This window comes from Pantoea sp. Fr+CA_20 (assembly GCF_024520835.1).
GTDB lineage: Bacteria > Pseudomonadota > Gammaproteobacteria > Enterobacterales > Enterobacteriaceae > Pantoea > Pantoea allii.
The window spans coordinates 1-57,671 of sequence record NZ_JALNPN010000006.1 but is presented as its reverse complement, the minus strand read 5'-3'; the positions used below and the strand labels follow the sequence as shown (position 1 = coordinate 57,671).

Sequence of the window (57,671 nt, the reverse complement as noted above, 5' to 3'; positions counted from 1 at the left end):
TGATTTGTTTAAAAAATCACCACAGGATAATCCATGACTCAACGACCTCTGCATGAAAACAATCCATTATGAAGTCAGGCCGCACCACGCTGAATAATCAGCTACGTTTAAACACGTCACTCATTTCGGCATCGCCGACTCGCTGTCAGGAGCAAACATGTCAGGGAATCATCCCGATAAATCATCAGATTCAGAAATCGTCGCCGTGCAGGTATTAAAAAGCAGTCAGGCGTGGAACGGTCAGCGTATTGAAGCCTATCCGCAAGGAGAGCCCGAACTGACGGTGATGCGCCTGACCCTTCCGGCCCATACCTCATTGCCGTGGCATACACATCCCATGCCGAATGCGTGCTTTATCTTGTCAGGCACGCTTGTGGTTGAGGATAAAGAAACGGGTGAACAGCAAACCTTTCAGGCTGGCGAAGCGTTAAATGAAACGGTGAACAGCGCACATCGCGGCTTTACGCTGAACACGCCTGCCGAGCTGGTGATTACCTATGCGGGGGTGAAAGGGATGGAGCTGACCGACCCGCTTCCCGGCGAACCTGAAGAATTTTAACGGGAAGAGCTATGCCGTTGTCGGAGAGCACTGGCAGCGCGGTGCCGCCCAACCATAAGGTGAGCAAGGCCGTGGCATCCTGCGGGGAGCAGGCTATGTCGATGATGCCATTCAGGGTAATGACGGATAAAAAAACCAGCCGATAAAGGCTGGTTTATGTTGTTATGCGACATACTTCAGGCTTTCAGCGATGCGCCCCCGCAGATAACCAGTTCCTGACCGGTAACAGGCGCGGCAAGTTCGCTGAGTAAATAACCCACCAGCGAGGCCACTTCTTCTGGCCGGATTAAGCGACCAATCGGGGGCACTATAGGTGCCGAAGCGGCGCGCTCAGGTTTGGTGAGCATCGGCGTTTCTGTTGCGCCAGGCGCGACGACGTTAACGGTAATGTTGCGCGGTGCCAGCTCCATTCCCCAGGAGCGGACCATACCGACCAGCGCCGCTTTGGTTGCGGCATATTGCGAACGGTTAGCGGCACCCCGGGAGGTGCGGCTACCTATAATGACGATCCGGCTGCCAGACTGCATCGTTGGCGCAAAGTGATTGACCAGGACTTCCGCCGCGTGAACGTGCAACGACCACAGGCGCGCGCTGGCCGCGCCATCCAGTTCACCCAAGGGTGCGGCCACTATCATCCCTGCGGCATGTATCAGCGCATCCGGCGTATCAAGATGGCTGATAGCCGATTTAAGCTGTTCGGCGTCCGTTAAATCAACGGCAATCCAGTCAAGGTTCGGTGATGTCATCTCACCTTGCGTTCTGCTCAGGCCGGTCACTTTCCAGCCATGACTCAGCAGGTGCTGTGTGATGGCTTTGCCGATTCCGGAGCTGTATCCAGTGACGATAGCGTGACGCATCTCAGCCTCCCAACATAGATTTTGGTACTTTAAATACCGCTTTGCTGACCGTCATCGGTTCGTTTACCGCACACAATGCCTGATGCGGTTCACCGGGCAGGAATACCGCAAAATCTCCTTTTTTTAGCACAATGCTCACCGGCAAATCGCTTCGGTTGGTGATAAACAGATCGGGTTTTTTCTCTTCATCCCGGGTATCGGCGACCGACTGCATTCCCGCGTTGATCATCTCTTCCCCTTCCAGCATCACCTGAATATCAGCCCAAAGATGGTGATATTCCGTATGTCGTAATGCCGCATCCTGAGTGCTGGCCTGCTGGATATTACAAAACCACTCAGCCTTTTCCGGTTGCCACTTACCGATGTCTTTTGCTGCTAATGCCTCAAGTGAGCATTCGGGTAACTGGAGTAGGGCTAACAGTTTATCCGGTAACCCTGCCATTGGCAGGGCGTTCAGGTTTCCAATCATCATCTGACTATTCCTTCACCCAGTCTGGCGTGACGCGAGCATATTTGATCGCCTGACGGAAATACGTATAAGCGATATGCAATGTGCCTTCAGCATCCTGTTTGATACTTGGATAGGAAAACTCACGGTTAAGCTTTTCCTGCGAGTTATTGGTCATGCAGTAACCATCGCCCTCATCCAGATTTTTCTGCCATGGCCAGCTCTTGCCGCCATCAGCCGAAATAGCCAGGGTCATGGGCGCGCGTGGTGCCCCCCAAAATGCGGCACGGCCGGTGGTTTCTGGCTCTTTTCTGCCATCACCATCATCGATCTCATCATACAAAGAGGCACGACGTTCCGTGGCTCCGGCCGCGCTCATATTGTTAAACACCAGGGCCAGTTCGCCGCTTTGAAGCGTTGTCACCTGAATTGAGGAGTTGTTGTTAGGCAGAACGGTGGCTTCAGGCGCTGACCAGGTTTCACCGCCGTCGGTTGAGCGGCTGAGATAGATATTATCTGCCCAGCGACTGCGATAAAGGGCAACAAGCGAGCCGTCCTGTAAGGCGGTGATGTTCATGTGCACGCAACCCAGGCTGTCCGGCACCACCACATCCCGCCAGCTTTTGCCCTGATCGGACGAAATTTTCACCGCGCTGATATCATCATTACCAACCCACTTTTCGCCCGGCTGAGTGCGGCAGTAGAAGACGGGCAGTAACCAGTTACCATTCTCCAGCACAGTGATAGGCTGACGGATGAACGTTCCCGGCTTCTCTAACAGGGTGTCAATCGGCCCCCAGGTTTTACCCAGATCGCGAGACTGGCGGTATCTGACAATCGCGGTATCCTGATTGCCGGATACCTGCGCTGTCCATAACAGCCACAGCACATTATCGGGCGCGAGAAACAGCACAGGGTTCTGCTCAGAACGCGTTGGATCGTCAGACAGTTTTACCGCCTCGCTCCAGGTCTCACTTCCCGCCGGCAAGCGCGAGCACCAGACGGAGATATCAGCAATCCCTTCCTGCGTGCCGCCGAACCAGACACAGAGCAGGGAACCATCGTGAAGCGGCAAAATATTTGCCGCGTGGTTTTGCGGGCACGACGAAGGCAACATTGCCGTCAGCACTCGGCTATCTTTTTCCCATGGCTTCACATGGCCATCACGAATTACGGTTACAGTCATTTTATTCTCCTTTGCTTGCTGCAGTTTTTGCGTCTTCAGCGGCTTGGGTTCTGGCTTTACTTGGGATCATATGATCAATAGCCATGATTAACGCAGGGGTCAGGAGCGCGATATACATGTTGTTAATACCAAACGGATCCCCTAACAGATACCAGATGGAGGTGACAACACAGGCGCCAATCAGTCCCGCGTTTGCGCCACGGGTACTTCTGTAAAATGGCGCGTAGAAAGCAATCACCGCGACAACGGTAATAGACAGACGAATAGCACGTGTAAAGAAAGAGAGCTTCAGGACTTCCGGTACGAACAGAACAAAAATCAGCGGCAGGAAGCCAATTAACAGCGATAACCAGCGGGTGGTTTTAAATTCCTGCTCAGGTGACGGCTTGAAGTAAGGCACATAAAAATCTTTCACCACCAGTGAGGCAATCGCCAGGGCTACAGTACTGACGCTGACAAAGATGGAGGCAACCAGCGAGGTCGTCACCAGACCGGCCAGCCACGGGTTCATGTCCTGCAGGAACACGGGCATTGCATACAGGCTGTTAATGTCGGGATGCAGATACTTAGCGGCAACGCCAATCACCGCAATCGCCAGGGCAATCGGCATACAGAACAGGAAAGCAATCCAGGTTGAACGCTGCGCAGACTTAACATCTTTGGTTGAGGAGATGGCCTGAATCACAAACTGCGTGCAGAAAATCGAACCAATGGTACCGATGAGCCAGGCAAAGATTGTTGACGCACCAATATTCCCGTCCCAGGTCCAGTAATAAGCGGGCATTTCGTCGATCATTGGCTTGAGGCCGCCCGTTTGCGACAGGGCAAACCATAAAATGGCCAGCACACCAAAATACTTTAATCCGCTGTGCAGCATGGTGACCCAGGCAATCCCTTTCAAACCACCAAACGCAAAATAGAAGGTACTGACCACGGCCGTAATAAATGCGGCAACTGGTAAGGTGACGTGTAATACCGTCGCGATAGCAGCGGCACCACTCACATAATTTCCCACATTGACCAGGAGCAGAGCATAAATCATGATCAGTGAAATGATATTTTTAGTACTGTTACCGTATTTTTCAGCGATAGCACCTGAAATGGTAATCTTGCCGGTATTATAAATACGTTTTACCAGGAGCATACCAAATAACGGGAAACCAATTGCGGCACCAATAACAGACCATGACGCGGCGATACCGCCTTCGAAAGCGGCCTGAGCAGTCCCAATAGTGGATTTTGCGCCTATATATTCTGACATCAGCAGAATACCAACGATAAAGGCTGGCATGGCTCTGGAGCCTTCCATAAAATCGCCAGAGTTTTTACTGCGTAATCGGAATGTCAGCCAGGTGGTAAAGACAATATAAGCCACCACAATGCCAATAATTATCAGGGTGTCCTGAGCGTTGAAAGTTTTCATTATAGCCTCAGATATAACAAGATAAATTCGGGGAGCAGGGTGTACTCCCTGTATTTACGATTTATTACTTCTTATTATCACTTCAGGTAGAGGTTGATGATTCTGCGGATTTCATCTTCCTGAGCGGCATCAAAATGAATCGCATAACGACTTTCGCCCACGTTATGACCCAGAATCTGCAACGCTTTTTTTACCGCTGCAGGTGAAAAGGCCACTTTATAAAGGTCGGTGCGTAAACCCGTTACCTGCTCTTGTGCCAATCGCGATCCGTCGATATCTCCGGCGTGGAACCGGGACCAGATATCATTTATTTGACGGGGCGCAACGTTAGCCAGACCTGAAATGCAGGCTGAACAGCCGTCTACATAACCCTGATGGATAAGCGAATCCGGCCCGTTCAGGACAGCAAAGTCTTTGCTATCCTTCACCGCATCCAGATATCCACTCAGGCTTTCGTAGCTTCCCGCACTGTCTTTTACGCCAATAATATTGGGGTGCTCAGCCAGTATGCGGGCCGTTTCTGGCGCAATGGTATTGCCCGTTCTGGCCGGAATGTTGTACAAAAAAACCGGGACGGAAAGGGCATCGGCGATAGCCGTATAATGGTTAATCAGTTCGCGTTGATTGAGGGGAACAAAGTAAGGCGTAATAACCGAAACCGCGTCTACGCCCAGTTTCTCAATTTGTTTACCTAAGCGAATGGTTTCACGGGTAGAGATCTCACCAATATGTGCAACGACGTTTCCGCGTCCTGATACTTCATCGACACAGGTTTCAGTCACAGTGAGTTTCTCTTTTTCATTCAGAACAAAAAACTCACCGTTAGTGCCGCCGCAGAAAATCCCATTGCCCGCATTCAGTTGACGAATCACCTGACGTTTAAGCTCATCAAGATTAAGCTCACCTTCTTTGTCAAAAGGGGTAACAATCGCTGTTAGCACACCTTCAATTTTTTTACTCATTGCCCACTCCTTTTAAATTAAACCGTTGGGAAAAGCGTCCGGTAAATCGCAGCCACATCCTGATGGCTGACCACGCAAGGCGCATTGTTCATCAACCGCTTCACATTCAGAGCCGCTTCGCTAAGGGAATCAATGTCATCTGAAGGCACACCTAAGGCTTCCAGGTTATCCGGCAGGTTGAGTCGTTTAACTAATTTGGCGAGATAGTCGACCAGCGCATGGGATTTCTCTTCCTGGCTTAGCGTGGTATCGGCATCCGGAATCAGGTCCCAAACGTTGGCAAATTTTTCCACGGCAAACGGGCGCACGACTTTCATGCAGGGTGCCAGCAGAATGGCGTTGGCGACACCGTGAGGCAGATGCCAGGTCCCGCCCAGCGGATAAGAAAGCGCATGCACAAGGTGAGTGCCGGCATGGGCAATCGCCGCGCCGCCATAATAAGAAGCCCACAGCATCTCCAGCCTGGCGTTCAGGTTATGCGGCTCATTAACGGATGTTTCGAGATTACGGAATAATTTATGCAGACCCATTAACGCCACGTTGTCGCCCACAGGGTTAGAAATGGTGGCGGTGTAGCATTCAAGTAAATGGCACAACGCATCAATGCCCGTTGAAGAGGCGATGTGCGCCGGCATGCTGGTTGTCAGTTCGGGTAGCAGGGCAACATAATCGGGCAGCATCACAGGAGAAATAATGCCCACTTTGGTATTTTTCTCTGGAATAGCCAGAATCGCATTGGGTGTCGATTCCGATCCGGTGCCCGCAGTAGAAGGAATGAGCAGCGAGGGCAAACGGGCTTCGATTTTCTGACCGTCCAGCAGCGCCTTAAGCGACGGGCTGGAAGCATGGCATAAAACAGAGAGGAGCTTCGCCACATCTAAAACGCTTCCGCCGCCAATGCCCACTACCAAATCATAGGTTTTGCCTGCCGCGCGCGACAGCACGGCCTCAACATCGGTATGCGTTGGCTCAGCGGGAACATCATCAATGAGTTCAACATGACGGTCATCCTGGCCCAGTAGTGCCAGAATTTGCTGAGTCGCGGACAAATTCACAATGTTCTTGTCTGTCAAAACCAGCAGTCGGTTACGGCCCACCACGACTGGCGTGAGTGCGTTTATCGCGTTGGAACCGCTTAAGATTGTACTGTTAATTAATGCCACGTTTTTCTCCCCGTTTTTGACTGAAATTCTTCATGCTGCTGTAGCGCATTCACTCAGTGACTAAATTTATAAATAAAATGAGGCTTTATTAAATTGATCTTGCTCACATATAATCGATTGTGATTGAATATAATCAAACGAAAGATGAGTAGCATTGGAGATCCAATGACGGTGCAGGCGGGTAATCAAAAAAAATGCATTGTGCTGGCCGATGATTTCACCGGCGCGAATGATGCCGGTGTTTCGCTGGCTGAGGCAGGCATGGTCGTGGATGTCATTTTCCAACAGCCCTATCTGAGTAAGGCTCAGGCGATTGTGCTGAACAGCGACAGCAGGGCGTATTCAGCGAGCGATGCCGCACAGCAAGTCACAAACCACATGACTGCACTTTTGGCAGACCAACCCGGTATGACCGTGGAGTGGTTTATCAAAAAGATCGATTCGACGATGCGAGGTAATCCCGGAGCCGAAACAGAGGCAGTGTTGCAGGCAACCGGCATCAATCTGGCGGTCATTGCGCCTGCGTTTCCGGCAGCAGGACGAACAACGCAAAACGGTGAATGTCTGGTTTCCGGCAAGTTGCTCACCGCGACGGAATTTGCCAGCGATCCAAAAACCCCGATCGTGAGTGCAGATATCAGTGACATTGTGCAAAAACAGAGTGGCATTAGCTGCATTAACGTCAGGTGCAGCGATCTTGCCCGGCACGCGCAAGAGGTGCGCGAAGGAATGACCGCCCTCATCGTTGATGCAAAAACTGATGCTGAGTTGGATCACATCGTAGAAATATGTGCATCGTTACGGCCAAAGCCGTTGCTGGTAGGCTCAGCTGGGCTGTGTGATGCTTTTGCTCGCTATTTTACGTCAGCCAAAAAGTACCCAGGTCTGTTTGCTGTGGTGGGTTCAATGAGTGAAGTCGCTCAAAGACAACTGGCGCTAGCCGCAGAACATCCGCGAGTTGAACACGTCTATATCGATACCGCTGAACTGCTGGAGAAAGGTAGCGATCGTTTCAGAGAGGCCATTACCTGCATTCTTCGTCATGGCTCACATTGTCTGGTTCATACCTGCTGTGACAGTGGCGACAGGCAACATATACAGAGGCTGTGTGAACAACGTGGCATTACCCGTAAGCAACTGGGTGAAAAAATCAGTTTTCTGCTTGGAGAACTGGTCCATTCGGTCATGCGCATCACGCCACCAAAAGCACTGTATCTCTCCGGTGGTGACGTCGCGACTGCAACCGCAACCGCATTGGGCGCAACAGGATTCAGAATTCGGGGCAGGGCTGCAGGTTGTGTTCCCTACGGGCACTTACTTGGCTGTGACTGGAATCAGACTGTATTTACTAAAGCCGGTGCTTTCGGTGATGAAACCACCCTCTTAAAAATTTTGAGTTTCGTTGAGGAGAAAACAGGTGACTAATACTGTTGCTATAACAATGGGCGATCCTGCAGGGATCGGTCCTGAAATCATTATCAAGGCTTTAGCCGAAGGGCCATTGAATGGCTCACCCGCGGTGGTTATCGGCTGCGCACAGACTTTCCGCCGTATACTGGCAATGAATATCACACCTCAGGTTGAACTCAGAGTTATTGAGCAGGTGGATCAGGCACAGTTCGCGCCGGGCATCATTCACATTATTGATGAGAAAGTTGCCCATCCGGAGGCGTTGCAGTGTGGCGTGGTTCAACCCGAAGCCGGTGATGTGGCCTATCGGTGCATCAAGCGAGCAACCGAAATGGCGATGCGTGGCCAGGTCAAAGCGATTGCTACCGCGCCACTGAATAAGGAAGCGCTGCACCTTGCAGGACATCATTATCCCGGCCACACCGAGTTACTCGCGATGTTGACGGACACCAAAGATTATTCGATGGTGCTGTACACCGATAAGCTGAAGGTTATCCACGTCACCACGCATATTTCGCTGCGTAAGTTCCTGGATACGCTCAGTCAGGAACGGGTGGAAACGGTCATCAGAATCGCCGATACCTTTTTACGCCGGGTTGGCTTCACCCAGCCGCGTATTGCGGTTGCAGGCGTAAACCCACACGCTGGCGAAAATGGTCTGTTTGGTGATGAAGAGATTCGAATCCTGACGCCGGCTATAGACGCGATGAAAGCGCAGGGCATTGATGTTTATGGCCCTTGTCCGCCGGACACCGTATTTATGCAGTGTAATGAAGGTATGTATGACATCGTTGTCGCGATGTATCACGATCAGGGACATATCCCACTTAAGCTCCTCGGTTTTTACGACGGTGTGAATATCACGGCAGGATTGCCTTTCCTGCGCACCTCAGCCGATCACGGCACCGCATTCAATATTGCCTGGACAGGCAAGGCGAATCCCGAGAGCATGGCGATATCAATCGATATGGCGATGAAAATTACCCGAGAATAAATAACGTATCGGGTGTTAATACGTTCTGGTCACTCAGGCGATGGTCATACATCGCCTTTTTTTCGTGATTATATTAGTGATTTCTGTAGCCAGCATTGCCACAAAACTGTTATCTCAACAGGTGACACTGATACACTTATTAAACTATTTCAAACGTGCATAAAAGCCTGCATTCCTTCTACTATTCTAATCACTCTCCTCGCTAACGTCCTAATCAGGCGCGGGTCTTAACGCCAGGATCTACGACGAGCAGGATTATTTGGTTTTACTGTAATTAACTAAATACCTTCTGTTAATCACACTATTATGTACATTTAAGTTTACGAATTTTTCCCGATTGATGTGATAGCGTAATTTTTTAAGTGATCGCCGTCTCAGGATTTTCTAAATAAAAGTATCCCGTAGAGTACAAAGATAAAGGATGGAAAGATAAGTTTTCATTTTAATTGTTACAATCGACTCTTCTGCCATGACATAGCGTGTTTGTACCTTCCCAACTTATTGAATAATGGTCTTTAAAATTCATCAGCTGTAGCGTAATAACCATTTTACGTTTTAAACCTGAACAGAAAGACCGCAATATGGGCACGACTGTTTTCATTGAATGATAAATACCGCATGATGGCCTGGTATTATTTCTGCCTCACGGGTGAGGTTGTTGTTACATATTCCCATGCAATGTCTTTATGCATCAGGTGCATTCGCCTTGCATTTTTACATTCATGAAATGGATAACTGGAGAAATAAAGATGAACTATCCTGCCGAGCCTTTCCGCATTAAAAGTGTTGAAACCGTATCAATGATCCCGCGCGAAGCGCGTATTAAGAAAATGCAAGCCGCGGGCTATAACACGTTTTTACTGAATTCAAAAGATATCTATATCGACCTGCTGACAGACAGCGGTACCAATGCCATGAGTGACAAGCAGTGGGCAGGGATGATGACAGGTGATGAAGCTTATGCAGGCAGTGAGAACTTCTACCACCTCGAAAGGACAGTTAAGGAGCTGTTTGGTTTTAAACATATTGTTCCCACGCATCAAGGGCGCGGAGCAGAGAACCTGCTCTCGCAGCTGGCCATTAAGCCCGGTCAATATGTTGCGGGGAATATGTATTTTACAACGACCCGATTCCATCAGGAAAAAAACGGCGCAACCTTTGTGGATATTGTTCGTGACGAAGCGCACGACGCCGGCCTGAAGGTGCCTTTCAAAGGCGATATTGACCTCAATAAATTAGCCAAACTCATCGAAGAAAAGGGCGCGGATAACATTGCCTATATCTGCCTGGCGGTCACCGTGAACCTGGCAGGCGGTCAGCCCGTTTCAATGGCAAATATGCGTGCCGTACATGAAATGACCCGTCAATATGGCATTAAGATTTTCTACGATGCGACACGCTGCGTTGAAAATGCCTATTTCATTAAAGAGCAGGAAGCAGGATACGAGAACACCAGCATCAAAGATATCGTTCATGAAATGTTCAGCTATGCCGATGGCTGCACCATGAGTGGCAAAAAAGACTGTCTGGTGAATATCGGCGGCTTCCTGTGCATGAACGATGACGAGATGTTCCAGGCCGCGAAAGAGCTGGTTGTGGTTTATGAGGGGATGCCGTCATATGGCGGATTGGCCGGTCGTGATATGGAAGCCATGGCTATTGGGTTGCGTGAAGCCATGCAGTATGAATACATTGAACATCGCGTGAAACAGGTGCGCTATCTGGGAGATAAGCTCCGTAATGCCGGTGTACCTATTGTCGAACCGACGGGTGGACATGCTGTATTTCTTGATGCCCGTCGTTTTTGCCCCCATCTGACGCAGGATCAGTTTCCGGCACAGAGTCTGGCAGCCAGCATTTATATGGAAACCGGCGTGCGTAGCATGGAACGTGGCATCGTTTCCGCCGGGCGCAGTAAAGAAACGGGGGAAAACCACCGCCCCAAACTGGAGACAGTACGCCTGGCTATTCCACGCCGTGTTTACACCTACGCACACATGGATGTTGTTGCTGATGGCATCATTAAACTGTATCAACACAAAGACGATATTCGCGGTCTGAGGTTTGTTTATGAACCCAAACAGCTCCGTTTCTTTACTGCCCGCTTTGATTATATTTAATACGATTCAGGCCCCCTGACAGGGGCCTGTTTTTTATAAACAGGATTTTATTTCGGACCTGCCTTAATGACAGGTCAGCTGTTAACAGTTTAGTATCCACATCATCAAGAATGACGCCAAAATGATAATAAAGAGTCAACAGGAGCATTTTTTCATGGATATTAATAAAACAACACCCGGTTTGCTCAGTGGAACAATGCTTATCATTGCCACCGTTATCGGTGGAGGAATGTTCTCTCTTCCTGTTGCTATGGCTGGCGTATGGTTTCCGGGAGCATCGGTTATTTTAATCGTTGTGGCGGTAATGATGCTGTTAACCGGTTTAATGCTGGTCGAGGTTAACCTCCATTATGGTGGTGGCGCGAGTTTTAACACCTTCACCAAGGACTTATTAGGTCATAAATGGAATGGGGTCGTCGGTATTGCATTCGGGTTTGTATTATATATTTTAACTTATGCTTATATTTCTGGCTCCTCTGCCGTCCTGTCCCAGACAGTGGAAAAATATAGCGACTTTCATCTTCCGGCCCGGTTATCGGTGGTTATCATTAGTCTGCTGGTCGGGGGCATCGCCTGGTACAGTTCTCTTTTAGTTGGTCGTATCACAACGGTGCTCATTATCGGTAAGTTTCTGGCGTTTTTTGCTACTTTTTCCGGTCTGGTATGGCATGTCGACGGGGCCAAACTGATCGACAGTCCCGCGCTGGCCCTGCCTGATACGCAATACCTGCCTTATGTCTTAATGACCCTGCCTTTCTGTATTATTTCTTACGGTTTCCACGGTAACGTACCTAGCCTGGTGAAGTTATATGGCACACAAGGCGTTAAGAATATCACGCGTTCGATTTTTATCGGCTCCGCTTTCGCACTGCTGCTTTATCTGTTCTGGTTAGCCGTCACAATGGGAAATATCCGTCGCGCCGACTTTCCACCCATTATTGCCAAAGGGGGAAATATTGACGTCTTCGTGGACGCCCTGAGTGGGTTATTTACCCATCAGTATATGGATATTATTCTCACCTTCTTTGGTAACTTTGCCGTAGCCAGTTCATTGTTAGCCGCGACGCTTGGACTTTTTGATTATATTGCCGATCTGTTTCATTTTTCTGACGACCGTCCAGGCAGGTTAAAGACCGCACTGGTCACTTATTTTCCTCCTGCGGCCGTGTGTTTCTTCCTTCCTGATGGCTTTATACGCGCAATTGGCTATGCCGGGCTGGCATTTACCATCTGGAGTGTCATCCTTCCCCCTTTTCTGGTCAAAGCGGCCCGTAAGCGTTTTCCAACCGCAGCTTATACAGCGCCCTGTAATTACCTGGTTCTTAATCTGGTGATAGCCGCAGGCAGCCTCGTCTACCTGACGGTCATCCTTGATGTCTTGCGATGGCTACCTTCGTTTGGCTAAGTAAGACGTGCGGGAAACAGGCGCCTGGCCGGGCAAAGCCTTAGCCGGTCATGGATGCCGAACAGGCGTGCGGGGGATCTTATTGTCATCCTGTACCGCGAACGCGGTCCGTTTAATCTGCTGCCCTTTGCCGGGTGCGGAGTGACAAACGGCAACGAGAGGACGTTAACGCGATGTTTTTGACACTGCTCAGTCTTCAGCGACCACTCATCTCAGTTACCGTTTGGCGGAAGCTCAGGGTGATGGTGCTGAGAAAGCTCAGACTGCGTCGGCGGCTAAAGCGTAAACAGCGTCATCGACAGAATTGTGATAACAGATAGCAGGGTGAGCGCGTGACACTTTGCGGCTGTATCAACGACGTTGAACGGAATCTTGCCTGAATCTCCAGAAACTCATCTCTTCACCACCGCATCGACATGCCAGGTTAGAGTCGTATGAACCAGGGGCTGTAACAAAAAATGCCCTCAGACAGAGCAATCCGAGGGCCAGAAAAGGTCAGGATAATGTCGATAGTTTTGCTGCCTTATTGTTATTTTTTACCTGTTCAGCGTAAAGGAAATTTTCGAGTTCATAAAAATTCATGGTTCTTAAGGAAGTGGGACTAATATCTTTACAGGGTAGGAGCCGGGTATCCCCCGCGTTATTGACAAATACGAGGTAAGGGTTTGTCCCTTGCATATCAATCACTGAATTCAATTTCCACATGATGTCCTCCTGGGTTCATGGATGTCATGAACGCAGGTAAAATTATGCGTCGTAACCCGATGACGCATTGAGGAATCAGTGCTACCTGATGCTATTGATGTCTCAAAAAAACAATAAAATTAAAAAATGTGACATACATCCACGCCATAAAAATTTAACAATATGAAGTTAATAATTTAGCGGAGTAAGTAATTAACATTCTAATGCACGGCTTGTCCCTGAATCAGCGTTCTCAGACGCAATGTTAATTTAATGTGTCCTCTTCGCCAATTGTGGCTGTACTTTATCATCTGTTAACTTCCCTGGGCAGAATGCATCTTACTCCGAAAGGATTTACCCGACCGAAAAAGGGTGATCGAAAAGCGCCTCCTGCTAAAAAGTAAATATTAATGTAATCGCCTGAATAGGGTCAGCTTAACCCATCATTTAGCCCTGTTAACTTATTTTGATTGATAAAAACGATGCGAAAGGTGTGACCTCAATTTGTTCGGCGCATATCACCATTTATTCGTTGCATCTGGTATGGTAGTGGGCGCATGTGTTGAGGCGGTAATTATTATGATCCAGATTATGGCTGGGCGCATATCAACGCACTTCCCATGCCGTTCCTGAGTGAATTATTTAACACATTCCATTAACTTTAATAATAACGCATTTTAACTATGTTGCTAAGTCAGGAAATTACACATCTATTCAACAGAAAAATAACCAGTAATTAATCCAGTTCAAATTATTAATTAACAGAGAGATTACAATGCCAAATAAATTACGCCGGGCTAACGCCACCGTTCCCCAATGGGATCGTCATAAACTGATTCCGCGAATCGTGCATCTCGGATGTGGTGCCTTCCACCGTGCTCACCAGGCCGTCTATGCGGATATCCTTGCTGCCGAACAGGGTAGTGACTGGGGCTATATCGAAGTCAATTTGATAGGGGGAGAACAGCAGATTGCCGACCTTAAGCGTCAGGACTTTCTTTATACCGTGGCGGAGATGTCCTCGAATGCATGGACAGGAAGGGTTGTGGGCGTCGTCAGGCAAGCACTGCACGCGCAGGTTGATGGCATTGAAGCCGTACTTGACGCAATGTGTCAGCCACAGATCGCCATTGTGTCGTTAACCATCACCGAAAAAGGCTACTGCCATTCGCCAGCTAGCGGTGAATTGATGTTTGATCATCCCCTCATCCTGTCTGATTTACAGCAGCCCCATCAACCGCTTTCCGCACCCGGCATCATCGTCGAGGCGTTGGCCCGTCGCAAAGCGGCGGGACTGCCTGCATTCAGCGTCATGTCGTGCGATAACATTCCTGAGAATGGTCGGGTGATCAACAACGTGGTTTGCGCCTATGCCCGGAAAAGAGCGCCCGAACTGGCAAGCTGGATCGAACAGCACGTCACGTTTCCTTCCACTATGGTGGATCGTATTGTGCCCGCGGTGACACAGGAAAGTTTGCAAAAAATCGCGCAGGTGATTGGCGTTGAGGATCCGGTGGCGGTAGCCTGTGAGCCCTTCAGGCAGTGGGTAATAGAGGATAACTTTGTCGCAGGCCGGCCGGCGTGGGAAAAGGCCGGGGCAGAATTAGTTAAGGACGTTGTGCCTTATGAAGAAATGAAGTTACGTATGCTGAACGGCAGTCATTCATTTCTGGCGTATTTGGGTTATCTGGCAGGCTATGAACATATTTGTGACTGTATGCAAGATCAACATTTTCGCCTTGCGGCCCGGACATTGATGCTGGAAGAACAGGCACCCACGCTAAACGTGCACGGCGTTGATCTTGCCCGTTACGCTGACCTGCTGATTGAGCGCTATGATAATCACGCCCTGAAGCACCGCACCTGGCAGATTGCCATGGACGGTAGCCAAAAACTGCCTCAGCGCTGGCTTGACTCCGTTCGCTGGCATCTCAGGAACGAAAGTGATTTTGACCTGCTTGCCCTGGGAATTGCTGGTTGGATACGCTATGTCTCAGGCGTCGATGAGCAGGGAAAAGCCATTGACGTGAGCGATCCGCTCCTGCCGGTTTTAAAAGCGGCCGTAGAATCCAGTGCCGAAGGCGAGCCGAGAGTCAAAGCGTTATTAAATCTGGACGCCATTTTTGGTGAGGCGCTGCCAAATAATGCGTACTTTGTGAAGCAGATAACCGCTGCCTATCTGCTTCTGCTGGATAAAGGGGCGAAAGAGGCGGTAGCCATGTCGGTTACGCAGCGTTGTTCAGGCTAAATTGCCCCTCTGCCAGGCAGGCCACGTTGAGTGGCTTGCCTGTGCGTCAAAGCGTGCTGTTCGGATCGGTAGATGTATCAGTTACTGCGCCAGTTTCTGGCTTGAGTTCACGGGTAAACCAGTTCACAACCTCATCGATCACGGCAGGCTGATACCAAACCAGGTCACCATGCTCTGCACCTTTTACGACGACGTAGTCTACCTTCTCGCCCGCCTTTTTAAGGGCGTCAAATAACTGTGCACTTTGATGGGGCGATACCAGCGAATCGTTATCGCCGTGCATAATCAGGAAGGGCGGTTTAGGGTTACTTAAATGCCCCATCGGGCTGGCGTGACGTGCTTTAGTCGTATCGTCCATGATACTTGCGCCAGCAAAGTCACGGAAAGCCGCGCCATGCACCAGCAGCGCCTCGGTCACGGCGGGAGACTGATGAACCTTTTGAATGTCATCGGCGTACCCTTCGCCAATATTCAGGAGATCGGATATACCGTATAAGGTTGCGACCGCCTGGACATCGGAGGATTTATCGGTGAAATCGCCGCGATCGAATGACGTTTCCCCCTGGGTGGTGCCGAGCATTTGTGCCAGCCAACCGCCTGCCGAGTCGCCTAAAACACCAATGCGTTCAGGGTCAATGCCGTAATCCTCAGCATGCTGTCGCAGGTAGCGGACCGCCGCTTTACCATCCACCACCGGCGCCGGGAAGGTATCAGGTACGACCCGATACTCTGCGGCCGCCACAACAAAACCGGACTCTGCCAGCGCCATACGCATCTGAATAAACTTATCGTGATCGGCACTGGTAAAACCGCCGCCCGGAAAATAAATGATAGCGGGCTTTAACGCCTGCGTCCGTGGCACCAGAAGCGACATATGCAACTGCCTGACCGATCGCAGCGTGGTGACTTGTGAATAGACGACGCCGTTGAGGGAATCGATCTGGTTACGCACGGGTTTTACCTGAATCACCTTTGCGCCCTCACGGTAACCCGTCAGATCATGATGTTCTGTCGCCATTGCATCTCCCATCGTCATTATCGCTGCCAGTCCACCTATTAAAAAATTGTGGCATAGATTCATAATTATTCCCGGTTAAGTTAAGAGAAAAGCCAGGTGTTGCGAAATATAAAAGGCTGTTGACGCTGTCATTATCAGCCGTCAGACGGTAATGCAGAAATGGCAAGGATGAGTTGAGCGAGATTATAAAAGCAGGTGTTTTTGGGCGGCGGTTACTGTGTGATGTGGAAATGGCCAGATGTGGGTATTGTCTGGCCACACATGAATTAACGAATCACGATGGTGAGCAGGATAATGACGACCGCGATAGCAACCACCTGAATAAAAATCTGGTCGAGCGTAAATTTACGCATAGCGCTACCTCACTGCATCAGAATTTGCCAAATACCCAGCACCATGACGGTGAGGCCGATTAAAAGAAAAATTAACGCAATCGCGTTTTCAGGTGAACGATTCATAAGGGGCTTCCTTGTCATCAGGATGACGATTAATCACAGCATTCAATGTGGAAAACTGATATCACGCGGTGAGGTCTTGTCCCGCTAATCCATAGCGAAATGCAGCTACCCTTAACCTCATATTTCAACGGCAGGCAGGATAATCTTTATCATGCGCGCGTCTGAACGGCTCTTTATCAATGTTCCACTAAAGGATGAGCATGTCTGGCTGACGATTTGCTGTAAATCACCTTCGTGTGCAAGGTTTGGCCTGAGGCTTACCAGCACGCTTTCCACTAAAAATCTGCGACAGTAGCCGGTTTAGCCTTGTTACCGACGCAAGCATTGCTGCGACAGAAAGCAGGCGTTTTACAGCGATGGCACGTGCCAGTCGGGGGGAGGGAATAGCGCGTTTTTGAACAGTAACATGACCCTGGTCCTCATCGTCTTATGGATGGCTGACTGACCCGAAGGGCAATTATCGCCAGCTGAACTGATGCCGGCGTTTCCGGTAAGCAACACCGCCATGAAAGCGTTAGCTCATCGGGATAATCATACAGATGCCACGATGCCTGAATGAATCCGCGCTCAGTATAATCAGGATGCAGGTTGAGTAAAGGCAGGAACGGCGGGTGAGTGAGGATTGGTTTAGGTTACTCAGTTGTAATGTTAGCGAATCAGCAGCCTGTTATTTCCCAACGTCTTTTGCCGCATCGCGTGATTCAGGACATACTCCCGCCATTGTCCATGCGCACTTGCGAAGGTGTTAAGCCCGTGACCTGCTTAAAACGATTACTGAAATGGCTTAAGGAACTGAAACCATTATCCAGCGCTATCTGGGTTAACGGTAGCGAGGTTGACCGCACCATCTGTTGTGCGTTTTCCATGCGGCGTTGCATAACGTACTGATGCGGCGCAACGCCCAGCGACTGACGAAACATGCGGGCAAAATGGTATTCACTCAGGTTTGCCTGCGTGGCCAACGTATCAAGCGTCAGCGGCAACGCCAGATGCTCATCAATAAATGCCAACGTATTGCGCAAGACATAGGGCGCCAGCCCGCCGGTTACTGCCGGGAGCCGCCACTGCACGCTGGAATAATGCTGGATGAGGTGGGTTAACAGCAGGGTGCTGGCCGTGCTCAGCATTAACTGATTCGCAGGCTGTTGCCAGTCACAGCTGAGTAAGAACTGACGATACAAGGCGGTGATTTTAGGATCGCTGGAAAATATTTTCTCATCCAGCGTAATCGACAACGGATTGCGATCCCACACTTTCTCGCCGACCTCGCGTAAGTGTTCATCGGTGCAATAAAGATGCACAAAGGTGAGGTCGCTACGTACATCCCAGCTGGATTCACTCTGCTGGGGCATCAGACAGAATTTATCAGGTCCGCCACCGTTGCGCCATCCGCTCGCCGTTTTGTGATAGCTCTCGTAACCATCCGCCACATAGAGACTTAACGTGTGATGATTACTGTTTACCGTGACCCGATCTTGCTTGTTGTGCCATGCCGCTAATCTGATGCCGGAATTGAGCATGACCGATTCGCGCAGCACGGCCTTTTTTTGACGCAGCGTTTCAAACGTGTCGTAAACGCGAGACATAACTCTTTTCCGCCAGATGAACAGAGGCTCAGTCTAAGGCGAGTTCAGGCCGGTAGCCAGATTTGTTCCATTAAATGCGCAAGATTTTGCAAGTCACCCGCAAGACCATGAAAGCCTCCGCCCGGAAAATCCGACACACTGTTTCCTCTCTCGCTCAAAGGAAAACGCATGAACGCATTACTTTACGCGGTGGTGGTGGCTATTTGGGGAACCACCTGGATCGCTATTTTTATGCAGCAGGGGCCGGTGGATGTCACGGTTTCTGTGTTCTGGCGTTTTGCTATCGCCAGCCTTTTACTCCTGTCACTGCTGAAGGTAGTGGGTCGTCTTCGTGCCTTGTCACTTCGCGATCATTTGTTCTGCCTTCTACAGGGATGCTGTGTGTTTTGCTTTAATTTTTGGTGCTTTTACACGGCAGCGGGCTATATCAATACCGGTTTAGAATCCGTGATTTTTTCCATGGCGGTGCTCTATAACGCAGTCAATAGTTACCTCTTTTTCGGGCAGCGCCCCCAACCGCGTTTCTGGTTTGCCGTCACCCTGGGATTAACCGGCATGATCGTATTGTTTTGGCAAGATCTGGACGTCAGCGGCTGGAACAAAGGATTGTGGACAGGAATCGGCCTGTCGGCGCTTGGCACCTTTGGTTTTTCTTTGGGGAATATGATTAGCCTGCGGCACCAGCGCAGGCAACTGGAAACGATGACCACCAATGCCTGGGCCATGCTGTACGGTGCCATCGTGATGGGCGGCATCGCCTGGGCGCGTGGCGTGAATTTCTCGCCGCTGTGGACATTACATTATCTGAGTGCGCTGCTTTATCTGTCTGTATGCGGATCGGTCATTGCGTTTTGGGCTTATTTTACCCTGGTCAGACGCACGGGTGCCGCAAAAGCAGCCTACACAACGCTGATGTTTCCGCTGGTCGCACTCACCTTGTCAACAATGTATGAAGGTTACCAGTGGCAAAGTCACAACGTGGCCGGATTGCTGCTTATTTTAGGCGGTAACCTGGTGATGTTTGCCCGCCCGTTGCACTGGCTGAAACCGAGAACAGTGCCGGATACGGTTTAGCCTGGCCTCAGACAGATCGCTTATTGAGCGCTTGACGGAACGCTCTGCGGTTGAAGCTGGTAAATCCATGCGGTGACGCTGTCACCGTTTTCACGGAACGTTTCAACCCTGATGCGATCATAACCTGCCTCAAACTCATCCAGCATTGGCCAGTGTAAGCTCAGTTTGTCAGAAGAGAAAAGAAACCCCTTAACCCGCGGAGCCTGATCATCCACGACGATACCGGGAAAGCCCGTAGCGGCGCCTCGTCCTACAGGAAAGTAAAAACCGCTGACAAAACCAGTCTGCCATATACCGCCAATGCCCTCCAGGATATGCGCATTGCTGCGGCCCGGACATAAGGTGCCGTAAACAAACAACGTTTCCATAGTCATCTCTGTCACAAAAAAGAGTCACCTTACTCTGACCGGATGTCTCTGTCATTATGGATAAACTGCTGGCTCCGGGCCTGCTTATTCTGACTGACAAGCAAGCCCGGAGCGTCATAAAACACCTCATGGCTGAACGCTCAGGGGGCAACAGAACAAAAAGCGCGAATCAAACCCAAAAGTTTAACAAACCAGCCCTAATTATTTTAACCACAATTTAACGCATAGCGCTTATTTGGTATTTTTCAAGTTTCGGAACCGAAATATATCTGAAATTAACAGGTAAAGCTGCTTTGCGCTGTGCCGATAAGACTGTATTGCGATAACGAATCTTTTATTAAACATCCAGGGGTTTTTTTATGACTATTACACAGCGTTTAGTGCTGGCATTTTCGTTGCTGGCATTATCACTATGTGCGCTTGTTGCTGTTTCATTATCGGTAATATCTGGCTTCCAGTCTCGTTTTGAATATGTTCAGGTTAATGCGATACCCAGCATTAAAGATCTGAATAAATCCATTAGCGCAACTAACCAACTGGGTCTTGCATTATATCGACACCAGACAATGGCCGACGGTACAAAACAGGTGGCAGCCGAAGAAAAAATAAACGGCATTCTTGATAATATCAAATCGTTAACTGATTATTATATGGCGAATGATATTTCCAGCGATGAAGATAAGGCCATGACGGTTCAGGCACTGCGTAATCTTGATGCCGTTCGTAGCGCTTTACCCGCATTTCTTGCGGCTTCACGTAGCCATAATAATGCGCTTTCTCTTGAACTGCTTCAGAGCGACAACGGCATTGGTGCCGCAGCACGCAAAATGGAATCTGACTTCACTAAACAAATCGATCTGAACATTCAAATTGGTGATGCGTTAAGGGCTGAAAATAATCATGTTTATTCTCAGACTATCTGGGCAATGACCAGCGCATCTGTACTGGTTATTTTATTACTCGGTGTATTTTCAGTCAGCATTATTCTGGGTATTAAAAGAAGCCTGTCCAGCATAAAAGATACGATGGCGACGGTCAGCAGTAATCTTGATCTGACAAATTTAGCACCGGTACTAAGGAATGATGAAATTGGGCAGACAGCGATAGCGTTTAACGATCTGCTTAAACGTGTTTCCACCACGCTGTTGTCAGTCAATCATGCTGCGCAGTCCGTCAGTACAGGTTCCACACAAATCGCCGCAGGCAATGAAGATTTGTCATCGCGCACCGAGCAACAGGCGGCATCGCTGGAAGAAACATCGGTAAGCATGGCGACGCTGAGCGATACCGTGCGTCAAAATGCGGAAGGTGCCGTACAGGCCAGCAACCTGGCGAATAATGCTAACACCATGTCTAAACAAAATGGTGGCGCAGTCAGTCGGATGCTGACAACCATGGGCGAAATTCGTGGCAGTTCTGCAAAAATCTCGGAAATTACCGGCCTGATCGAAGGCATTGCTTTCCAGACCAATATTCTGGCACTTAACGCCGCCGTGGAAGCTGCACGCGCCGGTGAGCATGGTCGCGGGTTCGCGGTTGTCGCCTCAGAAGTTCGTAATCTGGCACAACGTTCTTCCTCTGCGGCTCGCGAAATCAAAGAGCTTATTACCGCATCCGTTTCACAGGTAGAGCAGGGGCTGGAGCAGGCAACGAGCGTGGGCTGTAACTCAGATAATGTCAGCAATGCTATTCAGCAGGTTGCCGACTTAGTGAATGAAATTGCTGCCGCTACGGCCGAACAGAGTAAAGGCATTGAACAGGTCCATCTGGCTATCGGGCAGATGGATGAAGTGACGCAGCAAAACGCCTCTTTGGTCGAAGAAGCATCCTCAGCGTCTAAATCGTTGCAGGAGCAGGCAGAAACCCTGTCGAGACTGGTTTCTACTTTTAAAGTGAATGACAGTGTCACGCATGCCCCTGCATCGATCAGCGCACCGGTGAGCCAGCCGTCACTCGCCTTGAAAAGGCCAGATTTAAAAGCAGTAAACGTAGATAAGGTTAACTGGGAAAGTTTTTAAGGCGTTATGTAAAAATCTGACCCGTTCAGGATCTTGTTGATTGGAAAAAGCGCTGTAGTAATACAGCGCTTTTTTTATTAACCCAGTCGTCAGCGGAGGGTGCTGTCGTGCGCTATTTCGACGGGCCAGCCGCATAACAGTCAGATCGTCTGCTGAATGCCGGTTATCGGTTACTTAGTTACAGACAGCATCTCTGTTGCGCCTGGCGGGTGACAGATGAACATCACCCGTTTATCGATCCTCTTTCTTCCCGCTGACAGGACGCATTCAGAACCGCGTTTTTTCCCGTTCCATCACCAGACTGAGTGTGGCAGGCAGCAGCGTTAAGGTGACCAGCGTTCCGGTAACCAGACCGCCAATAATGGCGTACGCCATCGGCCCCCAGAACACCTGCTGAGAAATGGGCAACATACCGAATATCGCCGCACATGCCGTCAGCAATATGGGGCGAGCGCGATGGATAGCGGCACTGCGGATAGCCTCACTATGCGGCATGCCTGCCTGGGTGTTACTGTCCACTTCACTGATCATAATCACCGCGTTACGGATAATCATGCCGGCCAGCGCAATGATCCCCAGCAGCGCAACGAATCCCATTGGCGTACCGCTCGGCAGCATGGCAACAACAATGCCGGGTAAGCCAAAAGGGGCCATCAACAGCGCCAGCAGCATTCTGGAAAAGCGTTTTAACTGCAACATCAACAAGATAAGCATAAAACACAGCGTCACCGGCAATACGGCAAAGATGGAGCTGTTTCCCTTGTTCGATTCTGCAACGGTACCGCCTTCTTCAATGTTATAGCCAGCAGGTAAGGATGCACGAAATGCATCCAGGGCGGGCCTTAACTGGTCTGATACCGTTTCAGCGCGTTGCGTGGGGGCAATATCGGTTTGCACCGTAATGTAAGGCAAGCGCTGACGCCGCCAGATAACCGGATCGTCAAGCTGCCATTTTAATGTCGCGACTTGCCCAAGGGGAATTTTCTGCCCGGAAGCCGTATTCAGCATCAGGCCGTTCAAAATGTCGGTATTTTGCCGCTCGCGATCGTCTCCCCTTAACACCACATCAATGAGCCGGTTACGATCGCGGATGGTGGTTACTGTACTGCCAGACATCACAGTATTGAGCATCGAAGCTATGCTTTCCGAAGAGACACCGACCGCACGCGCTGCCGTTTGGTTCACATCAACCTTGATGACCCGTTCTGGCTCGCCTGCGGTCATGTTCACTTCACGTGTATCCGGCGAGCGTGAGATCTGGGCGGCCAGCGTTTCCGCGATGTGACGAACGTTACTGTAATCCGGGCCGGTGACACGGTACTTGAGCGGCCAGCCAACTGGCGGGCCCAGCTCAAGGGGCGAGACGCGCGACGTCATATCACTAAAATCACGCGCCAGAATGCGTTCGAGCTTACGCCGCACTCTGTCTCGCGCTTCAAGGTTCTTCGCCACCACTACCAGCTGTGCCGTGTTTTCATTATCCAGCAAGACTTCCATCGGCAAATAAAAGCGCACGGCACCAGAACCGATATAGCTGGAGAAATGATCGATATCGCTATCGCGGCGCATCACGCTTTCTAGCTGCCCGGTGCGCCGCGCCGTTTCGGTCTGAGAGGCATTAGCCGGCAGCGTCAGGTTCACCAGCAGCTCTGGACGGTCGGACGCGGGGAAGAATTCGCCCTGCATCAGCGTCGTCCCGAACACGCCCATTCCCAACAGCAGCAGGGCGCTTATTACGGTTGCCCAGCGATAACGTAACGCCTGATCAAGCAGGCGGTGATAAAGCCGTGCCATCCGTCCCGGTTGTTTATGCCTTGCACCGGCACCCTCGATCAGCAGCCAGGTTCCCGTAACGGGTGAAAACAGGATAGCGACCACCCAGGAACAGAGCAGGGAAATGAGGACGACCGCAAAGAGTGAGTAACAATATTCACCCGCACTGGACGCCGCAAATCCCACAGGAATAAATCCGGCAATCATCACCAGTGTGCCGGTTAGCATAGGAAAGGCAGTGGTTTTAAATGCATAGGTTGCCGCCTGCCATTTGCTGTCTCCGGCTTCAACGCGCGAAACCATGGTTTCCACCGTGATCATGGCATCATCCACCAGCAACCCGAGCGCAATAATCAACGCGCCCAGCGAAATACGTTGTAAGCCAATCCCTGCAAATGTCATCCCGACAAACGTCATGGCCAGCACCAGCGGAATCGCGGCCGCAACCACCAGCCCGGCACGAAAACCCAGCGAGAAGAATGATATCGCCAGCACAATAATGACCGCTTCCGCCAGCACCCGGACAAACCCACTGACAGCCGTTTTCACCACCGTGGATTGATCGGCGATCTTTATCATATTGATGCCATGGGGTAGCTGGCCGGCAATAACCGTCATCCGTTGATTGAGCGCCTGACCAAACCTGAGCATATTGCCCGCAGGGGACATGGAGACGGCAAGGCCAATCGCCGGTTCGCCGTTAACACGGAAGGTGGAAGACGGCGGCTGCGCAGGCTGGAGTGTGATTGTCGCGATACTCGACAGCGGGATAAAACGCTGCCCAATACGCAGGGTAACGGCCTTAAGGCTTTCCACCGTCGTCAGCGCACCACTGACGCGAAGCGCGATATTCTCTTTATCGGTGCGTATTTCCCCAGCAGGTGCCACTGCGTTCTGAGCGGTTATGGCATCGCTCACCTGCTGAAGATTAAGGCCCATGCCGTCCAGTTGCCTGGGCGAAAAGGCGACAACGATCTGTTCTTCCTGTTCACCCAGTAGGGTGATTTTGCCCGTATCGGGCACATCCATCAGGCTACGACGAATCTCGTCGACCTTATCACGCAGTTCACGCGGGCTAAATCCGTCGGCGGTAAAACCATAAATCGTGCCAAACGTATCACCAAATTCATCATTAACACTGGGGCCCTGAACCCCTCGCGGAAGGGACGGGGCAATATCCTGCATTTTTTTACGGATTTGATACCAGATAGTCGGCACCTGTGCCGGTGGCGTATCATCGCGCAGATTGACAAATATCACCGATTTCCCGGCGCGCGTTTCACTTTCAATAAAATCCAGCGAAGGCGTTTCCTGAAGTTTCTTTTCCAGCGTATCGGTGACCAGTTGCATGGTGTCCTCGACCGAAGCGCCAGGCCATTGGGCGGACACCACTGCGGTTTTAATAGTAAAGGCCGGATCTTCATTACGGGGCAGATCGATGTAACTGAGTACGCCGGTCGTCATCACCAATAGCATAAAGAAAATGACCAACTGCTGGTGAGCTAATGCCCAGGCGGACAGATTAAAGCCGTTCCGATTGCTGTCCGACCTCATTTTTCACTCTCCTCAAGCTGAACGCGTTCACCCGGCAACAGCGTTTTTACACCTGCGGTAACCACGCGCTCACCGGGTTGAACCCCGGCACTGAGATAGATCTGCTGTGCGTCAAAGCGTGCCAGCGTAACGGGCCTGACCTGAATCTGTTGGTTTCGCGGGTTCACCACGAGTACGGCGGGGCGATCCCCGGCCCGCGTCAGTGCACTGGCTGGCAGGGCAATCACCTGGTCGGCTTTTCCAGAGAAAACGCCTAAAACGGTCGAACCCAGTGCCATCGCGGCGGGCGGATCGGTCAGCATAACGCGGAGCCGCCAGGTGCGTGTTTGCGAATCGGCCTGCGGGCTGATATCGCGAAAACGGCCCTCTGCCGTTACGGCGGGGTTTGATAACAGCGCAATCTTAACTGGCGTGGTCGTTGCACTTTCAGAGAGTGTAGGTTCGGCAAGGTCAAAAACGGCATCGCGATCGCCGTCAGCAGCCAGCGTCATCACCGTCTGGGCGGCACTGACGACCTGCCCGGGTTGAACATTCACCGCCGTAATCACGCCGGCCCGTGGCGCAGTAAGCTGTGTCCAGGCCAGATTATCGCGCGCGTTTTTTAGTGCGGCCTCACTGCTCTGGCGACGGGCGACTGCGGCCTGCCAGTCGCCTTGTGCGCTATCTAACTGCGCACGAGAAATGGCACCGCCCGGCATGAGCAGTTGCATACGGCGGAGTGTGAGAGCGGCAACGTGTTCTGATGCGCGTGCGCTGTTGAGGTCGGCAGTGGCACTGCTGAGCTGATTTTGGGCAGCATTATTCTCTAACGTGGCAAGTACCTGGCCTGCGTTAACGTGCTGACCAATATCGGCGGCTCGGGCAATCACGCGGCCATCCAGCCGGAAGGCTAAGGCTATCTCCTCATGCGCCCGGATTTCGCCCGTTTGCGTCATCAGGCCCCCCGAGGAAAACGGCGGCACCGTTACAGTCCGAACAGGTCGTAGTGTTTCGCCCTGAGCAGGCTTTTCGTCTTTACAGCCTGCAAGCACCAACATGCCCACCATCACGAACAGTGACGGTACAACGTAATCAAAGATGGCGAGGTGACGCAGTGCCTGACGAGCAAAAGAAGGAAAAAAATCTGTCATAACCGTATTCCTTAAATGAGACAGGCTCATTTAACGTGGGTTATGTCCAGAAACCTTTTATGGATCATCAAGAAATGGTCAAGGTGAGCAAAAAATGCCTGACCAGGTTGGCTGACAGGCAGACTCGCGCGGTATTTTACGCAGTCTGCATGGCGTCATGTAAGGGCAGGGTAATGGTAATGTGCAGTCCGCCCTCTGACGGCAGCTGCGCCTGGATATGACCGGCATGAGCCTCAACGATAGCTTTCGCAATGGACAGTCCCAGACCACTGCCGCCGGAATGGCGGGCGCGTGAAGACTCTGCCCGGGTAAAACGGTCAAAAATAACGGCTAAAAACTGAGGTTCGACGCCAGGTCCATAATCACGAAACTGCAGGGTGATCGCCGTGGCGGACGCCTGAGCATAAACGGAAATTCGTTTGCCTTCTGCAGCATAGCGCAACGCATTCTCCATCAGAATCGTCACGACCTGACCTAAGCGAGAAGCATCTCCCGTGTAAGGCAGCGATGCGGGCGACTGAACCTCTATTGCTACCTGCCCGGCCTCGGCCTGAAGCGCCAGCCAGGCGGTTCTCTCACGCAATAACTCAGCAAGGTTAAACCGGGTCAGACTCAGGCTGAGCTGACCTGCCTCTGCTAACGACAGTAAATGAAGCTCATCCGTCAGACGACTCAACTGCGTCAGCTGTTTCATGATCATGGAAAACTGCTGGGGTTCGGGTGCAAATACCCCGTCCACAATGCCTTGCAGGCGTCCCATTGCGGCGGTCAAGGGAGAACGCAGTTCATGAGCAATCGCGACATGCGACGCTTTAAGTTCACGTTCGTAACGCACCAGTTGCTGTGTCATCAGGTTGAAGTCTTCTGTAAAACGCACTAATTCTTGCGGCGCGCCATCAACCTGACCGACCGAGGTGCCGAATTTACCCTGTGCCACATCCCGTGCCGCGTGCGCCAGTTGACTAAATTGTTTCGCCAGTGGCAGGGCAAAGCGCAATCCCATCACGACAAAAAAGGGAATAATCACCGCGACCAGCACCGCTACGGTAATCCAGTCCGCAGACGCGATAGAGGGATCGGAGAAGCCGACGCCCCACCACTGATCGACAATCTGATGGAAGCGAGCCGTATCGCGCTCCGGATGCACGCGCAGTCGAGAAAACTCCTCCCACAGCGCGGTTGGCATCCGGTAGTAAACCCAGAGCGTTTGCAGGGCAAACCTCAGCCACATACAGAACGCAATAAGAATGACGCTGCCTAAGCCGAGAATGAGTATACGAATGCAAATCCAGCGCCACATGGAGTCATGGGTTTTCTGCTTCATGGTTGTCTGAACCTGTAACCCACGCTGCGAACGGCGGGTAAAATTTCCGACATCCCTGCAGCTTCAAGTTTGCGACGCAGATTATACACATGCGTATCAACCACCCGCTCAAGGGCATCACTTTCTGGAAGGCAGTTCTCAAGTAAAAACAAACGGCTGAAAGGACGCGTGGGCGCGCGCATCAGGGTAACCAGAATGGAAAATTCCGTTGGCGTCAGATCGAGCCTGTGGACGCCATTAACCACGGCGGTAAGTGATTCAGGATCAACCTCCAGTCCCGCCCAGCAAAGCTTTTCATCTGGCACTTTCGCCTGCTGTGTGCGACGCAGTACAGCCTGAACACGTGCGACGACCTCTCCGGGATTATAGGGTTTGACGACATAGTCGTCAGCGCCATAACGCAATGCGCCAATCCTGTCGGGCGCTTCCCCCATCGCGGTTACCATGATGACAGGCGTATCACCGCTGCGCCGGATGGCAGCCAAAACTTCGGTGCCATTCATCACCGGCAGCATGACATCCAGCAGAATCAGATCGGGTTGCCAGCGCTGGGCCTGTTCCAGACCGGTCATGCCGTTGCTGGCGATCGCCACGTCATAGCCATCTCGTTTCAGATAGGCTTCAAGTACGCCCGCTGCATCAGCGTCGTCTTCAATAATCAGCACGCGTTTCGTTTTCATTTGGGCCACCTTGACCGTTTCTCCATCGTTTCCGGGGCTTACGTTGACACGTTGTTTTTATACTCCAGCCTGGTCGCGACATCGTCGCCTTAGTGACACAACCTGATGAGATCAAGCAAAGTGATAATAACCGGAAAACATGCGCTTCACATGGTCAGTTTAATGCTGACGTTAAGTGTTCTGGCTAGAACCAAAGGAGGCAATTGCCTCCTTTGGCGCCCCTCGTCATCAGGCACGACAACGATCGTTCCATGAGTCTCTGTAGATAATATTACCCTCCGTATACTTCCAGGTAATTGCCTCATAACGTAATTCGAGTGTTTCCAGATGGGTGCTGCTCATACCTGTAGGGGCAAGGTAAGGGGAAACTGTCGTGATTTTGACGTTTTCCAGGATGATATTGAAATATTCAGACTCAATGCCCGATTCCAGTATTCGGTACATCTTGATCGTTGCTTTTTTCAATGTGCGGCCTTCACAGACGGCGCGATACAAAATAGGTGTCGTTTGGTCAAATTCTTTCACTATCGTGATCGGACTATGAACGCGCGTTCCGGTAAGTTTTCCCCAGCTTGGGTCAACTGGAATAGTGACACCGTGAGAGAATGATTTTAACTCGATAGAACCCAGACGGAGTGGCATCATGCAACTACCGACTATCGGAGATCCGTTCTCATCTTCAAGCCATAAATGTGCGGGTGTAGACATATTATTTCCTTATAAATAAATTTACGATGATGCTACCGTTTGAACTTTACAATCTCACATATTGATAAAACAACCATCACAAATACAAAAAATACGGGGATAAGCCAGATTGGGCTGTCAGGAAAAAACAAACCCTGAACTAAAGCGAAAATTATTGTCAGCACTGACGGGCCATAATACGAGATCAATGATCTGAATACCCGTCTGAAAAACCTTTTAATAAGATTCATCATGATTATCGAATCATCCTGGTGATGATAGCTGCAATATCATCATCCGATGCCCATTGTGCTTTAAACGCCTCAGCCCGCTCAAACAATGGCTCTATGAGGAAGTACATCATTTCTAGTTGTTGCATGTAGAGTGCAGAGTAATAGGCTGGGTATTGGACGTGTAGGCGATGGGCACTATCTGCCGCTTTCTGTACCACGCCGTATATCCCAATAGCCCCGACAACCTCGCCCGCTCTTCGCCCTGCCAGTGCACTGAGTTCAAGACTTAGATTCATGCCTGCTGCGACAAATGATGCTGTTGCCAGAGCAAACCCAGCGTTTGTGAGTGAACTGGCGGCAATATGGATATTAACAGCCATAAGCATTTGTTTGATGCGCTCCAGTTGATCGGGGGTTTTATATTTAAATATTTCTTCGAAATATATTTTAAACATGTCATACGCAACATTGCCATGTTGCAAAAGATAAATAACGCTGTTTTTGAATCGAATGTCTTCGGTCTTTTGTTTCTGGCAGACATCCTGATATTTATCAGTAAAACAGGATGTGTAATACAGTGCTCGCGTTGCACCTGCAGCGATCGTCTCAATCTGATTTGATACGGCTTTTCCTGCACCCGCTAATGCATGGTCGAGTTTTAACGCAAGAATTTTATTAGCCTGAAAATAGCTGATAACTTTATTGCTGTAGTACATAACTGCTCCTTGCTTATTTCATTAAATCCTCTTGCTCATTTTTGTCCAGGGGAAAGCGTCCGATAAACAGTCGGCAGCGAAACGGAAAATAATTCGGCCAGATCGCTTATTGAGTACTCACCGCTTCCGTGCATCCTGCAAAGTTCTTTTTGCTGTTTATCTGACAACTTTGGCTGTTTTCCTCGCCGTTTCCCTTTTGCCCTGGCGATGGCCATACCTTCGCGTGCAGAAAAATGCGCACTGTATGGCCTGATTTTGATGAAGGCCAGCAACTGGAGTATTTGGTCGCTTACGTCAGATGAGCTGGCGCTCGCAACCAGCCGCCCCGGAATACTGGCGCAAATTTATTGTATCCTGCAGACGAGTTATTTTAAGGCCAAACATGCTTTCTTTCATTTTCTACCGAAGGATGTGGAAAGTGATTTCGATTTTGTGATTCAGTGTTACTTTCGTTAAGTATCACTCACCGACAAAATCATTACCGGTCATCAATATTACGCCCAGCGTAAGCTTACTACCGACTTCTTTGGGTACCATCAGTGGTCAGGCTCCGTTGGTCTACAGTTAGATGCCCGTGCAGCGCAGATTGTGCGTCGTGATATCACTCCTGGATTTGTTGCCACCGAACTTATCTGCTGGCTGAATAAGAAAACCGTCCGGCCAGGATATTCCACGCTTCAGAACATCACCAGTAAAGCGCTGTCAACGGAACGTTAGCGCCTTTCCGCAATACAGAAACACAAAGTGCACTGAACTCACTCTTCTGCGCGGATGATCCAGAATGTTATAAAAGATGTCTTATCCAGCCTTTAGGCCAGATAAATCAGAACGTTATCATCGATGAGAAACTTCATCTGGACCAGATGGTCTCCACGCTGGGGATGAAAGAAATTACTCAGGGTGCCCTGATTCGCAAATGCCGTATGGCAAGCCCGCAAGATTTTGGCGGCTTCCCGCTCACAACCCTTAATGCGGATCAACATGCCCGTAGCGGATACAGTCAGTACAGTGCCAAGGGGGGGGTTTACGGTACAGATACCAGCGTAACGTGGAGTCACCAGTTTGCGTCGGGATGGGGGACCAGTTTAATCGGCGACTATCGCTGGCTGGATAAAAATGCTGCGGACAGTCCTGTGGTATTCCTTCACAATGATGCCTCTCTGACGGCGGCGATAACCTATTCTTTCTGATAGCGTTTGGACCAACAGCATAAACCTGACTGCTACTGGTCCATCATATCCTGTGACGACTCACTAAGCCGTTGAAACAGGCGAGTAACAGCATCAGCCTTTATGGCATGCCACACGTTCATAGCCTGTCGGCGATGTTTTTGAAGCGGCTTTGCGCTTTCTGCTATTGATTTTAGGCAGCCAGATTTTGAACTGTTCAGCCAGCAGTCTCGCCTGTTGTTCATCAACCGTACGGCAAATAAACAGCTTGCTCTTGGTTTGATGGGTCACATCGGTGGCGTAAATTTCGTAGCTACTGCCGCGCTGATCGTACTCAATATCGGTGAAATGCATGTGTGGCCACAGGCCTGTTCTGACCTCAAACTTACTCAATTCCATATTTGTTACCGTTCTGTTATTACTATGATTAATGTCGTTATCCCTGGTCGGGCCAGTAACTGTAGAACAAATTAGGATTTGTGCCACCGCCGGACAAATTTTTTACCTGACATTCCATTCTGTTGTATAAAATCAACGCATTATCCTCAAATGAAGACGGCTTTTAAGGAGAAGACGATGATTGTAAGAACGTGGCACGGATGCGTTCCCTTAAAACATGCAGAAGGGTTTGCCAGACATCTTCAAAGGACCGGCGTTGAACACGCCAGCGCGACATCGGGAAACAAAGCCGCATTCGTCTATCAGGAAACACAGGGAGAGTGGCAACACTTCTTCCTGGCGACGTACTGGGAGGATTTAACTGCGGTGAAAAATTTTGCCGGTGAGAACTACCACGTCGCAGTGACCTGGCCGGATGATGAACAGTTTGGGTTAATCTCTGATCCTTACGTTTTTCAGCATCAGGTGGACGAGATCGTGCCGCTGTAGATGCTTAAAATGGGCTCTATTCATGAAGAGGAAATGTGTTTGTCAGGGGCGAATACTGGCCCTTTGATATTATAAAATCCTTAACTTGATGGGCCCATTATCATCCTGTTTATGCGACAGACCTTTCCACGGCTAGCTGGATTTTCCTTCTGAATCCTGGATCAAAATGGCATATCAATAACGCCATCAGCGATGCCTTGTGCCAGTCCTTCACATTTATTTTGTAAAACGAAAATGCAGGCAAATGGAGCCCATCTGGACTATTGAAACGCTGGTCATCACCCGTTTGATGGCATCAATATAGCCATAATAATAGTCATAACAGCCTTGCAATAACTGAGCATCATCATGTTCAGTCAGAGGAAAGCGGCAGACATAACCTTTGCCTGTGGTCCAGCCGAATTTTTTATATCCTGATTAATGTCTGAGGAGGCATTCGCCCCGTCTGATGCCTTCTTATCAGGCAAAATAACGGTCGTTCCACGAATCATTTCCTTCCATATATTTCCAGGTGATCGCCTGGTAACGCACTTCAACCATCAGCACCCACTGTTATCGAATAAAACGATATGCACCACCCTGTTTGGACACATCCAGACGTAGGAATGCGCCAGCGCGACGTCGTGAAATTAAGCAGCCGGAAACACAGGGAGAGTGGCAACACTTCTTCCTGGCAACGTACTGGGAGGATTTAACTGCGGTGAAAAGTTTGCTGCTGAGAACGACAACGTCGCAGTGACCTGCGTGATGATATGACGTTTGCGCTAACCTCGAATTTCAGTGCTGCGTCTGCTGAAAGTCCGTGCGTTTAACGGCTAAGGTGATCCACCGCCAGGCTGACAAAATCGCAGAAGATAGCCGTCGGGGTCCTGAACCAGGAATTCTTTCTGACATTCATATTGAGCGCCGGTGTGATAACAATTTTCGCGCAGGGGACGAAAGAGGGGCGTTCCGTGCGTAAGCAGTCGATTGTAGAGCGTGTCGATATCCGCTACTTCAATCTGAAAATTGATCCCCCGTCCCAGAGGTCGGGCCAATTTTGCGGTCTGCCAGCCTTCTTCATGCATCTGCTCAATCATTAACTGTGCTTCACCATAACACAAATAGGCGAAGTCCGGCTGAGCACGTCTTATCCTGACTTTCTAGCCGATAACGTCAACATAAAAAGCATAAGACGCGGCAAAGTCCGCGACGGTCAGCTCGGGAACCATAGGGTTCCAGTAGAGAGTATCAGCTACGTTTTCGGCGCACATGGTTACGGGTAACTTTATGTAAATAAATAAAATAATGCGACTTGCATTTTTTTTCAGCAATTGCCGCAACGCTATTTTTTTAAATAACAACAGGATTCTGCCGTCTAACTTTCAACGATATGAAAGCCTCTGTCAACCACCGCACATACTGAACCCGCTCCTCAAAAACCTCTTTTTAGTACCTTCACGCAACTGTCAAACATATCTGTTTATTTAAAGTGATTAGTCTGGTAAAAGTGATAAATATCATGTCAATTTGTTAATTACATAAGGTGTTTAATGTTCGGTTAAGGTTGCGGGCGTATGATTTGATACCGGTATGAAATAAAGGTTTTGCTAATAATTTATTTCACCAGGCAGATTTTAATAATTTTGCTTGTTTTTCGCAGATGTTGGCGATTTTTGATGAACGTTAAACGACATTTTTTTCATTATTTTATTTCAAAATTGCGCTCAATTTTCTGGAAAAATTGCAAAACAGTTTAAGGATATTACTTAATGGCATTTCTTCCGTTTTCACGACCTTCTTTGGGTGAAGCTGAACTGTCTGCAGTGCGTGATGTGTTTGCATCTGGATGGATTACTACCGGGCCAAAATGTGCCGAACTGGAACGTGCATTCTGCCAGCTGACCGGGAATCAACATGCTATTGCCGTGACGTCTGCAACAGCCGGTATGCATGTGATGTTAATGGCGCTGGGCATCAAGGCAGGTGATGAGGTCATTACCCCTTCGCTGACCTGGGTTTCTACTCTGAACATTATTACCTTGCTGGGCGCAACCCCGGTAATGATTGATATCGACGTTGATAATCTGATGGTAACGCCTGAGGCCATTGAAGCGGCGATAACCCCTAAGACCAAAGCCATCATCCCTGTCCATTACGCCGGCGCGCCTGTCGACATCGATGCCATTTATGCTATCGGTAAACGCCACGGGATTCCGGTCATCGAAGACGCCGCACATGCCGCAGGCACTTACTACAAAGGCCAGCATGTTGGTGGACATGGCAATGCGATTTTTTCTTTCCACGCAATCAAGAATATGACCTGTGCTGAGGGTGGGCTGGTCGTCACGGATGATGCCGCGCTTGCCGATCGAATTCGCAGCCTGAAGTTTCATGGTCTTGGCGTTGATGCCTTTGACAGACAAACCCACGGCCGTCAGCCACAGGCTGAAGTCATCATGCCTGGGTTCAAATACAACCTGCCTGATATCAGCGCAGCTATTGCGCTGATCCAGCTCGAAAAGTTGCCTGAAATTAACCAGCGCCGGGCGGCCATTGCGCAACGCTATCAGGAGGCGCTCAAAGACACGCCGTTCAAACCGCTGGTTCCGCCAGCCTGGCAGCATCAACATGCCTGGCATCTGTTCATCATTCGTGTTGATGAGCAGGCATGCGGTTTCTCCCGTGATGCGCTGATGCAGAAGCTTAAAGATCAGGACATTGGAACCGGTCTCCATTTCCGGGCGGCGCATACTCACAAATATTACCGTGAACACTATCCGCACCTATCACTGCCCGCCACCGAGTGGAACAGCGAGCGTATATGTTCGATTCCGTTGTTTCCCGACATGACCGACGATGACGTTGAACGCGTTATCAGCGCACTACGTGGACTGACTGGGGTTTAAATGTTCGACGATAAAGAGATTGAAAAAGTATCGGTGGTTATCCCGGTCTATAACGAGCAGGAGAGTTTACCGGCGTTGATTCAGCGTACCAATGACGCCTGTAAAACCCTTAATCTGGACTATGAAATCCTGCTGGTCGATGACGGTAGCCAGGACGCCTCCGCCGTGATGATTGCGGATGCAGCTTCACTGCCGGACAGCCATATTGTGGCTGTGTTGCTTAACCGAAATTACGGTCAGCACTCTGCCATTATGGCGGGCTTCAGCCATGTCAGCGGTGATTTGATTATCACGCTGGATGCGGATTTACAGAATCCCCCTGAAGAGATCCCGCGTCTGGTTGCTGCCGCTCAGGAAGGCTACGACGTTGTGGGAACCGTGCGCCAGAACCGCCAGGACAGCTGGTTCCGTCGTCAGGCCTCACGCACTATCAATCAGATGATTCAGCGCGTGACCGGCAAATCGATGGGCGATTATGGCTGCATGCTGCGGGCTTACCGCCGCCACATTATCGATGCCATGTTGAATTGCCACGAACGCAGTACGTTCATTCCAATTCTGGCTAACACCTTTGCACGGCGCACCATTGAATTACCCGTGACGCACGCTGAGCGTGAGCATGGCGATTCAAAATACAGCTTTATGCGCTTAATTAACCTGATGTATGACCTGGTGACCTGCCTCACCACCACACCACTGCGCATGCTGAGCGTCCTCGGCAGCCTGATCGCACTGACGGGGTTTGCCTTTTCCCTGGTGTTGATTCTGCTTCGTCTGTGCTTTGGCGCAGCCTGGGCTGGTGATGGCGTCTTTATGCTGTTTGCCGTGCTGTTCATATTCATAGGTGCACAGTTTATTGGCATGGGGCTGCTTGGCGAATATATCGGCCGTATCTACAACGATGTCCGTGCCAGACCTCGCTATTTTATTCAACGTGTTATCAATCCTCAGAAAGACCGTTCTGTACAGGAAACCGAGTAATGAAAACTATCGTCTTCGCTTATCACGACATGGGTTGTGCGGGCATCAATGCGCTGTTGAAAGCAGGTTACACCATCAGCGCCATCTATACCCATGCCGACACGGCGTCAGAAAATCACTTTTTTGGCTCAGTGGCGCGAATCGCGGCTGAAAATTCTATCCCGGTTTATGCTCCGGATGAAGTTAACCATCCTCTGTGGATCGATCGCATCAAATCGTCTGAACCCGATGTGATTTTCTCTTTCTATTACCGTAACCTGCTGTGCGATCAGATTCTGAACAGTGCGAAGCAGGGTGCCTTTAACCTTCACGGTTCACTGCTGCCAAAATATCGCGGACGCGCACCGTTAAACTGGGCGCTGGTTAACGGAGAAACCGAAACCGGTGTCACCTTACACCGCATGGTTAAAAAAGCGGATGCGGGCGAGATCATTGCTCAGCAGCGTGTCGCCATCGCCGATGAAGATAACGCACTAACGCTGCACCGCAAACTGGTCGACTGCGCCACTGAGCTGCTGGAAAGCGCGTTGCCTGCCATGAAGCAGGGCAATATCGTCGGCACCGCGCAAAATGAAGCGGAAGCCACCGTAGTGGCTCGCCGCACGCCTGAAGATGGTCGGATTAACTGGGCATTGCCAGCCAGCCAAATCAATAATCTGGTGCGTGCGGTAACTGACCCATGGCCGGGCGCCTTTGCTTTTGCTGGCACCACCAAATTCGTGGTCTGGAAAGCAAAAGTATTATCTACCGCGCATAATGTCCGTCCTGGCACCGTGCTGTCTGCGGAGCCTTTCGTTGTCGCTTGCGGTGAGGGCGCACTGGAGATTCAGACCGGACAGACCGCCAATAGCGTTTACATGAACGGTATCCAGCTGGCTCAGCATCTTGGCATGGTGAATGGCGCGCTGCTGTATTCCCAGGCCGTTGCAGCCGTTAAACGTCGTACGCGTGTATTGATTCTGGGCGTAAACGGCTTTATCGGTAATCATCTGACCGAGCGTCTGTTGCAGGACGATAACTTTGAAGTGTTTGGCCTGGATATCGGTTCAGATGCGATTAGCCGCTTTGTCGGTCATCCGCGCTTCCAGTTCGTTGAAGGCGATATCAGTATTCACTCTGAATGGATCGAATATCACATCAAAAAATGTGATGTCATCCTGCCATTAGTGGCCATCGCGACACCGATCGAATATACCCGTAACCCGCTGCGCGTTTTCGAGCTGGATTTTGAAGAAAACCTCAAAATCGTGCGTGACTGTGTCAAGTACGGCAAACGCATCATTTTCCCATCGACGTCTGAAGTGTACGGCATGTGTACCGATGCAAACTTCGATGAGGATCACTCCAATCTGGTTGTCGGCCCGATTAATAAACAGCGCTGGATTTACTCCGTTTCCAAGCAGCTGCTGGACCGCGTCATCTGGGCTTATGGTGAAAAACAAGGGCTACGCTTCACCCTGTTCCGTCCTTTCAACTGGATGGGCCCGCGCCTGGACAACCTGAATGCGGCGCGCATCGGCAGTTCACGCGCCATCACACAACTGATCTTAAACCTGGTGGAAGGATCGCCGATCAAGCTGTTTGATGGTGGCCGTCAGAAACGTTGCTTTACCGATATCAGCGACGGTGTAGAAGCGCTGTTTAAAATTATTGAGAATAAAAACAATAATTGCGACGGACAAATCATCAACATCGGTAATCCGGATAACGAAGCGAGTATCAAAGAGCTGGCCGAACGCCTGCTGGAAAGCTTTGAACGTCATCCACTGCGTGCCAGCTTCCCACCGTTTGCCGGTTTCCGCGAAGTGGAAAGCAGCAGCTATTACGGTAAGGGCTATCAGGATGTTGAACACCGTAAGCCATCCATCCGTAATGCAAAACGCCTGCTCGGCTGGACGCCAACTGTGGAAATGAACACCACGATTGATAACACACTCGACTTCTTCCTGCGTACCGTTGAGCTTCAGGACGACAAGGAATGAAGAAAGTTGGTCTGCGTGTTGATGTAGATACCTGGCGCGGGACAAAACTTGGCGTCCCCGCGCTCCTGGATCTGTTCAATAAACATGATCTTCAGGCGTCGTTTTTCTTTAGTGTCGGACCCGACAACATGGGACGCCATTTATGGCGTCTGATGAAACCGCGCTTTCTGTGGAAAATGCTGCGCTCACGCGCAGCATCACTTTATGGCTGGGACATTCTGTTAGCCGGAACGGCCTGGCCAGGAAAGCGGATCGGGGCAGGGATGAGCGATATCATTCGCTCAACCGCCGATCGCCATGAGGTCGGTCTGCATGCCTGGGATCATTTTGCCTGGCAAACCTGGGCGGGTGTCTGGAAAGAGCCGCAGCTCATTCAGCAGATAGCCATGGGCCGCGACGCGCTGGAGGCGATAACCGGTCAGCCAGTGACCTGCTCAGCAGTGGCTGGCTGGCGGGCAGATGGTCGGGTTATTCAGGCTAAAGAAACCTTTGGCTTCCAGTACAACAGCGACTGTCGCGGGACGGCGCCATTTCGACCGCAGTTAAGAAACGGCGAACTGGGTACGGTCCAGATCCCCGTCACGTTACCGACATGGGATGAAGTGGTCGGACCCACGCTCAGTGCCGAGCGTTTCAACGATTATATTCTGGAAAAAATTCAGGCTGATCAGGGCACGCCGGTTTATACCATTCATGCCGAAGTGGAAGGTATCAGTCAGCTCGATGCTTTTGATACGTTGTTGCAGCGTGCCCGTGCGCAAGGAATACAGTTTTGTCCGCTGAGCGAACTCTTACCTGAAGACCTTGATACTTTACCTGTGGGTAAGGTTGTTCGTGGTCATATCGCTGGCCGGGAAGGCTGGTTGGGTTGTGAGAATTTAACAAGGTAAGCACCATGACTGCCACCAAAAAGACCCTTTTACTGGTTTCACTTTTTATCCTCTATTATTTAGTTCCTCTGGAGTTCCGTAACCTTTGGCAGCCTGATGAATCACGCTATGCCGAGATCAGCCGTGAAATGCTGCAAAACGGTAACTGGATTACGCCCCACTTCTTTGGTCTACGTTATTTTGAAAAACCTATAGCGGGTTACTGGATCAATACCGTGGGTCAGGCCATTTTTGGTCACAATAACTTTGCGGTCAGGATTGGTTCCGTCTTTTCTGTGCTGATGAGCGCGGTATTAATTTACTGGCTGGGATGCCGTATTTTTGTCCAGCGTAGCGTTGCTTTAACGGGCAGCGTCATCTTTTTAACGTCCCTGCTGGTTTACAGCATTGGCAGCTATGCTGTGCTGGACCCGATGCTGACGCTGTGGATGGTGGCTGCCATGTGCAGCTACTGGTTTGCCACTGAGGCGCAAAACACCCGGCAACGTATCGTACGTTACCTGTTGTTGGGGCTGGCCTGCGGCATGGGTTTTATGACCAAAGGTTTTCTGGCGCTGGCCGTGCCGGTACTGGCTATCCTGCCGTGGGCCGTCTGGAATCAGCGTTTCCGCGAACTGATTATCTATGGCCCCCTTGCCATAATCAGTGCGGCGTTAATCAGCGCGCCCTGGGCGATAGCCATTCAGCAACAGCAGCCTGATTTCTGGCATTACTTCTTTTGGGTTGAGCATATTCAGCGGTTTGCCGAAGATAATGCGCAGCACAAAGCCCCTTTCTGGTATTACCTGCCTGTTCTGGTTGCCGGCTCACTGCCCTGGCTGGCGCTGCTGCCGGGGGCATTGCGGTCGGGCTGGCGTGAACGTAAGCAGTCCCCGGGTGCAGTTTATCTTCTGAGTTGGGTTGTTATTCCTCTGGTGTTTTTCAGTATTGCAAAAGGCAAACTGCCAACGTATATCTTGCCCTGCTTTGCGCCACTGGCCTTGCTGATGGCTGAGTATGCCTGGCAAAAGGCCCGCAATCACACGCGCGTGTTTAAAGTCAACGCGTGGATCAATGTCCTCTTTGGTAGCGTCTGCGTCGTGGCGTTGTTAGTGGTCTTTGCGCCCTGGGGATTAAGCCATCGACCTCTTTATGGTTCACACCAACTGCTGGCATTGACGATGGCCGTGCTGTCCTTTGCCGGCTGGGCCATCGTGGGCGTTTTCAGCCTGAAATCGCCACAACATCGTTGGCTGGCCGCGGCACTGTGTCCTTTAACGTTGGCGCTGTGTGTCGGCTCAGCCATCCCTGAAGGGGTTGAAAACACCAAGCAGCCGCAGGTGTTTATTCGCAGTATTGAAAGCAGCCTTGCTAACAGCCGCTATATCTTAAGTGATAATTCGGGTGTGTCATCGGCGATCGCCTGGACAATGAAACGCAGCGATATCATTGCATACAGTGAAAAAGGCGAACTGCAATATGGCTTAAGCTTCCCTGACGCACGATCAGCCTATGTCAGCAGCGAAGATTTCCCCCAGTGGCTTCAGGCGCACCGTAAACAGGGCAATGTCTCGCTTATTATGATGCTGGATCGAGGAGAAGCCACACCAACAGATTTGCCGCCAGCGGATGCCGTTTATCGCAACGGTCGGATGCTTCTGCTGCAATATAACGCGGCGGAGTAGCCGTGAGCCTGTTGTTGGTCTTACTGACCAGCCTGCTGACCTGCGCGGGTCAGCTCTGCCAAAAGCAGGCGGCGCGTCAAACAAACCGGGCTAAACTCACCGGCTGGCTGATTGCCAGCCTGGCGATGTTGGGCCTGGGGATGATCGTCTGGTTGTTGGTGCTGCAGCGTTTACCGGTAAGCCTGGCGTACCCGATGCTAAGTATCAACTTCATCTTAGTGGCGCTGGCTGCACGCTTTATCTGGCATGAAAAAATGACCCGCTGGCAATGGGCTGGCACCGTCCTGATTGTCGCTGGCGTCGCTATCATAGGGAGTTATGCATGACGGGCTATCTGCTGGCAATGTGTAGCGTTTTACTGGTGACGGTTGCTCAGTTGATGCTGCGCTGGGCAATGCACCAGTTGCCCGCGTTGTCTCTGCTAATGACGCACTATTCCCTTCACTGGCTACCGCTGCTGGTATTGTGCGGCGGATTAACGGCTTATGCCTGCTCAATGGTGTGCTGGTTTTTAGCATTACGCCATCTACCGCTGAGTCGGGCTTATCCGCTGCTAAGCATCAGTTACGTACTGGTATGGCTCCTGGCTATCAGCCTTCCGCTGTTCGCTGAGCCATTCCATGCAGGCGCGATGGCGGGCGTGTTTCTGATATTGGCCGGATTACTCTGTATGTGCGTTAAACCTGGAAAAACAGCCTGAGTACCGCTCTGTCTCTCGGCAGATAAATCAGCCTTGCTGTTGGCTAATGGCAGGGCGCTTTTGCTGGACATTGGGCAGCGAGAGGGCGGGAGCAAAGCGACGCTTTGGCCGCGCAGTCAGCATATTCGGATGGAGAAGGGCGCTTTCGCCTGAATGATACGGAGAAGGGATTGATCTTCTTTGTTCAACGGGAATCAGACGGGCTGGACAGTCATGCTGACTGCAGATGCGTCAGGAAGGCAAACGCCGGCATAAAGCCGGCGTTTGTTTTAGCAAGGCTCAGAAAGTCTCCCAGTTACCTTCTGCCGTGCTGGGCTGACGTGGAGAGATCAGCGTCTTAGGTGCAGACTTCGGTGCGCTGTGGCTGATGGACATACCACTTCTGTTCGCAGGCACACGGAAGACAGCGACGGTTTTCTCCAGCTCTTCCGCCTGGGATTCCAGCGAGCTGGCGGCGGCCGAAGACTCTTCAACCAGCGCGGCGTTTTGCTGCGTTGTCGTATCCATCTCCGTCATGGCCTGAGCGATTTGCGATATTCCGCGGTTTTGCTCATCGGAGGCTGCAGCGATTTCACTCATGATGTCCTTCACCTGGGTCACAGACAGTACAATCTCATCCATTGTGCTTCCCGCCTGATCGACCAGCGTTGAGCCTTCATTAACGCGGTTCAGCGAATCACGAATCAGTGTTTCGATTTCCTTCGCCGCAACGGAGCTGCGCTGAGCAAGGTTTCTGACTTCGCCTGCCACGACCGCAAAACCACGGCCCTGTTCACCGGCTCGTGCCGCTTCAACAGCCGCGTTGAGTGCCAGAATATTCGTCTGGAAGGAAATCCCATTGATGACGCTGATGATTTCACCAATTTTACCCGAACTGGTCGTAATACCTTGCATGGTGGTGACAACGTTACGGATGATGTCACCGCCTCGCCCAGCGTTCACGGACGCTTCCGTTGCCAGTTGGCTGGCGTGATGGGCGTTCTCGGCATTTTGCTTCACGGTTGAGGTTAACTCTTCCATACTGGCAGCAGTTTGCACCACGGCAGCAGACTGCTGTTCAGTGCGCGATGACAAATCCATATTACCGGCGGCGATCTCAGAGGAAGCGCGTGCCACGCTGTTCACACCGTCGCGCACGTTGGTGATGATGTTTTGCAGGCTCTCATTCATCACACTGACGGCCTGCATTAACTGCCCGAGTTCATCACGACGCGTGGTTGAAAGCGTAGCAGTGAGATCGCCTTCAGAGATACGCTGGGCAACGCTCAGGGTTTCTTTTAGCGGAACAGTAATTGAGACGGTGATGCGCCAGGCCACTAACAAGCTAAGCAGAACACAAATAGCCGCAACGATTGCGATCTGGCTTTCAGCACTACGTAATGCGTCAGCGGATTCAGACGCCTGATAGTTAAAGAGTCCAGCCACATATCCATTCAGCTTTTCTGCTGTAGCACTGAGCTCCGTCGATGCCGTTGATTCCTTACCCATGGCGGCAATGTAATCCACGAAACCCTGTTTAAGTTTCGCTAAATCCGTTTTTTGCGTATTCAACACCGCCTGGATTTCGGGGACAGAAAGCGCTAACAGCTGAGCACGTATCTGTTCGACAGAGGTAATGTTGCCATAAATTTCGGTCTTGCTGGACTCACTGGGTTTATCAATAAAGCGTTCTACATCACCCGCAATTTCCTTGAGGAGTGAGGCCAACCGCAATACCTGTAGCATCGCTTCGGGCTGAGCGGAAAGATTCAGTCCATCAAGGCTTTGTCCGAGAGAGAGGAGATCATTATCCTGAATCAACGTAGCCGCCGCTGAGGAGCTTTTCGCCGCACTGTAAAATGCCTGCCGCAGCGTCTGATAGTTTTGTATAGCGGTGCCTAATACACTGAGTTGTTCTTTGCCTTCACTGTTCCAGTCAAATTTTTTCAGCTTATCAAAGTGGGTGCTTAACTGGTTGAGTGCACTGGCGTTAACCTGAGCATATTGATCATCTTTAGTATATTGATACAGCAGACGGTTCGTGCGTGCCTTGCTGAGAGCATTGACCATATCAACAGTAATATCCTGCTTTGCTGCATTCTCTTTGATGCTTTGAAAGCCTTTAAACGCTAAGAGAGCAATAGCCAGAGTGGCAACAATCAGCACACAAAAACTCAACCCCAGCTTTTTACCCATTTTCATATCGGAAAACGTACGCGTAATAGACATAATTTCACCCTGATAGGCCGATACAGAAATATTATTTTGCAGCCTGTTTTTAAACCACACTGCTTAATAAAACTTATCGACTGCCACAATGAAAACTTTAAAGACATTTTGAAATATAAATTCACAATTGAGACATCAATGCATTTATGTGGATTTTTATGGCTATTTCAGGCCTTGGTGTTAATAGTAAGGGCCAGGATAGTTAGGGAACGAATAATTTATGGCGGATTTTTGCTGACATACTTTTACATTTATGGCCAATGCAAGCATAAATATTTAATATGATTTTAAGCGGAAGCTCAACTAATAATTATTTTAATATCAATAACATACATATAAATCCGCGCTCCATCAGTAAATTAACAGCTTAAAGGCTTAATAATCACTGGCGAAACCGAATCATCCACAAAAGATACGTTAACTTCTCTTAACATGTGTTAGCTGTTATGTAGCATTCTGGTTATAATTTGTATTAGTTAATTACAGAGATTAAATAATATTTCACCGACACTCCATCAATGAGAGGGACGTTTAATCTGATTAATCTTTTTCAACTATTTGGAAACAGGCTAACCAAACATGCAATATATGACCTTTCTTCTTGCTGCGTTAATTTTTTGCGGCTCTGCTGCTGCTGCCCCGTCGGCGTCAGAACCCGTTTCGCAACTCTCGCGTGCGCTTCATGAGAGAATGTTATTAATGAAGGATGTCGCCGCCTTCAAAAAAACCCACAATAAGCCGATTGAAGACCTGGCGCGAGAGCAGGATGTACTGGCAGAAGCCAAGGAGAAATCGGCACAAGCCGGGCTTGATCCGCAGTCCGTGACGGTGTTTTTTCAGGGTTTAATGGATGCCAGCAAAGCGATTCAGTATCGTTATCTGGCTGACTGGTTGGGCGCACCTCATTCCGTGCCGCCCGCAAAAGATCTGGCAGACCTGAGGAAGCAAATTAACCTGTTAGACGGACAAATTTTGCAAGCCATCAATCAGCAACTGTCACAGGGTGGTTTCACAAAAGATGAGCTGACCCATCTGCATCAGCAACTCAACGTCCAGCATCTGACGGATAACGATATCAACCACGTTTTACAGGGGCTTGAGCAAATCAAACTCAAAGGCTAACGCGTCGCAACGGGCCGACAAGCACGTTGAATACTTATGAACGCCTTCTCATACTTTTCGCAATGCCATCGTTAACACGCTATCCGCCCGTTAAGGCGGATAGCGTAAAATGTCGCCCGGTTAATTAGCCTGGCGGCTCTTATCACTTATTGTCCTAAATCGTAAATAGCGCGCCTTATCATGCTCAGCCTGTCGGGCGAGATAACGTACCCGGAAAATATCGTGCCGCGTGATCACCCCAACCACCTTGCCAGATTGTGGCACCGTCACGACGACAATACCGATTTCCTAATCTGCAATCTGACTGCACACCGTATCCGGGCAGGTACTGACAGGTTTTTCATCTTCCACCAGATCTTGCCAACGACTGTCTGGTGACTTGTTCTGCCTTTGCCAGTGAGTCCTGTCTTTACGCGACACTACAGATAAAAACACGACCACCGGGTAATGATGATGTGCATGGCGATCTGACATCCGTTCAATGACCTCACTCAGCGTGAGCGATGCATCCAACGTCGCGGGCGACGTTGACATAATTTGCCGGGCTTTTGTGGTTTCTGGCGTATTGGTCGTATATTCCTGCTCGATGTGATGAACAAAGCGGGCGATGGCACCAATGATAAGACTGCCGATAACCGGTGCGGCCAGAATATGCAGCGCGCTGGCATTTCCCGGCATCGGGTTTTCTGCAAATGAAAACTGTTTGTACCAGAACACATTCGTCATCAGTGCAATGAGCTTAAGCAAGGCAATGGCACCGAAAGCACCACCCGCGCCTGGCAGCAATCCCCTTAAAGTCAGTATAATGACGCGTTTCGTTACAGTGTGGTCGGCTAATTTGAGCCTGGCAGGTAAATCGACAGCGAGCTCCTGCATAATGTCTTCCTGAGCAAGGTCAAGGCGGGGAATTTACATCGCATCGCGACCTGGATTTAATGACAAAAGGTTATTGCATGTCACAGCCGAAGATGAAAGATGCTGATTACGCCTTACTGGCAAACTTCCGCGCGACGTTACGCACGTTTATCGCGTTTAGTGAAAGTCAGGCTCGCAGCGTTGGGTTAACACCACAGCAGCATCAGGCACTGCTGACCATTCGCGGTTCAGGAGCGGCAACCGCGACGGTGGGGTACGTTGCCGAGCGGCTGATTTTAAAACCGCACAGCGCATCAGGACTGATTAGTCGGCTGGAGGAAGCGGGGTTGATTACCCGCGAAGCGGATGCCGCCGATCAACGTAGGATGGCCCTAAAATTAACGCCTCAGGCAGAAGGCTTGCTTGAGGCGCTGTCTCTGGCGCATATAGAAGAGTTGAAAACCTTAAAGCCCTTGCTGGTGAATCTGGTCGATGATTTTGGTGGCTAAAACAGCCTTAAACGTGGCGGCAGAATAGCGGCGTGTTTCACCGTAAACAGTCGATATATTTCTGTGCAGATTGCATCACGACCTGTTTCGCATTGGGCGCAATGTCGCGTCCTTCAAACGCACTGTAAAGCCGTTCGAAATCATAGGACTCAAGGCGGACGGCGATGTCGCTGATTTTAGCCGCCGGCAAAGGGAGCATATTGGGGTAACTCCACATGAAGGAGACGGCGTTCGCGCCAGCCGTGACCTGCACGACATCGCCTGACAGTAAGACGCCATCGTCTTTCGCCCAGTGCAGCACCGTGCCACCGTCGAAATGCCCTCCTAAACGTAACAGTGTCACTTCAGGCATGATTTCTTTTGCCTCGCCCTCCCATAACCGCAGGTATGGACTGTCGCGCATAATCCACTCGCTATCGCTGGCGTGCAGATAAATCGGCGCATCAAAAGCCGCCGCCCAGTCTTGCATCGTGCTGTAGTAATGAGGATGAGAAATAGCAATCGCACTAAGGCCGCCAAGCGCGTGAACAATATCAATCGTCGCATCATCAAGGTTAGGTATGCAGTCCCAGAGGACGTTGCCCTGTGTGCCTTTCACTAAAAAAGCGCGCTGATCGATAGCAAATCCTGGCACCGTTTTCAGGCTCAACAAGGCTTTTTCATGCTGATACCATTTATTGCTGTGGCCTGCATGCAGTGCCTCAGGTGAAATCCATTGTTGCCCCTGTTTAGGGACATACTGACGTTCATCTTCACAAATTTTACAGTGCGCGATCTGAACATCCAGCTGTTGATAAGACGTGCCGCATGTGAGGCAAATTTTAATCATCACGGTCGCTCCCGTTAACCATTCAGATTAATTTTAGCGTTTTTACCCGGTGCAGATTTCAATTTGTGCGAGGACAGACGTCTAAAAACATGCCGGGCTGTATATCAAAAAGTCGCTGCCGTTCAGACTAAACCGTCCCACTTCACGCATTCCAAGGCGCTGGTGAGCCTGAATGGAATGATAATTGTCAGCCTGAATAAACAGAACGGGGGCTTTATTACCGTAATATCGGCACATTTCATCGTACAAGCGCGCCAGTAAGCCCTGACCACGGGCGACCGTGCTGATGCAGACCGGGCCGTAAATCCAGCACTGCTGCGCGGGCGGCCAGGCACGAAGCATCGTTTTCACGATCTCCGGACCTTGCTGGAACGATGTGGTGCTAAATAACACGCCGGCGATCCCAGCGGCGGATTGCGCGACCACCACAAAGGCCCCCGGATGATTCAACATCCCGGCAACCTTTTCGCCAGGAAAATCCCCGTTCAGCGTTCCGCCATTCCCCGCTGAGTTTTCCTGAAGCAGGGCAGTGATGCCTGCCAGGTCCTGCGACGTTGCTTGCCTGATGACATATTTATCCGAACTGACCATGCTCTTTCCCTCCTGAACCGGTGTTGCGGTGGCGCGTTATCACGCCCACCTCTTCGATGTGTTCCCTACTGTATCCCACGTCGCCCGCGGCCATTTTAACAATGTCACGTTTACTGCCGACAGCAGGCAATGGCGGCACGCTGGATTGGCGCTATGTGATTTTGCACGATGTACCTGTGGAGGCGGAATATAAAGCCAGCTAACACATTCTCATAAAAAACCTGCTTCTAATCGCATAGAATACGCATACGCTTCCCCAGGTTTTCGGGGATGATTTTAGCCATCAAAAAGAGGAAGAATGATGTCTGATAAACCGTTGAAAATCGTCACGCTACTGGGAAGCCTGAGAAAAGGTTCGTACAACGCAATGATTGCACAGGCGCTACCGCAACTGGCCCCACAGGGCGTGCTGATTGAGGCGCTTCCATCCATTCGTGATATTCCACTTTACGACGCCGATATTCAGCAAGAAGAAGGATTTCCTGCCCCTGTTGAAAAGATCGCTGAACAGATTCGTCTGGCAGATGGCGTGATTATCGTCACACCGGAGTACAACTATTCTGTCCCGGGCGGATTGAAAAATGCGATCGACTGGTTATCCCGCGTTCCCAATCAGCCGCTCGCGGGAAAACCGGTGGCGATTCAGACCAGCTCCATGGGCGCGATCGGTGGCGCGCGTTGCCAGTATCACCTGCGTCAAATTCTGGTGTTTCTTGACGCCATGGTACTGAACAAACCGGAATTTATGGGTGGTGTCATTCAGAATAAAGTTGATGAACAGGCGGGTAAGGTGATTGAGCAGGGCACGCTTGAGCATCTGGCCAGGCAATTAGCGGCATTCAGTGATTTTATCCGCAAAGTTAATTAGCCTGGTTTCACCGCAGGCGGTCTGAAAAAAACCACGCTTAAAAAAAGCGTGGTTTTTAAATTGAGGATTAGCGCAGTAAAGACAGCATGGTCTGTGGAACCTGATTGGCCTGTGCCAGTACAGATGAACCCGCCTGCTGCAGGATCTGCGCACGTGACATATTTGATACCTCGGTCGCATAGTCCGCGTCCTGAATACGGCTACGTGCAGCAGTCAGGTTAGTCACGGTATTATTCAGGTTGCTGATTGTAGATTCAAAGCGGTTTTGAGACGCACCCAACAGGCTACGTTGGCTGTCGACGGCCTTGATCGCTTTATCGATATCCGCCAACGGTGTGCTGCCAGAAGCGCTACCGCCGCTACCGCCAGTGACTGCACCTTTCAGCACGTCGAAGCCGATAGCCGCGGTGCTGCGGGCTGTACCATTAACCGTCTGCCCGGTTGTCACACTGGTGTTCTGCACAGTACCTGAAGAGGCGTTACCCGCTGCAGCCAAATCGAAGCTGTCACTTGAGCTAATGGTGATACCGATAGTCTGTCCATCCTGAGAACCGACCTGGAAATTATAAGTGCTGCTGCCAGAACCCGTGTTCAACACTTTAATGCCGTTGAAATCCGTCTGTTTCGTGTCACGGTCAATTTCCTGCATACGCTGGTTAACTTCGGCCTGGATAGAGTCGATATCAGAGGCTGAGTTAGAGCTGTTCTGCGCCTGAACAGTCAGGTCGCGGACGCGCTGCAGGTTGTTGTTTATTTCATCCAGCGCGCCTTCAGCCGTCTGAGACAACGAAATCCCATCATTGGCGTTACGCGCCGCAACCGTCAGACCGTTGATATTTGACGTAAAGCGGTTAGCAATGGCTTCGCCAGCGGCATCATCTTTGGCACTGTTGATGCGCAGACCCGATGACAGGCGCTCAATCGCCGTACCGAGAGATGACTGAGACTTATTCAGGTTATTTTGAGTAATTAACGACAGGACGTTAGTGTTGATGACTGACATGGTAAATTCCTTCTTATGAGAACGTATTATTTACGCATTATTATTATCGAACCCTTCCTGCTAAACTTTAATAAAAAACAGCCAGATAAGATTAATTATTGAATAAGTATTTTGTTGTAAAACCTCAGTTGTAAATATAAGAATTACCCGGAAAGAAATGATTATAACCCCACACAAAACCCAACCAAAAAACCAACTTCCTTAAGGTTAAAAACGTTTTGTTACAGCGTGAGGCTTTAAAAAGCACAGATGATTAAAGGCTTTACTCAGTTTTCCACAAAGCGTTTATCTGCGACCTTTTCTCTAAAAGATGCTTTCATTAGAGAAACTGCATTAAATATTTAAAAATATACTGGGTAAGATATATCATTAACGGAATATAAAAACCAATACTCACGTTAATGAGGTTTGTCCAGGCGCGAGGTTAAAGCAGTGGCGTTGACGATACCGCGCGGCATAAAAAATTCTGCATTAGTTTTTGGCTTATGACAAAGGCGATGTGTCTTGTCAGCGTGCGAGCATTCGCCTAATGGATATTGGCCCGGCAATGCGACGAGGTTCTGGATAAAGAGTTACGCCAAATTCATGGCTTACGGATGCGATAAAAAAAGTGCTATTGAGGAAGTAACCTAATACCAGATAAAATCAGGGCCTTATAATGGATAAATGCTGATGGCGCAGGAGCACCATCAGCATGAGAGGCAGGATGTTCAGCCTTGTGGCAAAACGGCGTGAGGCAGGCGTTACATTTTCGCGAACTGGGCTGACAGATAATCACCCGTTTGCGTCATTGAAGAGACCAGCGTACTCAGATTGGTAAATTCCGTTTTGTACTGTGCCATCACCGCCGTGATTTGATCGTTGACGGTATTGTACTGATCGGACAACTGTTTTAACGAGGTGTTAATCCCCGTCGTCGCATTTGATACTGTGCCGTTACTTGCCAGCATATCATTCAGTTTATTGGTCACCTGCGTGGCGAAACCTGTTGTTTTTCCATCCCCCGTCAAAAAGCTTAAAACATCTGCGGGTTGGTTGGTTAAGGCGGCATTCAGCTTCGTACTGTCTACCGTCAGATCACCTTTATCGTCCTGCGTTATTCCGAGCTGAGAAAGTACCTGAATATTTCCTGTACCCTGAGGATCGGAAAATTGACTGCGCAGACTGGTCTGGATATTCATTAATGTATTATCCCCCAGCAAATCGCCATTATCTGTACTCTGCGCCTGTCCTGCCTGAACCGGGGTATAGTTTGTCTGGTCTGCGATGGTTTTCTGCAGCGAATTATACGCATCAACATACGACTGAACGGCTGTCGCCATTGGCGAGGTATCTGTAGCAATGGATAAGGTTTCAGGCGATCCGCTGTTAACTTTATTAAGATTCAGCGTTACGCCCTCCGGCGCATCCGTCACGATGTTGCTGCTGCGCGTGATAGATAATCCGTTAACCTTCAATTGAGCATCCTCAGCGGCAACCTGCTGTGTCATACCGTTATTACTCCCGCCCTGGCTATAGTTAATGTACTGCGACAATGTGGCATCATTTGTACTTACGGTCATGGCATTCGCCGTGCCGCTATCGCGCGCCGTCAGGGATAAATAGTAGGTATTGTCATTGGCCATAATCACACTGGCATTGACGCTACCTTGTTGCTTGTTAATCGCATCACGGATATCAGACAAGCTGGTCTGATTCTGATTTAACGTCACGGTTAATGGCGATTTCTGTCCAGGCTGGCTGATCGTAATCGTGCGTGATGCCATGCTGCTGTCGCCCAGATCGGTCGTTTCGTCGCTTGCCGATTTGGAGAGCAGGGACTGCGACGCCGCTAACTGGTCAACTTCAACAGAATAATTTCCAGCTGCAGCACCGCTGGCAAGCGTAGCCGTAAAGGCCGAATTCGAGCTGGTCACTTTTGTTGTCGCAATGCTGGAGGCATTTTCCAGCGCAGAGGCTGCGGTCTGCAATTTCGACATTGAACTTTGTACCACGCCCCAGGCCGTCAGTTGCGCATTATAAGACGCTTGCTGATTGGTAATGGGTGTCAGTTGCGCCTGTTCGGCTGACTGTATGTTGTCATATAAGGTATTGAGGTCGAGGTTAGTACCAGCGCCAAGTGTGCTTATGCTTGCCATATTCTTGTCCTGATGAAGTGACACCAGTGATTAAAATACAATGCATTAATTAGGTGTTTTTCTGATTTTAACGGTTGTTGCAAATCGGTTTATTGTCATTACGCGACTATCAATTTTTTGTTAAGCCGGTAAATATATGTTAACAGAATAACAAATTGTAATTATTTGATGGCAGCATTTGCCGTATTTCCTGACACCGTTATTCTCTCGTGTAAAACACCGTGATTATTAATCAACAGGTTATAGTCACGCAGCGCAACTTAAGTAAAATTCAGGCCAGCTAATCTCCAACGCAAGGTTATAAAGCATCCTTATAAGTTCCTGATCAGCATTTTGTCGCACGGATGCTAAACAGCCCAGTGATACTTAATACAAATTTAAAATTATCATCAATTAATCAATGACATTACGTAGGGTTATCGCACCTTTCTTAATGATTTTATTAAGTACGACGTCTTCATCACTGCATAAAATATTTTATGAGCCCGAAACCTTACATTTGTTACATTGATTTACCGCTCATATCGAAAGGCTAACAAAGCGCTGTATCAGGGGGCAGTTTGGTCATCAAAAGCCTTATGCCCGTCAGGTTTGCGAGAAGTAGTAAAAATTTCTACTAATGCTGTCACGTGCCGCAGCTGCGCGTAGGCCAGTAGGAACGCTGCCACTTTAAAGTGACAGCCCTGCACAAACTGTGAAGAGAAGGGTTACAAAAGTAATAAATGGAATGACCTGCCCACTGTATTAGATACAACCTTCAGTTAGTAATGTCAGGTTGTTTACCTTCTATTTTTACATGTTTCCAGCTTGCTGCTAAAACTCTCAATAACTCCGTTCTGGGCCGGCTTGGCCGGCTGGATAAGACGCAGTTCCACGCCATGCTCAAAGGCCCATTGATCCCGTGCGAGGCAGGTGAATTCCGGTCCCTGAACGGTTCTTATCTTAGCCGGATAGCCACGAAAGAGCGTGATACTGTCCAGAATACGCGAGACCTGAACGCCTGAAATACCCAAAGCAGCGGTGATCGTCAGACACATATTTGTAAAATTACTAATAAATTCAGTTACTTAAATTTACGTTCGCTGGTAAGTGCATCCATGGCAAATTCCATTGACCAGGTCCGGGCGAAGAAGCGGAAGCCGCTCAGGCGCCAGGCCCTTACGATGTCGTCTGCGCTTCACGCCCAGACCGTTAAGGTGGTAAATGCAGTATATCTGGGATGGGATTTTTTCTGACGTGTCAGAGGCAGCCTCTATTTTCAGATAATCGGGGATGAAGAGTGGCAGATGGCACGAGATATGCCATAAGTAGCGAAGCCATGCTATCTGTGATTTTGCCGACTGGCTCGCAACGTCAGCCGTGATTGTCCAGGGCATTTTTATACCGTTCATAAGCGGACAACCGGCAGGAAAAGCAGCCAGCGTTCTCCTAAAACGAACAGGATGTACAGCAAAAACGCCCGCGAGCCGTGGCTGCGTTTTACCAGCCTTATGGGATATAAGCCGCGGGTGATAATTAAAATATACAGCCGCCCTATGCAAACAGAGCAGAACTTCAGAGATGAGAAAAGTGAGCGGCTACGGTCTGGGACTTCGGGCAAGTAAAAGCTGGGGAGAAAAGCGGATATCGATGCTTTGCCTGGTCGCGACACTTTACAGCATCATCATGTGGCTGACAGGGTATTACCCTGAAAGTAAGGGAATAAACAGATGGTTTCAGGCTAACAGGGGTCCGCTTGGAAAACGGTATTACGACCGCGCCGACCGTCCGCGCATTGATGCCTGGCAGACCATCGTGAACGGCAGGCTGGGGCTGCACGACCCGAACGCGCCGGAGAACCGGCGGGCGCTGGTCACGCCGTCCGCGCTACCGGAAACGAAGCAGGAAGCCGCTCAGGCGATTACGCGGGGGTTGCTGGCCCTGACTTCGTCCGGGGAGCTGAAAACGCGTCAGGACGTCACTGAGGCGCTGGAAAGCGCAGGTTTTGAGGTGGTACGCGCTACAAAAAGCAGCATCAGCATTGCCGACCCGGACGGGGGGCGAAACATCCGACTGAAGGGAGCCATCTATGAATAGTCTTTTAACGCTGGCGAAGGACTTAGAGCAGAAATCGAAAGCGCAGCAGCAGAGTACCGGCGAGATGCTGAAAGCCGCATTCAGCGAGCACGAGAAGTCTGTCAGAGCGGAACTGAGCGAAAGCGAGAAGAGAATCAGCGCCGCCATTCTCGACCACGACCGGAAACTGTCCTCAGCCATGAGCCAGCGCACGAAAGGGATGCTGCGATGGTCAGCCACGTCTGGCTGACCATCGTGCCGGTGTCCGCCCTGCTGATCGCCCCGGGCGCGGGCATTCTGTGGTGGCAGGGGCAGCAGATACTCGACAATTACACGACCATCCGGGAGCAGAAGAGCACGCAAGCCATGCTGTCCGAGAGGAACAGCGGCGTGCAGCTCTCGACCTGCGGAGAGCAGAGACGCCGCTGCGTGAGGGTGAACCCGGAAGCGGGACAGGATTCGAGCTGGATGATACTGGCGGGGAAATAGCACATGACGGAGCTGGAAACACAGTTGCTGAGCGCATTAGAGCAGCTACAGCAGGACTACTCGAAAAGGCTGGACGAGTGGGAGAACGCCTTCGGGGAATGGCGGACGATGTCTGGTCTTATGCAACGGGAGAACGCGGCACTGAGCGAGCGCGTGTCGAACTTGAGCAGGCAGGTGCAGCGTTTGAGCGAGCAGCTGGGCCGGTTGTCGCAAGGCTGAACGGCATCGAGACGTACCGGGAGCAGGCGCTGGCGGCGCAGCATCAGAAAGCGCTGGAGCCGGAACGCTCGCAGCGGCAGCGGAGGTATGACGGCCCGTCGCTGTAAAAAAAACAGGATAAAACGGGGCTTTCAGGATGAGATCAGGATGAAATCCGGCGTTATTCATCTGGCTGCATGGTCATGCAGACGGTTAACATTTACCGGGCGCGTTTCCGGTGATTTTCCGGGTGGTTTGTTGCCTGTTTTATCCCGCAGTCACCGGAAACGCCGCCAGCCTGTTTTCGCGGTGCCGATAACGGATGTTATGGTAAATGGCATTTTCATCAAGGGGTTATTCCCGCGTGGTTATAATGCCGGTCTGAATGGATAATAGGCGGTGATCATGGATTTTTTTGAACGACTGGAACGGGTTGACGGGGCAGTCACCCGGTTTTATGCCCGGCGTAAAGTATGGATCTGGGGCGTGCTGTCGCTGCCGGTGGTGTTTCTGCTCGGGTGGATAGTGTGGGTGATGTTCTGGGCCCCGCCGGCGGGCGGCGTGACGCTGATTATTCACACGCGGATTGATAGGCCCATTCTGGGGTTCAGCGTGAACGGCGTTGCAGGGGGTAATGCCGGGGCTTTTGACCCCGGTAATAAGTATGCGGGTAAGAATGGTAAAACCACCTGCTGCGGCAGTATCAGCGGGAAGACCGCCGAGGTGATCTGGACGCTCAGCGTCACCGGGCCACAGTTCGAGGCGGGGATGCGGCCGGAGCAGCGGCGGGTGGTGATGCCATTGCCTGAGCGCAGGCGGGGCGAGAACGATCTGCACGTTTACTTTTTACCGGGAGATAAGGTGTTACTGGGATGGAGTGATAACGCGTTCTCGCCCTACGATCCGCGCAGCCCGCACTATACCCCCTCGGAGCTTCTTAAAGGAGAATAGCTATGGAAATGGATTTGGATGCGATTATCGCGGCGGCGCATCGGGCGCAGCATTCCTGCGACTACCGGCTGGGGAACTGTTCACGTGTGCTGCATATTGGTTTTTTCTTTGACGGCGTGGGGCGTAATATCGAGCAGGACGCGCCGGATAACCGGCTGAGCAATGTTGCCAGGCTGTTCCGGGCATATCCTGTGCCTGAAAAAAGTACCTCTACTGAATCATATCAGGCGCACTATATATCCGGGCTGGGTACGCCGTTTGTGGAGGCAACGGCGGAGCGGCTTCAGGGGATGATGGATAAGTCCCTGGGCTCGCTGCTGGATGATCTGAAGGACAAGCCAGCGGATATGGCGAAAGAGGCTTTTCAGTCGTCGCTGGGCGGTGCCAGCGGCAAGGACGTCCTGACGGAAATGAAGGACACGCTGCTGACCCCGAAGGGGCGGCTGGGGCTGCTGAAGGACTCGGCGGTGAACGCGCTGAAGCGGGTGAGCATTGAGGCGACGCCGTGGCTGCGCGACTCGGCCTTTATGGCCTACAACTTTGTGACCGGCGCGGACACGCGCCTTAACAGCGTGAAAGCGCGCTTTGTTCGGTCATTCGAGGATGCAGTAAAAGACGGGGAGGTTCCCGTACGGCTGATTTCGGTGTCCGTCTTTGGCTTTGACATGGGCGGCACGCTGGCCCGGCAGTTTATCGATATGCTGCTGGGTGAGGTATGCGACAAAAAAACGGGTGGAAACCCTGCCTTTCGCGGCGTCCCGGTCGATATCGTGTTTGCCGGGCTGTTTGACTGTTCGCGGGATACGCCGGAGAGCAGCGATGACGGTCTGGATTATGCGGCGTCGGCGGTCAGCTGGCTGCCCGGCCCGGTCGCGAAAACGGCGGGAACGGTGGGGTCGCTGTTCGGGCGTAAATATCTTGAGCATATGTCCCCGCTGCCGGAGGCGGTAAAAAAATCGCTGCACCTGGTGGCAGCCCATGAACGGCGGCGCTGGCGGTGCATTTACCGCACCGGTCGGGAAGGTTTTGAGCATCAGGAGGTGCTGATGCCAGGGTGCAGCGAGGATATCGGGGGCGGGCTGAAACCTGATGTACAGAAGCCGAGCGCGGAGTTGTGCCGGGTATCGCTGAGGAAGATGTACGTGGAGGCCATGAAGGCCACCGTGCCTTTTCCTGATTTCAGCACGCTGTACAAAACTGACCGCCTGGTATGGTCTTATTTCGACCTGAGTGACGGGGTGGAAAACCAGTCTGCCGGACAGTGGGTGAGCCGCTATCAGAAAGCTGTTCCGGATAAACTGCTCAGCTACCCGGCGATGAACCGGCATCTGGACAGCTATTTTGAATGGCTGGGCAAGCAGCACTATGAGTACAAACGCGAGCTTCGCCGGCTGGAGAGTATTCAGTCCGGCATTCTGTCGTCTCCCGGTGCGTCAATGGGACTGGTGGGCATTACCCCGCAGGCCAGACAGGCATCGGATGAGGTGGCTGAAGATATCCGTATCCTGAAAAAGCACTGGGGCTGGCTGTCGGATGTGGCTAATGCGGCCAGTCTGTTACTGACCCGAAAGCTGTATAACCCGCCGCAGATGTTTATGGAGAATATTCATGAACCGGCCTGTGTCCGGGCCAGTCACTTTATCGAATGCGGCACGGCTGGTTTTGACGGCAAGCCGCTGCCGATGATGTGGTACAGCGTGCCGGAAGCCCTTTATGCGTGGTTTGTGCATGATGTGCAGCGTGCTGAAGGCATCAGTGACGGGTATTTTTCCGTGCGATGGATGGAGCCACGGGGATAACAGAACTGACGATCATTTAAAGGATCTTCTTGAGATCCTTTTTTCTGCGCGTAATCTCCGGTTCTGTAAACGAAAAAACCACCCTGGCAGGTGGTCTTTTCGAAGGTTAGGTAATCCTGGCAGATTCTCTAACCGTGGTAACAGTCTTGTGCGAGACATGTCACCAAATCTGTCCTTCCAGTGTAGCCGTACTCAGGCACACACTTCAAGAACTCTCGATACATCTCTCGCACATTTCAGTTACCAGTGGCTGCTGCCAGTGGCGTTTTTGCGTGTCTTTCCGGGTTGGACTCAAGTTGATAGTTAGGGGTCCGCTTGGAAAACGGAAAATATCCTACGCTAAGCCTGCTTTTTGTACAGACTGCTATCTACTGAGCGTAATGCACGGTATTGACCTGCCCCCAGGATTAGATACAACCTTCAGTTAGTAATGTCAGTTGGTTTTTCTTCAAATTTCCCGTTTCGCCAGCCCGCTGCAAATTCAGCCGGCGTGAGGTAATTCAGCGATGAATGTGGTCGACACTCGTTATAATCCTGCCGCCAGTCATTAATTATTTCCCGGGCATGTAGAATATCGCTGAACCAGTGCTCATTCAGGCATTCATCCCGAAAGCGGCCATTGAAACTCTCAATAAATCCGTTTTGCGTTGGCTTGCCCGGCTGGATTAAGCGCAACTCAACACCATGTTCAAAGGCCCATTGCTCGAGCGCGCGGCAGGTGAACTCCGGGCCCTGATCGGTTCTTATCGTTGCAGGATAGCCACGAAACAGCGCAATGCTGTCCAGAATACGTGTCACCTGAACGCCTGTAATCCC

At 50.7% G+C, this 57,671-nt stretch carries 51 protein-coding genes and 6 pseudogenes; 27 read left to right on the top strand and 30 right to left on the bottom strand.

All coding sequences use genetic code 11. The features are described from left to right. The first annotated feature begins 157 nt into the window (after positions 1 to 157). Positions 158 to 559 carry a cupin domain-containing protein gene (locus tag NR177_RS10020; protein ID WP_063876940.1) on the top strand — a complete coding sequence of 134 codons (402 nt, stop codon included), beginning with the start codon at positions 158 to 160 and terminating at the stop codon, positions 557 to 559. A 176-nt stretch (positions 560 to 735) separates the two neighbouring features. Here NR177_RS10020 and NR177_RS10015 read toward each other — a convergent pair whose 3' ends face one another. From NR177_RS10015 to NR177_RS09990, 6 genes are all read right to left on the bottom strand, one after another. Continuing rightward, on the bottom strand, positions 736 to 1,416 hold the full coding sequence (locus tag NR177_RS10015; protein ID WP_109717677.1) for an SDR family NAD(P)-dependent oxidoreductase: 681 nt from the start codon (positions 1,414 to 1,416) through the stop codon (positions 736 to 738). Between the two features lies 1 nt (position 1,417). Next, a complete protein-coding gene (locus NR177_RS10010) occupies positions 1,418 to 1,888 on the bottom strand; it encodes a YhcH/YjgK/YiaL family protein (RefSeq protein ID WP_256852818.1) in 471 nt (156 codons plus the stop codon). Positions 1,889 to 1,892: 4 nt separating this feature from the next. Next, complete coding sequence (locus NR177_RS10005) at positions 1,893 to 3,050, bottom strand: exo-alpha-sialidase (protein WP_256852817.1); 1,158 nt, start codon at positions 3,048 to 3,050, stop codon at positions 1,893 to 1,895. 1 nt (position 3,051) lies between these two features. Next, the gene (locus NR177_RS10000) at positions 3,052 to 4,473 is read right to left on the bottom strand and encodes a sodium:solute symporter family protein (RefSeq protein ID WP_063876936.1); all 1,422 of its coding nucleotides are present in this window, start codon (positions 4,471 to 4,473) and stop codon (positions 3,052 to 3,054) included. Positions 4,474 to 4,550: 77 nt separating this feature from the next. After that, entirely contained in the window at positions 4,551 to 5,435 is an 885-nt protein-coding gene (locus NR177_RS09995) for a dihydrodipicolinate synthase family protein (protein WP_063876935.1), read from the bottom strand. Between the two features lie 17 nt (positions 5,436 to 5,452). Next, positions 5,453 to 6,598 (bottom strand): iron-containing alcohol dehydrogenase, encoded by a 1,146-nt coding sequence (locus tag NR177_RS09990; protein ID WP_109717675.1) that lies wholly within the window; start codon positions 6,596 to 6,598, stop codon positions 5,453 to 5,455. A 144-nt stretch (positions 6,599 to 6,742) separates the two neighbouring features. Between NR177_RS09990 and NR177_RS09985 the strand changes: the two genes are divergently transcribed. The 5 genes from NR177_RS09985 to NR177_RS09965 all read left to right on the top strand — a co-directional run bounded on the left by NR177_RS09985 (position 6,743) and on the right by NR177_RS09965 (position 15,459). Beyond that, entirely contained in the window at positions 6,743 to 8,023 is a 1,281-nt protein-coding gene (locus tag NR177_RS09985) for a four-carbon acid sugar kinase family protein (protein ID WP_256852816.1), read from the top strand. Positions 8,024 to 8,039: 16 nt separating this feature from the next. Further along, the gene (locus tag NR177_RS09980) at positions 8,040 to 9,002 is read left to right on the top strand and encodes a D-threonate 4-phosphate dehydrogenase (RefSeq protein ID WP_244915474.1); all 963 of its coding nucleotides are present in this window, start codon (positions 8,040 to 8,042) and stop codon (positions 9,000 to 9,002) included. A 749-nt stretch (positions 9,003 to 9,751) separates the two neighbouring features. Continuing rightward, a complete protein-coding gene (locus tag NR177_RS09975) occupies positions 9,752 to 11,122 on the top strand; it encodes a tyrosine phenol-lyase (RefSeq protein ID WP_256852815.1) in 1,371 nt (456 codons plus the stop codon). A 154-nt stretch (positions 11,123 to 11,276) separates the two neighbouring features. After that, a complete protein-coding gene (locus NR177_RS09970; RefSeq protein ID WP_256852814.1) occupies positions 11,277 to 12,527 on the top strand; it encodes an aromatic amino acid transporter in 1,251 nt (416 codons plus the stop codon). Between the two features lie 1,459 nt (positions 12,528 to 13,986). Continuing rightward, complete coding sequence (locus NR177_RS09965; protein WP_256852813.1) at positions 13,987 to 15,459, top strand: mannitol dehydrogenase family protein; 1,473 nt, start codon at positions 13,987 to 13,989, stop codon at positions 15,457 to 15,459. A gap of 46 nt (positions 15,460 to 15,505) precedes the next feature. Here the strand turns inward: NR177_RS09965 and NR177_RS09960 are convergent, their stop codons facing one another. The 4 genes from NR177_RS09960 to NR177_RS09950 form a co-directional block, all read right to left on the bottom strand. Next, complete coding sequence (locus NR177_RS09960) at positions 15,506 to 16,540, bottom strand: alpha/beta hydrolase (protein WP_256852812.1); 1,035 nt, start codon at positions 16,538 to 16,540, stop codon at positions 15,506 to 15,508. A gap of 203 nt (positions 16,541 to 16,743) precedes the next feature. After that, positions 16,744 to 16,830 carry a magnesium transporter protection protein MgtU gene (gene mgtU / locus NR177_RS24005; protein ID WP_367303063.1) on the bottom strand — a complete coding sequence of 29 codons (87 nt, stop codon included), beginning with the start codon at positions 16,828 to 16,830 and terminating at the stop codon, positions 16,744 to 16,746. A 9-nt stretch (positions 16,831 to 16,839) separates the two neighbouring features. Next, positions 16,840 to 16,935 (bottom strand): protein MgtR, encoded by a 96-nt coding sequence (mgtR, locus tag NR177_RS09955; RefSeq protein WP_109717667.1) that lies wholly within the window; start codon positions 16,933 to 16,935, stop codon positions 16,840 to 16,842. Between the two features lie 701 nt (positions 16,936 to 17,636). After that, positions 17,637 to 18,521 carry a helix-turn-helix domain-containing protein gene (locus tag NR177_RS09950; protein WP_256852811.1) on the bottom strand — a complete coding sequence of 295 codons (885 nt, stop codon included), beginning with the start codon at positions 18,519 to 18,521 and terminating at the stop codon, positions 17,637 to 17,639. 168 nt (positions 18,522 to 18,689) lie between these two features. Between NR177_RS09950 and NR177_RS09945 the strand changes: the two genes are divergently transcribed. Next, positions 18,690 to 19,595 carry a DMT family transporter gene (locus NR177_RS09945; protein WP_172896918.1) on the top strand — a complete coding sequence of 302 codons (906 nt, stop codon included), beginning with the start codon at positions 18,690 to 18,692 and terminating at the stop codon, positions 19,593 to 19,595. Positions 19,596 to 19,615: 20 nt separating this feature from the next. On the opposite strand, the gene NR177_RS09940 is transcribed toward NR177_RS09945, so the two are convergent. Then, on the bottom strand, positions 19,616 to 19,963 hold the full coding sequence (locus NR177_RS09940; RefSeq protein WP_256852810.1) for a gamma-glutamylcyclotransferase family protein: 348 nt from the start codon (positions 19,961 to 19,963) through the stop codon (positions 19,616 to 19,618). A gap of 359 nt (positions 19,964 to 20,322) precedes the next feature. On the opposite strand from NR177_RS09940, the gene NR177_RS09935 reads away from it, so the two are divergent. Next, positions 20,323 to 21,981, top strand: a complete 1,659-nt coding sequence (locus NR177_RS09935) for a methyl-accepting chemotaxis protein (RefSeq protein ID WP_256852809.1) — start codon at positions 20,323 to 20,325, stop codon at positions 21,979 to 21,981. Between the two features lie 267 nt (positions 21,982 to 22,248). On the opposite strand, the gene NR177_RS09930 is transcribed toward NR177_RS09935, so the two are convergent. The 7 genes and pseudogenes from NR177_RS09930 to NR177_RS09900 form a co-directional block, all read right to left on the bottom strand. Further along, positions 22,249 to 25,308, bottom strand: coding sequence for an efflux RND transporter permease subunit (locus tag NR177_RS09930; RefSeq protein ID WP_256852808.1), 3,060 nt, complete (start codon positions 25,306 to 25,308; stop codon positions 22,249 to 22,251). Then, on the bottom strand, positions 25,305 to 26,438 hold the full coding sequence (locus tag NR177_RS09925) for an efflux RND transporter periplasmic adaptor subunit (RefSeq protein WP_256852807.1): 1,134 nt from the start codon (positions 26,436 to 26,438) through the stop codon (positions 25,305 to 25,307). Before NR177_RS09925 ends, NR177_RS09930 begins: the two co-directional genes overlap by 4 nt. Positions 26,439 to 26,574: 136 nt before the next feature. Next, positions 26,575 to 27,762 (bottom strand): cell wall metabolism sensor histidine kinase WalK, encoded by a 1,188-nt coding sequence (locus tag NR177_RS09920; RefSeq protein WP_145394371.1) that lies wholly within the window; start codon positions 27,760 to 27,762, stop codon positions 26,575 to 26,577. Continuing rightward, positions 27,759 to 28,442, bottom strand: a complete 684-nt coding sequence (locus NR177_RS09915) for a response regulator (RefSeq protein ID WP_096011606.1) — start codon at positions 28,440 to 28,442, stop codon at positions 27,759 to 27,761. Before NR177_RS09915 ends, NR177_RS09920 begins: the two co-directional genes overlap by 4 nt. Before the next feature lie 228 nt (positions 28,443 to 28,670). Then, positions 28,671 to 29,150, bottom strand: a complete 480-nt coding sequence (locus NR177_RS09910) for a type VI secretion system tube protein TssD (protein ID WP_063876917.1) — start codon at positions 29,148 to 29,150, stop codon at positions 28,671 to 28,673. 235 nt (positions 29,151 to 29,385) lie between these two features. Further along, positions 29,386 to 30,078 (bottom strand): hypothetical protein, encoded by a 693-nt coding sequence (locus NR177_RS09905; protein WP_256852806.1) that lies wholly within the window; start codon positions 30,076 to 30,078, stop codon positions 29,386 to 29,388. Positions 30,079 to 30,113: 35 nt separating this feature from the next. After that, positions 30,114 to 30,302 (bottom strand): annotated as a pseudogene (locus tag NR177_RS09900) (helix-turn-helix domain-containing protein); the annotation flags it as partial. A gap of 250 nt (positions 30,303 to 30,552) precedes the next feature. Here NR177_RS09900 and NR177_RS24000 point away from each other — a divergent pair. Both NR177_RS24000 and NR177_RS09895 read left to right on the top strand, forming a co-directional pair. Then, positions 30,553 to 30,795, top strand: a complete 243-nt coding sequence (locus tag NR177_RS24000) for a DUF4158 domain-containing protein (RefSeq protein WP_096011602.1) — start codon at positions 30,553 to 30,555, stop codon at positions 30,793 to 30,795. Between the two features lie 146 nt (positions 30,796 to 30,941). Then, positions 30,942 to 31,268: a MipA/OmpV family protein gene (locus NR177_RS09895; RefSeq protein ID WP_172896927.1), complete on the top strand. Its 327-nt coding sequence runs from the start codon at positions 30,942 to 30,944 to the stop codon at positions 31,266 to 31,268. A gap of 93 nt (positions 31,269 to 31,361) precedes the next feature. Here the strand turns inward: NR177_RS09895 and NR177_RS09890 are convergent, their stop codons facing one another. Continuing rightward, positions 31,362 to 31,646, bottom strand: a complete 285-nt coding sequence (locus NR177_RS09890; protein ID WP_063876912.1) for a hypothetical protein — start codon at positions 31,644 to 31,646, stop codon at positions 31,362 to 31,364. Positions 31,647 to 31,823: 177 nt separating this feature from the next. On the opposite strand from NR177_RS09890, the gene NR177_RS09885 reads away from it, so the two are divergent. Continuing rightward, the gene (locus tag NR177_RS09885; RefSeq protein ID WP_063876911.1) at positions 31,824 to 32,135 is read left to right on the top strand and encodes a hypothetical protein; all 312 of its coding nucleotides are present in this window, start codon (positions 31,824 to 31,826) and stop codon (positions 32,133 to 32,135) included. 161 nt (positions 32,136 to 32,296) lie between these two features. Here the strand turns inward: NR177_RS09885 and NR177_RS23995 are convergent. Both NR177_RS23995 and NR177_RS09875 read right to left on the bottom strand, forming a co-directional pair. Further along, positions 32,297 to 32,495 (bottom strand): annotated as a pseudogene (locus tag NR177_RS23995) (hypothetical protein). A gap of 455 nt (positions 32,496 to 32,950) precedes the next feature. After that, positions 32,951 to 33,346 (bottom strand): annotated as a pseudogene (locus NR177_RS09875) (bleomycin resistance protein). 540 nt (positions 33,347 to 33,886) lie between these two features. Between NR177_RS09875 and arnB the strand changes: the two are divergent. Genes arnB through arnF form a run of 7 tightly spaced genes read left to right on the top strand, consistent with a single transcriptional unit; the run spans position 33,887 to position 41,240 of the window. Further along, a complete protein-coding gene (gene arnB, locus NR177_RS09870; RefSeq protein WP_256852805.1) occupies positions 33,887 to 35,023 on the top strand; it encodes a UDP-4-amino-4-deoxy-L-arabinose aminotransferase in 1,137 nt (378 codons plus the stop codon). Next, the gene (gene arnC / locus NR177_RS09865) at positions 35,024 to 36,004 is read left to right on the top strand and encodes an undecaprenyl-phosphate 4-deoxy-4-formamido-L-arabinose transferase (protein ID WP_096011598.1); all 981 of its coding nucleotides are present in this window, start codon (positions 35,024 to 35,026) and stop codon (positions 36,002 to 36,004) included. Beyond that, positions 36,004 to 37,986: a bifunctional UDP-4-amino-4-deoxy-L-arabinose formyltransferase/UDP-glucuronic acid oxidase ArnA gene (gene arnA, locus NR177_RS09860; RefSeq protein ID WP_256852804.1), complete on the top strand. Its 1,983-nt coding sequence runs from the start codon at positions 36,004 to 36,006 to the stop codon at positions 37,984 to 37,986. Before arnC ends, arnA begins: the two co-directional genes overlap by 1 nt. Then, positions 37,983 to 38,876: a 4-deoxy-4-formamido-L-arabinose-phosphoundecaprenol deformylase gene (gene arnD / locus NR177_RS09855; protein WP_063876907.1), complete on the top strand. Its 894-nt coding sequence runs from the start codon at positions 37,983 to 37,985 to the stop codon at positions 38,874 to 38,876. The genes arnA and arnD overlap by 4 nt, the downstream gene beginning before the upstream one ends. Positions 38,877 to 38,881: 5 nt before the next feature. Continuing rightward, on the top strand, positions 38,882 to 40,540 hold the full coding sequence (gene arnT, locus NR177_RS09850; protein ID WP_256852803.1) for a lipid IV(A) 4-amino-4-deoxy-L-arabinosyltransferase: 1,659 nt from the start codon (positions 38,882 to 38,884) through the stop codon (positions 40,538 to 40,540). A gap of 2 nt (positions 40,541 to 40,542) precedes the next feature. Then, complete coding sequence (gene arnE / locus NR177_RS09845; protein WP_063876905.1) at positions 40,543 to 40,866, top strand: 4-amino-4-deoxy-L-arabinose-phosphoundecaprenol flippase subunit ArnE; 324 nt, start codon at positions 40,543 to 40,545, stop codon at positions 40,864 to 40,866. Then, positions 40,863 to 41,240 carry a 4-amino-4-deoxy-L-arabinose-phosphoundecaprenol flippase subunit ArnF gene (gene arnF / locus NR177_RS09840; protein ID WP_063876904.1) on the top strand — a complete coding sequence of 126 codons (378 nt, stop codon included), beginning with the start codon at positions 40,863 to 40,865 and terminating at the stop codon, positions 41,238 to 41,240. Before arnE ends, arnF begins: the two co-directional genes overlap by 4 nt. A 279-nt stretch (positions 41,241 to 41,519) precedes the next feature. On the opposite strand, the gene NR177_RS09835 is transcribed toward arnF, so the two are convergent. Continuing rightward, the gene (locus NR177_RS09835; protein ID WP_063877092.1) at positions 41,520 to 43,448 is read right to left on the bottom strand and encodes a methyl-accepting chemotaxis protein; all 1,929 of its coding nucleotides are present in this window, start codon (positions 43,446 to 43,448) and stop codon (positions 41,520 to 41,522) included. A 579-nt stretch (positions 43,449 to 44,027) separates the two neighbouring features. Here NR177_RS09835 and NR177_RS09830 point away from each other — a divergent pair. Further along, on the top strand, positions 44,028 to 44,570 hold the full coding sequence (locus tag NR177_RS09830; protein ID WP_109717656.1) for a chorismate mutase: 543 nt from the start codon (positions 44,028 to 44,030) through the stop codon (positions 44,568 to 44,570). A 288-nt stretch (positions 44,571 to 44,858) separates the two neighbouring features. Here the strand turns inward: NR177_RS09830 and NR177_RS09825 are convergent, their stop codons facing one another. After that, positions 44,859 to 45,446 (bottom strand): CBS domain-containing protein, encoded by a 588-nt coding sequence (locus NR177_RS09825; RefSeq protein WP_256852802.1) that lies wholly within the window; start codon positions 45,444 to 45,446, stop codon positions 44,859 to 44,861. A gap of 77 nt (positions 45,447 to 45,523) precedes the next feature. On the opposite strand from NR177_RS09825, the gene NR177_RS09820 reads away from it, so the two are divergent. Further along, positions 45,524 to 45,934 carry a MarR family winged helix-turn-helix transcriptional regulator gene (locus tag NR177_RS09820; protein ID WP_063876901.1) on the top strand — a complete coding sequence of 137 codons (411 nt, stop codon included), beginning with the start codon at positions 45,524 to 45,526 and terminating at the stop codon, positions 45,932 to 45,934. A 37-nt stretch (positions 45,935 to 45,971) separates the two neighbouring features. Here the strand turns inward: NR177_RS09820 and NR177_RS09815 are convergent, their stop codons facing one another. Next, a complete protein-coding gene (locus tag NR177_RS09815; RefSeq protein WP_256852893.1) occupies positions 45,972 to 46,763 on the bottom strand; it encodes an MBL fold metallo-hydrolase in 792 nt (263 codons plus the stop codon). An 81-nt stretch (positions 46,764 to 46,844) separates the two neighbouring features. Continuing rightward, entirely contained in the window at positions 46,845 to 47,354 is a 510-nt protein-coding gene (locus tag NR177_RS09810) for a GNAT family N-acetyltransferase (protein ID WP_256852801.1), read from the bottom strand. Positions 47,355 to 47,655: 301 nt separating this feature from the next. On the opposite strand from NR177_RS09810, the gene NR177_RS09805 reads away from it, so the two are divergent. Further along, entirely contained in the window at positions 47,656 to 48,222 is a 567-nt protein-coding gene (locus NR177_RS09805) for an NADPH-dependent FMN reductase (protein ID WP_109717652.1), read from the top strand. Positions 48,223 to 48,289: 67 nt separating this feature from the next. Here the strand turns inward: NR177_RS09805 and NR177_RS09800 are convergent, their stop codons facing one another. The 3 genes and pseudogenes from NR177_RS09800 to NR177_RS09790 form a co-directional block, all read right to left on the bottom strand. Continuing rightward, complete coding sequence (locus tag NR177_RS09800; protein ID WP_109717651.1) at positions 48,290 to 49,225, bottom strand: flagellin; 936 nt, start codon at positions 49,223 to 49,225, stop codon at positions 48,290 to 48,292. A gap of 743 nt (positions 49,226 to 49,968) precedes the next feature. After that, positions 49,969 to 51,363: a flagellar filament capping protein FliD gene (fliD, locus tag NR177_RS09795; RefSeq protein ID WP_109717650.1), complete on the bottom strand. Its 1,395-nt coding sequence runs from the start codon at positions 51,361 to 51,363 to the stop codon at positions 49,969 to 49,971. 788 nt (positions 51,364 to 52,151) lie between these two features. After that, a pseudogene (locus NR177_RS09790) lies at positions 52,152 to 52,580 on the bottom strand (DDE-type integrase/transposase/recombinase); the annotation flags it as partial. On the opposite strand from NR177_RS09790, the pseudogene NR177_RS09785 reads away from it, so the two are divergent. The 6 genes and pseudogenes from NR177_RS09785 to NR177_RS09760 all read left to right on the top strand — a co-directional run. Then, positions 52,578 to 53,088, top strand: a pseudogene (locus NR177_RS09785) (IS4 family transposase); the annotation flags it as partial. The pseudogenes NR177_RS09790 and NR177_RS09785 sit on opposite strands and share 3 nt — an antisense overlap. Before the next feature lie 343 nt (positions 53,089 to 53,431). Continuing rightward, entirely contained in the window at positions 53,432 to 53,668 is a 237-nt protein-coding gene (locus tag NR177_RS09780; RefSeq protein ID WP_256852800.1) for an MbeB family mobilization protein, read from the top strand. Continuing rightward, positions 53,647 to 53,907 (top strand): hypothetical protein, encoded by a 261-nt coding sequence (locus NR177_RS09775; protein WP_256852799.1) that lies wholly within the window; start codon positions 53,647 to 53,649, stop codon positions 53,905 to 53,907. Before NR177_RS09780 ends, NR177_RS09775 begins: the two co-directional genes overlap by 22 nt. Before the next feature lie 3 nt (positions 53,908 to 53,910). Continuing rightward, positions 53,911 to 54,126: an MbeD family mobilization/exclusion protein gene (locus tag NR177_RS09770; protein WP_256852798.1), complete on the top strand. Its 216-nt coding sequence runs from the start codon at positions 53,911 to 53,913 to the stop codon at positions 54,124 to 54,126. Between the two features lie 384 nt (positions 54,127 to 54,510). Beyond that, complete coding sequence (locus tag NR177_RS09765; RefSeq protein ID WP_256852797.1) at positions 54,511 to 55,056, top strand: DUF3304 domain-containing protein; 546 nt, start codon at positions 54,511 to 54,513, stop codon at positions 55,054 to 55,056. 2 nt (positions 55,057 to 55,058) lie between these two features. Then, the gene (locus NR177_RS09760; RefSeq protein WP_256852796.1) at positions 55,059 to 56,855 is read left to right on the top strand and encodes a DUF2235 domain-containing protein; all 1,797 of its coding nucleotides are present in this window, start codon (positions 55,059 to 55,061) and stop codon (positions 56,853 to 56,855) included. A 236-nt stretch (positions 56,856 to 57,091) separates the two neighbouring features. Here the strand turns inward: NR177_RS09760 and NR177_RS23885 are convergent. Both NR177_RS23885 and NR177_RS09755 read right to left on the bottom strand, forming a co-directional pair. Continuing rightward, positions 57,092 to 57,160: pseudogene (locus NR177_RS23885) on the bottom strand (replication initiation protein); the annotation flags it as partial. 115 nt (positions 57,161 to 57,275) lie between these two features. Then, positions 57,276 to 57,671: integrase core domain-containing protein (locus tag NR177_RS09755; RefSeq protein WP_256852795.1), on the bottom strand; the 396-nt coding region annotated here is incomplete at its 5' end.

Coding starts and splice junctions, on each gene's coding strand:
- NR177_RS09835 (WP_063877092.1), bottom strand. CDS start 43,448: ATGTCTATTACGCGTACGTTTTCCGATATGAAAATGGGTAAAAAGCTG.
- arnC (WP_096011598.1), top strand. CDS start 35,024: ATGTTCGACGATAAAGAGATTGAAAAAGTATCGGTGGTTATCCCGGTC.
- NR177_RS09830 (WP_109717656.1), top strand. CDS start 44,028: ATGCAATATATGACCTTTCTTCTTGCTGCGTTAATTTTTTGCGGCTCT.
- NR177_RS09975 (WP_256852815.1), top strand. CDS start 9,752: ATGAACTATCCTGCCGAGCCTTTCCGCATTAAAAGTGTTGAAACCGTA.
- NR177_RS09780 (WP_256852800.1), top strand. CDS start 53,432: ATGAATAGTCTTTTAACGCTGGCGAAGGACTTAGAGCAGAAATCGAAA.
- NR177_RS09980 (WP_244915474.1), top strand. CDS start 8,040: ATGGGCGATCCTGCAGGGATCGGTCCTGAAATCATTATCAAGGCTTTA.
- NR177_RS09950 (WP_256852811.1), bottom strand. CDS start 18,521: ATGTCTCGCGTTTACGACACGTTTGAAACGCTGCGTCAAAAAAAGGCC.
- mgtR (WP_109717667.1), bottom strand. CDS start 16,935: ATGAATCGTTCACCTGAAAACGCGATTGCGTTAATTTTTCTTTTAATC.
- NR177_RS09765 (WP_256852797.1), top strand. CDS start 54,511: ATGGATTTTTTTGAACGACTGGAACGGGTTGACGGGGCAGTCACCCGG.
- NR177_RS09925 (WP_256852807.1), bottom strand. CDS start 26,438: ATGACAGATTTTTTTCCTTCTTTTGCTCGTCAGGCACTGCGTCACCTC.
- NR177_RS09920 (WP_145394371.1), bottom strand. CDS start 27,762: ATGAAGCAGAAAACCCATGACTCCATGTGGCGCTGGATTTGCATTCGT.
- NR177_RS09905 (WP_256852806.1), bottom strand. CDS start 30,078: ATGTACTACAGCAATAAAGTTATCAGCTATTTTCAGGCTAATAAAATT.
- NR177_RS09970 (WP_256852814.1), top strand. CDS start 11,277: ATGGATATTAATAAAACAACACCCGGTTTGCTCAGTGGAACAATGCTT.
- NR177_RS10020 (WP_063876940.1), top strand. CDS start 158: ATGTCAGGGAATCATCCCGATAAATCATCAGATTCAGAAATCGTCGCC.
- NR177_RS10010 (WP_256852818.1), bottom strand. CDS start 1,888: ATGATGATTGGAAACCTGAACGCCCTGCCAATGGCAGGGTTACCGGAT.
- NR177_RS09960 (WP_256852812.1), bottom strand. CDS start 16,540: ATGAATCTATGCCACAATTTTTTAATAGGTGGACTGGCAGCGATAATG.
- arnD (WP_063876907.1), top strand. CDS start 37,983: ATGAAGAAAGTTGGTCTGCGTGTTGATGTAGATACCTGGCGCGGGACA.
- NR177_RS09935 (WP_256852809.1), top strand. CDS start 20,323: ATGACTATTACACAGCGTTTAGTGCTGGCATTTTCGTTGCTGGCATTA.
- NR177_RS09825 (WP_256852802.1), bottom strand. CDS start 45,446: ATGCAGGAGCTCGCTGTCGATTTACCTGCCAGGCTCAAATTAGCCGAC.
- NR177_RS09915 (WP_096011606.1), bottom strand. CDS start 28,442: ATGAAAACGAAACGCGTGCTGATTATTGAAGACGACGCTGATGCAGCG.
- NR177_RS09965 (WP_256852813.1), top strand. CDS start 13,987: ATGCCAAATAAATTACGCCGGGCTAACGCCACCGTTCCCCAATGGGAT.
- NR177_RS09820 (WP_063876901.1), top strand. CDS start 45,524: ATGTCACAGCCGAAGATGAAAGATGCTGATTACGCCTTACTGGCAAAC.
- arnF (WP_063876904.1), top strand. CDS start 40,863: ATGACGGGCTATCTGCTGGCAATGTGTAGCGTTTTACTGGTGACGGTT.
- arnT (WP_256852803.1), top strand. CDS start 38,882: ATGACTGCCACCAAAAAGACCCTTTTACTGGTTTCACTTTTTATCCTC.
- NR177_RS10015 (WP_109717677.1), bottom strand. CDS start 1,416: ATGCGTCACGCTATCGTCACTGGATACAGCTCCGGAATCGGCAAAGCC.
- NR177_RS10000 (WP_063876936.1), bottom strand. CDS start 4,473: ATGAAAACTTTCAACGCTCAGGACACCCTGATAATTATTGGCATTGTG.
- NR177_RS09895 (WP_172896927.1), top strand. CDS start 30,942: ATGGTCTCCACGCTGGGGATGAAAGAAATTACTCAGGGTGCCCTGATT.
- NR177_RS09930 (WP_256852808.1), bottom strand. CDS start 25,308: ATGAGGTCGGACAGCAATCGGAACGGCTTTAATCTGTCCGCCTGGGCA.
- NR177_RS09910 (WP_063876917.1), bottom strand. CDS start 29,150: ATGTCTACACCCGCACATTTATGGCTTGAAGATGAGAACGGATCTCCG.
- mgtU (WP_367303063.1), bottom strand. CDS start 16,830: ATGCGTAAATTTACGCTCGACCAGATTTTTATTCAGGTGGTTGCTATC.
- NR177_RS09940 (WP_256852810.1), bottom strand. CDS start 19,963: ATGGAAACGTTGTTTGTTTACGGCACCTTATGTCCGGGCCGCAGCAAT.
- NR177_RS09760 (WP_256852796.1), top strand. CDS start 55,059: ATGGAAATGGATTTGGATGCGATTATCGCGGCGGCGCATCGGGCGCAG.
- NR177_RS09815 (WP_256852893.1), bottom strand. CDS start 46,763: ATGATTAAAATTTGCCTCACATGCGGCACGTCTTATCAACAGCTGGAT.
- arnA (WP_256852804.1), top strand. CDS start 36,004: ATGAAAACTATCGTCTTCGCTTATCACGACATGGGTTGTGCGGGCATC.
- NR177_RS10005 (WP_256852817.1), bottom strand. CDS start 3,050: ATGACTGTAACCGTAATTCGTGATGGCCATGTGAAGCCATGGGAAAAA.
- NR177_RS09885 (WP_063876911.1), top strand. CDS start 31,824: ATGATTGTAAGAACGTGGCACGGATGCGTTCCCTTAAAACATGCAGAA.
- NR177_RS09890 (WP_063876912.1), bottom strand. CDS start 31,646: ATGGAATTGAGTAAGTTTGAGGTCAGAACAGGCCTGTGGCCACACATG.
- NR177_RS09805 (WP_109717652.1), top strand. CDS start 47,656: ATGTCTGATAAACCGTTGAAAATCGTCACGCTACTGGGAAGCCTGAGA.
- NR177_RS09810 (WP_256852801.1), bottom strand. CDS start 47,354: ATGGTCAGTTCGGATAAATATGTCATCAGGCAAGCAACGTCGCAGGAC.
- NR177_RS09995 (WP_063876935.1), bottom strand. CDS start 5,435: ATGAGTAAAAAAATTGAAGGTGTGCTAACAGCGATTGTTACCCCTTTT.
- NR177_RS09985 (WP_256852816.1), top strand. CDS start 6,743: ATGAGTAGCATTGGAGATCCAATGACGGTGCAGGCGGGTAATCAAAAA.
- fliD (WP_109717650.1), bottom strand. CDS start 51,363: ATGGCAAGCATAAGCACACTTGGCGCTGGTACTAACCTCGACCTCAAT.
- arnB (WP_256852805.1), top strand. CDS start 33,887: ATGGCATTTCTTCCGTTTTCACGACCTTCTTTGGGTGAAGCTGAACTG.
- NR177_RS09800 (WP_109717651.1), bottom strand. CDS start 49,225: ATGTCAGTCATCAACACTAACGTCCTGTCGTTAATTACTCAAAATAAC.
- NR177_RS09775 (WP_256852799.1), top strand. CDS start 53,647: ATGGTCAGCCACGTCTGGCTGACCATCGTGCCGGTGTCCGCCCTGCTG.
- NR177_RS09770 (WP_256852798.1), top strand. CDS start 53,911: ATGACGGAGCTGGAAACACAGTTGCTGAGCGCATTAGAGCAGCTACAG.
- NR177_RS09945 (WP_172896918.1), top strand. CDS start 18,690: ATGAACGCATTACTTTACGCGGTGGTGGTGGCTATTTGGGGAACCACC.